This is a genomic window from Paenibacillus sp. 7523-1, assembly GCF_002276415.1.
Classification (GTDB): Bacteria; Bacillota; Bacilli; order Paenibacillales; family Paenibacillaceae; genus Paenibacillus; species Paenibacillus illinoisensis_A.
Map to the genome: position 1 here is coordinate 461,371 of NZ_NPBR01000013.1, position 57,671 is coordinate 519,041.

The window sequence follows — 57,671 nt, forward strand, 5'->3', positions numbered from 1 at the left end:
CGCGACCGAATCATCGGAGAAGATCTACGAGCTTTTTTTGGAATATAAGAAAAAGGATGATTTCGTTGGCATGGATATGGCGCGCAAGTATCTGCAGATGGGATATACACGGGCCCGGAGATATACAAACCATAAAGGTGGACGCAAATATTCGAAAGAGGACGGTTCAATTCTTCCCTATCAAAATGACAAAGTGAAAGCGGAAGCTGCAGCCATCTTCAAGGCACAGTGGGAGATTGCCAAGACTGATCCCGATTATATTGAAATGAAGAAGCAGCATCGCGATAAGTACGAATCGGAGAACGAATAGGCACTTGGGTAAAAAATACATGGCTCATCCCGATACTCCTTTTGATATAATGCTTTACGTCGATCTATAGGACGAAAACATAATGAGATCACTCAAGCTAAAGGAGCCTCCATGAAATTACCTAGTCGCCCTATCTCCATCACACTGACATGCATCGCGATGTATCTGTTCATCCTGCTGCCATTACCTGCGTCTGCAGCCCAATCCGAGCTTGCGAGACAGCGTGAAATGACCGCCTTCGGTCCACTGCAAACAGTTGTGGATCAGATGCAGCCCGGATGGAACCTCGGCAACTCATTGGATACGGTAGGCCCCGATGAAACCTACTGGGGGAATCCACGCGTTACTCCGGAATTAATCGAAAACATTGCCGCTCAAGGATTCAAAAGTATACGAATCCCCGTTACTTGGGTCCAGCATATTGGTGCCGCCCCGGATTACCGGATAGGTCCTGCTTACATGGCACGGGTCCAGGAAGTGATCAAATGGGCACTGGATGCCAATCTGTACGTCGTGTTGGATCTCCATCATGATTCTTATCTCTGGATCAGTCAGCTGGAAACGGATCATGACCAGGTACTCGCTCGTTACACAGCAGTGTGGACCCAAATTGCGAATCAATTCAAGGATGCTCCACTGAGGCTGATGTTCGAAAGTGTGAATGAACCGCGCTTCAATCGTGGAATCACTCAGGCGGGTGATATGGGAGCAGGAAGCAATATCGATGAGCCAAGGCAGCTTGCCCTTTTGCATGAATTAAACACGGCGTTTGTGAAGCTGATTCGCAGCACAGGTGGCAATAACGAAGAGCGCCCACTTCTGCTGCCTACACTTGAGGGTTCACCGACACAGGCAAGGCTGAACAGTTTGAGGCATACCATCACTGAACTGAAAGACAAAAACCTGATTGCCACCGTGCATTACTATGGTTACTGGCCATTTAGCGTTAATATCGCAGGACACACCACGTTTGATACCGATACCAAGAATGATGCGGCCAACACGTTTAACAATATGTACAGGACACTCGTCACGCAGGGAATTCCGGTCATTCTTGGCGAGTACGGACTTCTGGGATTCGATAAACATACGGATGTTATTGAACAGGGCGAGAAGCTAAAATATTTCGAATTCATCGGGCATGAGCTGAAGGACAAAAAGATCGCGTCCATATTGTGGGACAATGGCCAGCATCTGAACCGGGAGACGTATGTGTGGTCCGATCCGGCTCTATTCGAGATGATTCAGGCAAGCTGGACAGGCCGTTCTGCTATTGGAGATCGTGATCTGCTGTACCTGAGACAAGGCTACCCCATTCAGGATACGGAGCTGACAGTCAAGTTAAATGGAACCAAACTCGTATCGCTCTATGCGGGTGAGCAGCTGTTGAAACAAAACGCAGACTATTCATTCAGCGGGAGTACGTTGGTTATCCAAGCAGATGCATTATCCCGTATGGTTAGCAAGGGCGACCAGCTCGGCAAACAGGCCATCATCACGGCGAAGTTCAATCAAGGCGCAGACTGGACATGGAAGCTCGTCGTATCGGCCAAGCCCGAGCTGGAGAATGCATTCGGTACTACAGAGGCTTTCTCCATCCCAACGCTCTTTCATGGCGATCAACTCGCTACCATGGAGGCCGTCTATTCCTCTGGAGAGTTTACTGCTCCGCAGAACTGGACTCCTTACAAAGAATTCCTGACTACATTTGCACCTTCTTATGAAACAAATCAACTGATTCTGCAGCCGGAATGGCTCAATGAACTGCATATTGGGCAGATTGATCTGGCCTTCCATTTCTGGAGCGGTGAGGTCATTCACTATACGCTGTTCAAAAGCGGGAACCAGATAACAGGGAAGGCACTTCATTGATGAACCGTACAGCCAGGCGTAGAATGGACAGCATGGTATGTCTGAGAGCGGGAAGTTCGCAAGGCTGTGAAGAAGGTGATGACATGTTATGGGTAATTGGGGTCCTCGGTATCGTTCTACATACGCTGTGCACGACAGGAGCCGGTGTAGGAATGGTGATAGGCTTCGTTTTTTTCCTGGTTGGTTTCGGGGAGATGAAGAACAAGTCACGTAACCTCAGAAGTCTACTGCTGAGCAAGGATACGCTGATGATCGTGGGAACGATGGGTGTTGTGCTTGTTTATTTTCTTCTCTCCTACTGGAACCTGAAGATGATTGGTGATGCAACCTTTCCGGGTCTGCTGGGTTCCACGATCAGGGAAATCTCCGTGAGACAGCTGCTAACTGCAGCAGTCTTGTACGCGTTCTGGACAATAATCAGCTTATACTGGATGCTTCCGAAAGTATTCAGCTTTGATGGATTAGGGCTGAAAGTTCAGCTGATTGCACTCGGTGCAGCAGGAGCCAGCATTCTATATGGCATTATTAAAATGGTTATGACATAAACGCTGACAGCAAGGATGTTTGCTGCCAGCGTTTTTTCTATCGATTCAGGCCTGTGCCCTTTGTGCTTATCCATTCTGAGGACGCGGAGTCAGCATTCCTCCAACCACTCGCAGGATCTGTCTGCGTGGTAAAACACGGGCCAATTGAGCCGTCCAGTAATTCGATGCACCCGGCACAGCGTAGGGCTTACCCGATTTCAATGCCTTCATCGCCACTTCTACCACATGCTCAGGCGTATCCCGTTTTCCAACAGAGGCTTCTTCGGCGTTTACAACATCAAAGAAGGACGTCTCTGTCGCACCGGGACATATGGCCAAAAAGCGAACTCCACGCCGTCTATTCTCTTCGTATAATGCTTCTGTGAAGGAAAGAACGAATGATTTGGTTGCCCCGTATACAGCCATAAACGGATCAGGCTGAAAGGCTGCCGTGGAAGAGACATTGATCACCGTTCCATTGCGCGTTTGCAGCATTGCCGGCAGGAATAGATGGGTCATGTTTGTTACAGCCAGTACATTAAGCAAGATCTCCTCCTGCTGGCGCAAGCCATCCACCTGTTCAAACCACCCATGTGTTGCAAAGCCTGCATTATTGATTAAGGTATCCACACGTATGCCCCGATTTTTGCATTCATCATAGATCTGCTGTGGTGCATTCACTTCAGAGAGATCTGCTACGATGACCTCTGCTCTCACTTTATATGTTCGTTCTATGCGTTCTGCCAGCTGCTTCAGTTTTGCTTCCGATCTGGCCACAAGCACGACATGATGTCCCTTTGAAGCCATTTCCAATGCAAAAGCCTGTCCGATACCCGAGGAAGCTCCAGTGACTAGTGCCCATTGATTTTGAATTTTTCTCATTTTTCATCCGCCTTTTATACAGTCGTTTTTTATTGGAAACATTGTTTCCTAATAAAAACATAGTATCTTCCTTTTTTGATCCTGTCAATTCACATTTGGAAAATTGACGATATCAGGCACGAAACAGTAGAATACTCATAAGAAACGCAGTTTCCGTTAGAAAACAAATATAACGCTACGAGGATGAACATAAATGAAAGATCACTCATCAAAATCTAAGGAGTCGATTCATACGGTAACGACTTTTCAGGAAGCAAGACTCCAGCATTCCGAAAATCTGCGACAAAATATTGTGCATGCTGCTGCTGCACTATTACAGGAACACGGGCCTGAAGCGGTTACGGTACGACGTGTGGCAGAACGGATGGAGTGCTCCACCAAGATCATCTATAACCTTTTTGGCAAGAAAGAAGGGTTGGCCAAATATCTCTATTTGGAGGGTTGCATACTCCTGTCTCAGTCTTTTGAGGCCGTGCCGCAGCAAACTTCATACCAACAGCATTTTCGCGCGCTTGCCTACGCCTACTGGGATTTTGGCATGACGCAATCCAGCTTCTATCAGCTGATGTTTGGTGGATCATTTGCCGAGTTCAAACCGGATGCAGAGAGTCTGGAGGGAACCGCAACCGCGATGAAGCAGCTCATTAATTTGGTAGAAGCAGCAAGTAAGCAGGAGATGCTTCAGGAAAAGGATTCACTGCTTGCCGTTCAAATGATCTGGGCCCCCCTGCATGGTGTAATTCATCTGTACCTGGGAGGCCACTTGGAGAGTGAAGCTGCCGCCAAAAATCTCTATGATCATACGCTGTCCATGATTGTTCAATCTCTCTTTGGAACAAACACCAAAAAATAATTATTGTCCATAATACAAAAAAGGAGTGAGGCCCAGCTTGATATGCTGAGTCTCAACTCCTTTTTTTATGTTAAAACAATCAATATTCTAATTTCTCTAATCGGGCGAACGGGCAGAATTAACGCGCTTCACCATTCTCCGCTTCCCAACGTGCAATTTCATTGCGAACGATTGGAGCAACCTCTTTACCAAGCAATTCAATGGCTCTCATCACCTCATTATGCGGCATTGTGCCGAGAGGGGTGTGCAGCATGAAACGAGTGATGCCGACTTCCTTGCGCAGGTAAATAATCTTTTGAGCAACAGTCTCTACGTCACCAACGTACAGTGCGCCTTCAAGACTGCGTGCAGCATCAAATGTTGCACGGCTGTAGTGTCCCCAGCCACGTTCACGGCCCAGTATGTTCATGACAGCCTGTGCTGGCGGGAAGAATTTCTCAACCGCCTCATCCATCGTATCCGCGATAAAACCGTGAGAGTGTGATGCCACTGTCAGTTTGGAAGCATCATGCCCTGCATGGGCTGCAGCCTTTTTGTACAACTCTACCAGTGGAGCAAATTGAACCGGACGACCACCGATAATCGCGAGTACCAGCGGCAGACCGAGCAGACCTGCGCGGACAACCGATTCCTGATTACCGCCACTTCCGATCCATACCGGCAGCTTCTCCTGTACCGGGCGCGGATAGATGCCCAGGTTGTTGAAGGAAGGACGATGCTTGCCTTCCCAGGTTACCTTTTCCGAATCACGAAGCTTAAGCAGCAGATCCAGTTTCTCATCGAATAACTCGTCGTAGTCGTTCAGATCATAGCCGAAAAGAGGGAAGGACTCGATAAACGAACCCCGGCCCGCCATAATCTCCGCACGTCCATTCGAGATGCCGTCCAGCGTTGCAAAATCCTGAAATACCCGTACCGGATCATCCGAAGACAGTACAGTCACGGCACTGGTCAGCCTGATGCGCTTGGTCTGTGAAGCTGCTGCTGCCAAAATCACTGCCGGGGATGATGCTGCATAGTCAGCACGATGATGCTCCCCTACGCCGTATACATCCAGACCGACCTCGTCAGCCAGGACAATCTCTTCTACTACATCACGAATACGCTGTGCGTGACTTATGAGTTCTCCGGTTTTCACATCTGGATTGGTCTCGACAAAGGTACTAATTCCGATTTCCATGTTCTGTTCCTCCCTGTTTATGAAGCGATCCGTCGTTCATCTAACCTATTGTAAGTAGATCACCTTTTGTTATGTATCTTAATATTGAACTATTTTGAAGAAAAACACAAGAGCCCTCTTTCTCCAGAGGGCATGATTTTGACATATTATTCTCTATTTCTGTGACATTCATGATTATTTCTTGGTCCCGATATACAGCAGGTGAGAGGAAATCCCCAGAATTGTAGGATCTTCTGCCTTCTCAATCATGAATTGGATTAACTCCTCATGCTCCCCGCGCTCTTTCCAATACTGCTGCTGTTCTGCTGTGAGCATGGCCCCCAGGCTGGATGATCCAATCAAATTCACCGTTTCGAATCCGTGCTGCTCCATGAATGGTTGAATATCCTGAATGTTAAAATAATAAGCCCCTGTGAATCGGCCCTGATCCTGATGGTCGAATGTCCCCTTTTCCACAAAAGCACGAATGGCACCCATATGATCATTCGGTTTCCAGTGCTGGGGAGACTGCAGCGAGTTAATGGCCATTCGCATTCGGCTCTGCATCGCGATGTACACCATGCCGCCTCGCTTCGTTACCCGGTGTAGTTCCCTTACAGCCGCCACCCGGTCCTGTTCAGTCTGGAGATGATACAGCGGCCCCAGCATCAGCGATGCATCGTATGTATCGTCAGCCAGCCCCTCAAGACGGGTTGCATCCAGTACATGGAATCCCTCGAACTGCTTCGTCAGATCATACTCCTTAGCCTTCTGCCTAGCGATATCCACGGAAACAGGTGTCAAGTCTGACAAGGTTACTCGGTAGCCATCCCTCGCAAGCTCCATCGCGTATTTCCCTGGCCCTGCGCCATTATCCAGAACAAGTCCAGCTGCAGGAAGATGTGCCCTGATGTAATGCATGTTAATGATGAACTCCAGCGGTTCCCGCTCCAATCTTCCCCACTCGTCAAACCCGGAATAATAGTCAATAATGCGTTCTCTTGTCATTCACCCGACACCTGCCTTTTTTCCTTTAGGGTCAAAAAATGCAAAAAACCTGCCACCTCAACTAAGAGGCGACAGGTATAACCTTCGCGGTACCACTCTTCTTCATCCATGAACCATTAATGACAGATCTCTCTGTATCTACTGGACCACAGAAACTCAGGAACCTGATGACGGGAGTTAGCCGTCAGGATCTAATCTCAGTCCGTCTGAATGACTGCTGCTCAATCCTGCCGCTCACAGGCGAGTTGGGGATAGGTTGGACTGCCTTGCACCATACGGCAGTTCTCTGAGCCAGCCTTAGTCCTTAGTACTCCTGATCATTGCGTTTGCCTGTTAAATTTCAGACAGTATATACCATCCATATATTCCCTGTCAATTCTTCTCAGATGCTTCGTTCATGAAATACACTATGTAACCTTCTAGATCTTTTTCACAAATTCGGACTTCAGCTTCATCGCACCCAAACTATCGATTTTGCAGTCGATATCATGGTCACCGTCAATCAAACGGATATTTTTTACTTTGGTTCCTTGTTTGACAACCAGTGAGCTTCCTTTCACCTTCAGATCCTTAATGACTGTCACGGTGTCTCCATCATTCAGAACATTGCCGTTCGAGTCACGTACGACTTTAGTTTCTTCTGCACGCTCGGTTTCGGATTCCAACGTCCACTCATGTGCACATTCCGGGCATACCAGCAGATTACCGTCCTCGTATGTGTATTCGGAATTGCATTTGGGGCAGTTAGGTAAATTGGACATATTGTTTAAACTCTCCATTCCTTTTTTGGGCTTCTCGCAAGTATACGGGATTCCTCATGTTCCTTCCAGCGAATGGATCACGTTAAATCCATGTTGTCCCCCATTCTGCGTTCGGTTAATGGAATTTAAACGAAATTTAAGGTTCACCTCTCCTTACTTTAAAACGCATCCTATACGATATACCTATCCGGGAGAGTTTCCCGTGACATATCCATATTCAGATTCTGGTTCGTGTTAATTGCATATTCGCTTCCGGGTTCAGCCCGTCCATGAAATATATTTTTTCAAAAGGAGTTTCTTGTCATGTCCATGCCCATGTCTTCTTATGTTTTCCCTGTACAAACAGCTTTCTTTATTTTCGTGATCATCGCCATGTTTTTACTTGTTCCGTGGCTCATTTATGGTTATCGCAAAGACGGATTTTTCAGCTGGTCACGCTTTGCCATCAGTTTTTCGTTCATCTTTTATATTCTCGCTGCATATTGTCTCGTCATCCTGCCCTTTCCGACGACCCGCAATACGTGTGCCCAGCAGGCAGCCGATACCGTATATTACAATCTCGTTCCCTTCACTTTTGTCAAAGATATTATGAAAGAAACACCGATTGTATGGTCCCAGCCGTCCACCTATATGGGGATGATTCAAGGCAGGGCTTTTCTGCAAATTCTGTTTAACGTTCTGCTGCTCATGCCTCTGGGTATGTATATCCGGTACTTTTTCCAAAAGAGATCCTACTGGAAATATGCCCTGCTTGGTGGATTTGGTCTTTCCCTGTTTTTTGAGATTACGCAAATTACCGGATTCTACGGCTATTACGACTGCCCTTATCGACTGTTTGATGTCGATGACCTGCTGTCGAATACGTCAGGAGCGGTACTTGGATTCTTCGCAGCACCGATCCTGCTTGCCCTATTCCCGTCACGTGCCAGCATTCAGGCGAAAAGTGAGCAGATTGTGGAGCAAAACCAAGTGTTCCCGATCCCTCAGCTGCTTGCACTCATCATCGACGGTGTTGTGGTGGTATTCCTATCGAATCTGCTCTCAATCTTTAGTCTATCCAGCGCCAATGTCATTAACAGTGCAGCCAATACAACCATCGCGATGCTCATTGTATTGTTTATCATTCCGAGTGTTCGGGATGGCAAAACGCCAGGCTCCGCCCTTATGCGCTTCCGGTATGTTCATAGGCAGACAGGGGAACCATCCATGCCGTCGCTGTTTAAACGCTGGCTTGCGCTTTATATGCCATGGCTCATTTTTACCATGATCCGACTTATCAACGATTATGCCTTTGTCAATAATGACTCGGTGCTTGAACCGTATAAAGTGTGGATTTCGATTGGGATGATCGGTCTCTATATGCTCATGTTCGGAGCACTCTTCATTCACGTCATATTGGTACTCTTCTCTAGAGGTAGCCGTTCATTCTATTGTGATCATGTATCCAATATCAGAGCTTCCCGTAAGTGAATTGGGCAGTACATCGGACACTTTGGTCAGCAGCAGTGTATTGAATGGACAAAAGAAGGCGTCTTCCATTAAGCATGACGGAAGACGCCTTTGATCTGTATATGATGACACTGTAATTCGCTCGTTTAAACGCCCAGCAGTTCCCGCTTGGATGACTCTGGGTCATGCGCAAGTTCAATTTCATGATTGAAGATCAACGTCGCGCGATTCTCCTCATAAGGAGGCCAGTTTACACCAGCCGTTTCCGGACGGCCATTCTTGGCAAAGGAAATCCAGGCATCCTGCACCTTGCCCGCCAGTTCTGTAGCGGCTGCATCCGGTTCGGCGTTCATGGATTTCAACGCATGCAGTGTGTTAAAAGCAAAGAAGATATCAATGCTGTGGATCGACTTTCTCAGCAGTGGGTGTTCTGGCATGACCCAATCGAACCGGTACATCCACACCGGGGCATATTTCTGTTGAGCAGTTGCGTATTGAAGCGCCGAGCGCCAGAAGAACAGATCGGTCATCACCTGAGCCTGTCCGTCTGCCGTTTTGGGATAGCTGTCTGCAATCGCAGCACGATTCTCCAGATCCGGTGTCATGAAATCGACGGCCTGTACCATATCGATCTCTTCCGAATAAGGGACATGCGGCTGAATGAACAGCGCACCTTCATGCAGGGTGGTTCCAATCAATACTGGGATGCCTTGGGCAGCTCCCGCACGTATAGCCTCAAGTGGAGATTGTGGAAGCGTTACACCGTCCAGCACGGGCTGGAACAACAAAGCCATGGCAGCACCGCTATGTTTTTTGACCGTTTCGCCAGCAGCAAGGATCTGCTCCGCCGGGATATCTTTCAGCTTATGCAGATCATCCTGGGTTACGCCCAGAACCTTCAATACACCGTTCCGGATCTCGGCAGCCTGCTCTGCAGGCATGAACTGTGATGCTCCGCTTTGCATAATAGCACGGTGGAACAAGCCCTTGGCCGCCGGCATGGCCATCAATGCAGCAATGCTCATACTACCGGCCGATTCGCCGAATACAGTAACATTGCTCGCATCACCGCCAAAGGCTGCGATATTGTCCTGCACCCACTGCAGGGCAGCAACCTGATCCAGCAGGCCAACGTTGGTTGCAAACCCTTCCCCAAGTGGAGCCATATGCATGAATCCAAGAGGACCGAGACGATAGTTAATCGTCACAACGATAACATCGCCACGCAGCACCAGCTGGGTTCCATCATACAGGGGCTGGCTTCCCGCACCCGAAGTGAATGAACCTCCATGAATCCATACCATAACGGGGAGAGGATGTTGGCTTTCTTTTTCCGGTGCCCAGATGTTCAGATACAGACTGTCCTCCGACTCCGCAGGAGGCTCTCCGAATATCCCTTCTGCTTGATGATGTCTTGGCTGTATATTTTCAGGTCCGAACTGCTTCGCTTCCCTGACTCCACCCCACGATTCAGGCGGAATCGGGGCTTGAAAGCGCAATTCGCCCACTGGCGGTTTGGCATAAGGGATGCCTTTCCATACACTCGCTCCATGCAGATGTTCTCCCTCAACTGTACCGTACCGTGTGTTAACTTGAAGTTCTCTCATGCGGCGTATACATCCTCTCTACTATCAAATGTTATACATACTATTGAGTATAGAGCCCCGCCAGACCAATTTACAAGTTTACCCAAAAAAGGCCGGGGTCGAGACGTTTCACGTGGAACTTTTATGTACACAACGAAAACTCCGCCAAGTCTTTGGGCGAAGTCTTCTATGCTCTGCTAACCTACAAGTCGACCTGTACTTTCACCGGATATAGGATCGTGTACTCTGCACCCTCAATCCATGTTCCCGTTAAATAGTCACGTCCTCTGACAACAACCTGATCGGTATACACATCCACCTGCAAACCCTGACTGCCCTCGAGATGCTCATCCTCATCCGTCCACAAGTACGCTACGGAAGCGGCATTAAACATCGTTGGCGAATGACCACCACCTTCGTACATGGTGCGCGGTGCCTCCAGCTGCCAATGAGTATGCCCCGAGAACAAAATTGCCTGAGGATAGCGACTTAAGATGGCCTTCACTTCAGCATCCTGGTTCACGCCAAACCATCCCTGATCTTTCATCGAACCCGCTACTGTATCCATCAGCGGCTGGTGCAAAAAGACAAAGATCGGCCGATCAGGCGATGCCTGTTCGGATAATACTGCCTCCAGCCAATTCAGCTGTTCTGCAGACATATCGCAGTCCTTCGGATGGGGCTGCTCCGAACCCAAAAAGATATAATGATAACCTTCAATCCAATGGTCATGATAGGAACCCTTCATACCTGTGATGGCCCTGAACTCATTTAATCGTTTCTCCCAGATCCCTTCCGTCGTTATTAGGGCATCTGAAGTTTCATTCTCCTCTTCCCTCATCTGATCTACATGGCCCAACACTTCACTGACCTCATGAGATGTCATTGTAGTTAGATTAATCGGGGGATCCTGCCAGAGGATGGCTCCTATATCATGATTGCCTACGGTATAACGTATCTCAGGTAGCACATTCCGGTACATGTCCAGAATACGCTCCAGTTCCTTGTATTCTTCCGGCAAACCGCGATCCGTTACATCGCCTACATGCATGATTCCGCTGCTGCCCTTGGCATACGATGTAATGTCGGCTAATGCCTTCTCCAGATGACGGTTGTAGATATGATCAGCTTGATCTCTCACATGGGTGTCCGTGATGACCTGGAAGCTGAATAGCGGTTGATCACGTTGTTGTTCATTTTCCATCAGGAATCACTCCATTTCAGTCCAATAATGCCAATCAGGATAAAGCCCATCCACACGACAGACATTGCCTTCAGGCGTTCACCCAGAAAATAATGGCCTACAACTCCGATCAGCGTAATGCCTACCCCCGACCAGATTGCATAGGCAACCCCTAGAGGCATATACTTCACTGCAAAATTCAGCAAGGTAAAGCTTGCTCCATAACAGACAAACATCAGAATGGAAGGCCACAGGCGGGTAAACCCATCCGAAACTCGCATCAGAATCGTACCGCTCAGTTCCAGTCCAATGGCCAGCGCGAGCAATATCCATCCTGTATAGGCATGGCTCGTCATCCAGTCACACCAACTTCGAGCAGTTCATGAAATGACCGTACCGTCAGGTCGGAGAGTCGGATCTGTTCAGGATCACCTACGGCAATCTTCCATGCTACCCTTGCAGAGCGTGCCATTTCCATATCCCCGTCCGTATCCCCAATCACAACAGATTTGCTAACCGAGACACCCATGCGCTCACAGGCCAGCAATAACATGTCAGGAAACGGCTTACCCCGTCCAACCTGATCTGTTCCCACAACTACGGAGAAAAAGGACTCGATACCCATCCACTGCAGATGACGCAGAGCACTCTCCGTCTCATCTGCAGTAACTACACCCATCTTCAAACCTTTGTCTCGGCATTGCTCCAAAAATGCACGCACTCCCGGAAGGGGCTGGACGGGACGTGCCTTATTCATGGCATATTCCGCCTGCAACAGACACTCCCTTACGATGATTTTGGCTTCTGCCCAGCTCAACCCTGCACGGTACCCATGCCACGTCAGTACGGCATAAACTTCCTCCATCGTTCCCATGGCAAGGGGCCCCCGTACATCATATCCATTCATCCGGCCTTGCTCGTCATGGCGTGTCCCCCAAATATGGGGGATCTCATCCTCAGCGAACGGAAGGCCACGTACGGCGAGCTCTTCCCTGAAATTCTCCATTACACAATCTGTCCAGAACCCCCACATCACCGTAAAATCCAGCAGGGTTCCATCCTTGTCAAACAGAATGGCCTCAATCGGGGTAGACAGGTTTCCCAAGTTTAATTCAGACATCCTGTTTAAGCTCCTTATTTCACCCGATCCAGTTCCTTTTGAGCCTTCTCTTTGGCTTCCTTAAGGGCCTGTTCCGCAGGCATATTGTTAATCTGCACCTGGTCTGCCGCATCCTTCAATGCTTCGTTGATCTTGCCACCCGTCGGATCCTGGAATGGAGCGGAAGCATGCGCTGCTTGCTGCAGAGGAACCTTGATCTGTGGATTCTCTTCACTGAACGCTTTGAAATCCGGATCTTCCTGCGCAGACTGACGAACGGCGATGTAACCTGTGTTCATGGACCAAGCCGCTGTATTGGCCGTCTCCGAGAAATACGTCAGCCATTGGTATGCCGCTTGCTGCTGTTCAGGACTTGCTGCAGCCGGTATTCCAGCCATGATGGCACTTGCTACCGGTTTGCCTTGTCCTACACCTTCCCAGCCCGGTTGCTCCATGGCTGCCACGATACTGAAGTCCAGGTCACCCTGATCACCGCTGGAGCCGGTGTAGCCTGCTGCTTTATTTTTCATGACATCATCAATTGTCTTGTACCAGTACTCCCAGCCTTGTCCGCCAAAGTGAATGCCCATGATCTTGTCATCGTGAATCCATTTGCGGAACAGCTCCCATGTCTCTACCCACTCCGGCGAATCGATCATCACGGTCTTGCCGTCATCACTCAGAATTTGTCCGCCTTTGCCCAATACGGCATCCACCATGTTCTCATTGCCCCACATCGGTTCCCAGCCGTAGAAGGTTGTTTTGCCGTTCTCCTGCTTGGTCATTTTCGCGGCAGCTTCCGCCAGCGCTTCCCATGTCGTCAGACTTGCGGGATCGATTCCATTCTCCTTCAGGGTATCCATCCGGTAATACATGACTTGGGTGGTTCCGTACATCGGTAAAAAGTACTGCTTGCCGTCTACTTTTCCTTGATCCAGGAAGGTTTGGACGTAGTCCTCTTTATCGAATTCCTGATCGGCAGCAATCATCTCGTCCATGGATGCATAATATCCTTTGCGAGCCCAGTCCATATTGGCACTGAGTACGGCTGCGGGTACCTTTTTGGAAGCAATCGCTGCCTGCAGCTTTTGTTCCGTCTCCGTATAGTCCGCTTGTACAATACCTTTCACGACAACCTCGTTCTGCGAGGCATTGAAGGCGTCAATCGTTTTCTTCATGTTATCTCCCAGGTTACCTCCCAGGCCGTACCAGAACTCAATCTCAACCGGACCGCTGGATAACGAATCTGCACCGCTCGCCGCTGCATCTGATCCTGTACCTGATCCGCTGTCCGCTGTAGAACCACAAGCCGTAATGAGGGCAAAGCTCGCCGCCAGTACCAGTGACATGCCGCCTTTCCACCTGAGTTTCCATTTTTTCCTGCACGCTGTACTCGCCAGACTCCAATTCATTTTGATTCCTCCTATATAAATATGTTGTCAAAATCAGTTTTTGTTTACGCCAGCCGTCATGTTTACACTTTGCATAATCGTTTTCTGAGTAAACAGGAAGAGAATGAGCAGTGGTGCAATAGTGAACGCACTGGCCGCCATAATTTGCGGCCACGCGAGTCCATAAGCCCCGCCTTCCACAAAGAAGCTGCGCAGACCTGCAGATACCAACTGCAGATTCGGGTCTTTCGTAATCAGCATCGGCCAGAAGTAGTTGTTGTACTGGTCGATGAACGTAATCAATACCATTACGGCAAATGTCGAGCGAACCAGTGGAGCTATAATGGTCCACAAAATGCGGAAGTGCGATGCACCGTCGAGCTGCCCAGCTTCCACAAGCTCATGAGACACCTGCATGAATGCCTGACGAATCAGGAAAATGGAAAACACGCTGACACAGTTGGATACGATCAAGCCTGTATAGGAATCCAGCAGTCTGAGTTCGCTGAGAACCAGATAACTGGGCAGATAAACTGCTGTGCTCGGAATCATATACCCGACCAGAATAAGTCCGGTGAGTATGCCCTTCATTCGAAAACGCATGTGAGTCAGGGCGTAAGCCATCATGCTGGAGTTGATGATCTGGAATAGACAGATTGCGGCCGCCACACCTGTACTGTTCAGCATGTAACGGGCAAATGGAGCCGACTGCCATGCATCCACATAATTGTTCCAGCGGAACGTCTCGGGCCAGAAGGTCGGCGGGAATTGCCAGATCTCATCATTGGTCTTGAAGCCGCTGATCACCATCCAATAAAAAGGGAAGGCCATGGCAAGGCTGATTAACGCCAGCAGCAGATATCGGATGGCGGTACCCAGTAATTTCCCCACACGGGGGACCTTTTCTTTTTGGGTATTTTCACGACTCGAACCTTTACTTGTTTGTTTACTTATCGCGGTCATATCCATTAGTAGTGCACCAGGCGTCTGCTGAGCAGGAACGATACACCCGACAGCAGTACACAGATCAGAATAATGACAACGGCAATCGCCGATGCCTCGCCTACATTGAAGGATTCAAACGCAGACTGATAATACATATAGAGCAGTGTTCTCGTTGATCCGGCAGGTCCCCCCTGCGTCATTACATTGATCTGATCATAGGCCTGCAAGGACTGGATCGTCAGAATGATCGACAGGAAGAACGTGGTTGGCGAGATCAATGGCAGTGTAATGCTTCGAAACTTGTCCCAGCTGCCTGCACCATCAATGGATGCGGCCTCGAGCAGATCGGATGGCAGATTGCGCAGTGCAACCAGGTAGAACACCATGGACCAGCCAATGGATTTCCACAGCGTTACAATAAGCACGGCCACTAGTGCCCAGTCCGCATCCCTAAGCCAGCCGATAGGAGATACGCCGACCCAGCCCAGCATTAAGTTGGCAAGCCCCACCTCGGGTTCAAATATCCATGACCATGCAATGGATACGGCTACCGTTGGTGTAACCCAAGGGGAAAACAGCAGTGTTCGGAACAGGCCGGATGATTTGATTCGGCTGTTCATGAGCATGGCCAGTGCCAGTCCGCCAACGATAGTAGGAATGACACTCCCTAATCCGAACAGCAGGGTCACCTTGAGCGACTTGTAAAACTCGGAGTTGGTCAGCAGATAACTGTAGTTTTCCAAACCAACGAACAGCTTGTCCGGACTCATAAAATCCCAATCCGTAAAACTTAGGTAAACGATGTATCCCAGTGGCCCCATCCAGAAAACAAGCAGCGGGACCAGAGCGGGAAGGGTGAACAGAATTGCCTCTGTTTCCCTCCATAATTTCACACGCAATTCACACACTCCTCGTCGTTCAATTTTTATTTAACATTAGGGATAAACTCGGTTAAAAACGCTCCATATTCTCTTCTGTACAAAAATGATTGTATAATACATTTGAAAAATCAATTTCCGTGTTATGTTAAAATCACAGGAAGTCATGTAAAATATGAAGACGAAAAAGGAAATCCCATCCATATACTAGAGGTGAGATTGTGGGAAAAGAAATGGCCGGGGAACAGGAGCCCAAAGTGGTGTCCTATCGGCAGGAACTCAGGGAGAAAGTCATAGACGCCATTGCCCATACCATGGATTTATACGGAGTTAATCATTCCTTTGGCCAGCTGTATGGCATTATGTATTTCGAGGATCGGCCCATGACATTGGAAGAAATGAAGACGTCGATGAACATGAGCAAAAGCAATATGAGCTATGCGGTACGTTCTCTTACCGAGTCACAGATGGTTTACAAACTGGAGGAGAAGCGCGAGCGGCAGGATCTTTATTTGGCAGAAACAGACTTTTTCCGTACATTTCAAAACTTCTTTGGTGCCAAACTCCAACGGGAGATTGACGTTATGCAGGAGAGTCTTCAGGAGGTCATCCCGGAGTTATCCGAGATTATCCTCGCCAGAACAACCCTGCCAGAGGAACGGGAAGAAGCTTTGCGGGATTTGCATAAACTTCAGCATGCGGAGCAGTATTATCAGTGGCTGCAGGGATTTGTAAACCAGCTGCGGGATGGTGGGTTTTATGGCAATGCTCCAGTTGAACATGATTAAAGCCGTGTAAATGGAGTGGCTAAAGAGCAGACAGTAGGAGAAATATGGTTCGTTGCAGTAAGGTTATGTGGAATTTTTGCATCTAATAAGATATGATTCGTTCTTTAGAATACAAATAAGGTCACCCGATGGGTGGCCTTATTTATTATTGATTTTACGACTGTTTATTGCTGTGCTGCGGCTTCGATATCTGCGTATGCCCAGTGAGACGCGGGTACGTCAGAGAACGATTGTGAACCTGTACTCGCTGCTGGTGTACGCTTGAACAATACATTTAATACTTTTACTGCTTCAGCCCGGGTCAATTGGTTATCCGGTTTGAACGTACCATCTGTGTATCCAGTCATCAGACCAGCAGATTGTACATACGCGATCGCTTCTGCAGCCCAGGAATCTGTGGACACATCCGTAAAGGATGCGCTGGCTTCCGTTGCTGCGGATACACTTCCTGATTGCCGCTGCATCCAGCGGTAAGCAATCGTCGCCATCTGCGCACGTGTGATTGAACCTTCTGGTACAAATTGAGTTGCGCTCATGCCATTCATGATGCCTGCGGATTGAGCTTGTGCAATTTCGCTGTTTGCCCAGTGCGTTGCTGTTACGTCGGCAAAGTTACCGGAAATCACAGTTTTAGGTTCATCCGTCAGGTTACGCGCCAGCATGGTTGCCATTTGTGCACGAGTCACGAATGCATCTGGACGGAACTCATCTCCAAAACCTTTGATATACGGTTTGTTTGTCGTTTCCGCCGCTTTCAGTCCATCGACCACAACCAGTGTGAACGTACTGAATTTGCTCACTGTAAATTCAATGCCTTCACTGCCATCGTTCAGCTGAACCAGCTTGCCTTGCAGCAATTCTTTGGTACCGTCACTGTGTTCAATGTAGATGGCCAGGTTGTCCAAAGCCTTCTGACGTGCTGCTGCATCTGTCGGCAGACTATCACGCAGTGGCAATGTCAGTGTTACTTCACGGCTCTGCATATTCGTTTCGATTTCGACTGGACGAGCCAGTACGGTTACATTTGCATGAGGCGTAATTTGCTGAATCAATTGCTCTTGCTTCGCGCGTTCCTCCACTTGCTTGCGCTCGGATTCCTGCTTCATTGGCACAATGCGGAAGTACAAGTCTTGGTCGAAACCAGCGGTCGAAGCCGTAGGAATCGAAATGATCGCATTCTCTGTCGAGATCTCCAGCTTAAGTCCACCGTCATTCAGCTGTTTTACTGCTGCTTTTGGCAGTTCAACGCGAGTCTCGGATACGGAATCTTTGGCATCCGGAATGACGATGCGTGCTGTATCCATGCCAAGTTGTTTCGCTTTTTCTACCGATTCTTTGGCAGTCGCTTCAGACATCGTTACGAGGTCCTTCACCTTACCATTTGTTTCTGTTGTACGTGTAATCGTTGTTTTCACCAAATTGGTCCCGTTGGTACCATTCACATCCACCGTAAGTGTTTCTTTGTTGGTTGCAGGCGTTGATGTTACAGGTGTAGATGAAGATCCCCCACCGCTTCCGCCACTGCTTGGCGGAGTGACAACCGGGGTCTTAGGTTCAAAAAACTCATCAAATGCCGATTGAACCTCGGCATAGCTTCCATAACCGTTAGCCGGTTTTTTCTCCAGCATCCATTGTGCGAGTTTTTCGATCTTAGACTCATCACTCGATGCTTCTGCTAATTTCGAGAAATTCAATGGGAAATCATCCAGTTTCTCATGATCCGATTGTTTGTTGTACTCCTCCACCTCTTGTTGAATCATCAGAAGTGTAAACAGGGTTTGGCTCATCTCTTCTGCTGTGTTTACATTAAGAGACGGAGAAATGGTCAAGATCATAACCATGCCGAGCACAGCCTTATCCACTGACAGACCCTCTTCTTTGAAGATGAGGCGAGCCATATAAGCGATCAATTTTTGATCTACAACAGATCCCTCTACGTACTTTTTGCTAAGCTCACGGAATTCCTCATAATCTTCGAAGTCTTCAATCGAGATATATTCATTGACTTGAGAAAGCTTCATATAGAAATGATCCAGATGATTTTGCATCTCGGCCTGACTCGTTGCCTTATAAGCAAGCACAGCTTCATATGCCAGCTCAACGATATATCTTACTTGTCCTTCATTTTCATAATCATATTTATCCGGAAGCAAATCAATCAAAGCTTGAGCTACAGCTAACTGCTCTTCAGGAGTAAGATCATTGAATCCCGCAGGAAGAATTACAAGCTCAGGGCTGTTGCGGATAATAGATAGAACCTCATCTAGATTTTCTGCATCTACTGCATCGTTTAATTGCTCCATGGGTGATAATGGACCAAAGAAGGCATTGAACGTTTGTTGAATTGCCTGGTAGTTTGCGTAACCCTCTACTGGACGTTTATCAATCATCCACTGGGCGAGTTCTTGATAGGTGTTGTGCTCCAATTGGTCAACCTTATTTAGATTAAGTGGAAACTCTTCCAAATGTCCAAGGTAAGGATCATTGTTAAATTGCGCCGACTCCTTCTGTAGTAATCGAAGGTTAACCAATGCACTGTGCATTTCAAGCTGGTTACTCAAGTTATTGATCGGGATATAAGTTGATAATTCAGCAGATAACTGATCTTTATATTGATATAAAGGTGTTGAACTACGAATAAGTTCAAAGGTAATATTGTACACCAAAATCTGCTTATCTACTGCCGACAGATTGTTATACTTTTTCCCAACACTATAAATGGTAGAGATGCTGGAATCCATATTTCCACTGAATACGTCAGACAGACCTCTCAGCATGTCAAAATACGTTGTAACCCTCTGTTCCACGCTCAGCAAATCACGCGTTTCAAGGAGGTTCCGAGGGTAAACAACCAGGTCAATCACATATTGCACTTGATCTTTATTTATATATCCTTTGCTGCCGTTCATAAACGTCAGAAACTCAGCCATGGATTCTTTCTCATCCTCGGTCCAGTTGCCAAAATCCTGAGGAAGAATTACTCCAACTTGAGGATCTTGAACTGCAGTAAGCACACCGGCTACATCTTCATTACTTTTTGCCAAGTTTATTGCCTCAAGTGGATCTGCTCCTCTATTCTCGGTGAAGGTCAATGTCACGTAAGGACCTACTGGAGTACTTTCAGTTGCTTTCACACGTACCCATACCGTTTGCGCACCGTCAAATTGAGGTTGATTAGCAGAACTGTGAACAAACCAATCCACGCCAGCATTCGTGCTATATTCCATTGTATCGTCCGCACCTAAGATCACATTGGCCTCATCATCCGCTGTCACTGCTGGCGCAGCCACTGCGAAGAATGCGTCAAAGGCGGCTTGTACTTCTGCTGTGGTATTGTACCCTTCAACACCGGGTCTTTTATAAATCATCCAATCTGCCAGTTCCGCCCGTCTCTGCTCATTACTCTGGATGGTAGACATCTTCTCCATGTTGATTGGAAAAGGGTGAACTGTAGCATTTGGATCCATACCAATCATCCAAGTCATTTGATAGTGTGCATAGAGACTATTCAGTGCAGCATCCATGTCTGATCCAGTGATGGGTCTGTTAATTGGAAGATAATCCGACATCAGCACGTTCAGTAATTGAATCTGACCCTTATAATTAATGGGTGTTTGGTGTTGACCTAAAGCAGGTCCAAACATCACAATATTTGTGAATATTTCCTTATCAGCACCTCTTAGCATGCTGTAGGCAGCACTCGCCTCAACCATTGGTTGTGCTTGTTCAGAAGGTAGGAAGTCTCTGGCCCGACTAAAATAAAAATTATATATATTATCCAAATAAAATTGTGCGGTACTTAAATCCATCGCTTTAGGCAATTCTACTAGAAAGTATAAGAGGAAGAAAATGTCGTTAACCTGACTTTGATTCACATAATCTGTCCCAATTGGCAGCAAAAGAATCAATCCTCGTGCCAGTTCCCTCTTTTGTTCTTCATCCAGCCCATCATAGAGCGTTGTTTTATCGGTATTATCGATTAGACTGCTGTTCTCTATGAGACTTTGAACTTGTGAAATGGTTTGCTCAATATCCTGATCTGATTTTCTGATTCCATTTAATTGCTCCAGTGGTGTAGATGCTGCATTCGCTACCCCACCCACACTAACAACCTGCAAAAACAGAACTGCAACTAATATACAACTTACTAACTTTCTATAAAGCATAAACCTGCATCCTCCCCTTCTATTCCATTCAAATGGTCCGCAATTAGGTCTATTGTAGTACACAACTCTGAACGGATTCTGAACAATCGATCTAAAAAATGGAAAAAGATCCTTCCTGAAGATAAAAAACAGGCTGAATCTCTACATTTTTCGTCATAATTCATCATTTTTAAATTCACATATAATCTCGAAGACCTAATACCCTCTATGTCGAGCCTATCAAATCAACGTCTAGTGAACATCTACAAAATTGTAGTCCAAGAACCTTAACGAATCAGAGCGGGAACTGTGACAGGATCGTACCATCATTCGCGCAAATGAGGTGAATATGTATTTGTGTAAGCCTTATCCATCATTTATAATTTCGTTCATATGAACAATGTAGATAGATATGCCAACATTCAAAATAGCGATTGTCCTATATTACACAAAATGAATAGAAAGGAGAGATAGCGTTGCTGCAGCTCACCGAGGGACAGGCACAGGAAATCGTTGACAAAATGATGCAGGACATTCCGTATAACATCAACATCATGAATGAACAGGGCATTATTATTGGAAGCGGCCAGAAAGAGCGGGTCGGAACCGTTCATCAGGGTGCTGTTCGGGCACTGACAACAGGAAGCCGAATTGAGGTCTGGCAGGACGGGAAATTAGAGAAAATGGGCACCAATGAACCGATTACGACCAACAACCAGCATGTGGGTGTCATCGGAATCTCCGGCCATCCGGATGAGGTTCGCCCGTTCTGTAACATTGTACGGACAACGGTAGCGCTCCTCATTGAACAACGTAACCAATTGGAAAGTCTGGCTCATGAAACATCGCGCAAGAAGGCCTTTCTGGAACGCCTATTGAATCATTACGGCTCCTATTCCTTGAAGATCAGGAAAGAAGCATTGCAATACAAACTGGATCTGCAGCTGCCAACCGTCCTCCTCTACATCAAGGCCAGTGGAAGTACTCCTGAATTCAATGAAAGTATAGGCAAAGTATTGCTGCAATTCCCCTCGTTCTCCATGGAGGACGAAGGTGACGCACAGATTATCATGATTCAAAGCGAAACAGATCTTGTTTTACTCCTTGAGCGATTACGTCAAGAACAGCCTCACTGCTTTATTTCAGTCAGCCGAAAAGAACCCAACGTCGCCGTTTGTTATGAGCAGGCAAAATCCGTCATGAATATTTTGATGGCACTTCAGCCGGCTACTCCTCACCTCTATTATGATGATGTACACTTTCTGGTAAGCTTCAGCAAGGCTCGTCTGACATCTCAAGCCAACATCATTAGCAGGCTGGAAGATCACGCAGATCTGCTGGAAACTTTGCGCTGCTTCATCCACCATAACGGCAGCATGACCATGACGGCTACCGATCTGAACATTCATCGCAATACGCTGCAGTATCGCCTCAAACGCATAGAGAGCATTACGGGCAGAGACCCTCACAACTGGCTGGAACTGATTGAACTTACCCATGGCCTGCTCTCACTCCATCAGTGACACCAGCAATCCATAACAAAGAGAGACGGGCATGCAGTATCTGCACGCTGGCAGATCCGCAACCCGTCTCCGTTATACTCTCATTTATCATTTCATCCAGACTGATCAACAAGATCACAAACCCAACTTCAGCACTCTTGCAATATTCTCCATGGTCCGCTCCACATTCTCCGGCCCTTCACGGAGCAGCTTACCCAGATCGGCTGCTCCCGGTACAATACCGAATACAGCATCAATACCTTCCGTGTACAGCGTATCAATGCCTTCACCAACGTACCCTGCGATGGCGATGACTGGTTTGCCCGCTTTTTTGGCAGCCTGTGCAACACCGTACGGGGTCTTGCCGAATTTTGTTTGAAAATCGATTCCGCCCTCACCTGTAAACACCACATCTGCATCAATCAGCTTGCCCTGCAAACCTGTGTATTCGATGACAATCTCAATACCTTTACGCAGAACGGCCTGGGTAAAAATCAGCAATCCTGCACCCAGTCCACCCGCTGCTCCTGCGCCTGGAACATCCCGAATATCCTTGCCCAGCTGCTGTTTCACCACCTCCGCATAATGAGAGAGATTGGCATCCAGCAGCTGTACCATTTCCGGTGCAGCCCCCTTCTGCGGCCCGAACACCCTTGAAGCACCATGCTCTCCGCATAATGGATTGGTCACATCACAGGCTACAATGAGCTCTACTTCCTGCAAACGCGGGTCCAAACCCGACACATCGATATGGGTCAACTCGTTCAGAGCCCCACCGCCACGAGCAAGTGGCTGCCCTTGGGCATCCAGAAACTTCGCGCCGAGCGCCTCAGCCATGCCTGTGCCGCCATCGTTGGTGGCACTGCCACCAATTCCGATAATGATTTTGCGAATGCCAAGATCCAGACATGCCCGAATCAATTCGCCTGTTCCATAAGTGGTCGTGCGGAGCGGGTCCCTGCTGTCCGGGGTTACCAGATGAATGCCGCTGGCTGATGCCATCTCAATGGCTGCCGTGGTGCCGTCGCCCAGAATGCCATACTGCGCCATGACCGGTTGACCAAGCGGCCCGCTCACCTCTTTCCGGTGAATGACACCGTTCGAAGCATCCACCAATGATTGCACGGTCCCCTCCCCGCCGTCTGCCATCGGCACATGGATGTAACTGGCGGTCGGATAGATTTTACGTAATCCTTTTTCCATCGCAATACAGACTTCCTTCGCCGTCAAGCTCTCCTTGAACGAATCCGGTGCCAGTACAAATGTCTTCTTTCCCATTCTTCTCACCCCATCCTTGTTATTAGAGGATAAATCCGTATAGTAATGTGGCTACAGTCGCCATCGTCCCACCTACAATAGCTTCATAAGGAATGACACCCATCCGCTGCCGGATCGTCATTTTCATGCTGTCAGCCGAAACGTGGAAGTAATTGCCCTGAGGCAGAGAATCAATGACGGTTGCCCCGGTGTGCACCATAACCGCTGCTGCGAGCGGAGCCGTTCCCATGTTCAGAATCGCGTCGCCGAACGAGCCTGTTGCCAGAATGACACCGGTTGATGTAGAGGCAGTAGCTGCTGCCATCAGAATACCCGCAATCGGCGCCAGGAAGGTACCAGAGATGCCGGATGCTTCAATTAAACTAACCACCTGACCTGACAGGTCGGATGCAGAGATCAGACCCGCAATCCCGCCTGCGCCGATCAGAATAAGCACGGTCGCTGTCATTTTATTCAATCCGGAAGTTGTGTACTTCACAATGTTTCTACCTTGTCCCATCGCCAGCATGCCGATGATGCCGGCAAGCGGCAGAATATACATCGCATCCACTTTGAACGTAGATAGTACTTCTACCCCTGTTATGGAACCAATCGGGTTAATCATTAACAAAATGATGGCTACCAGAGGTGCAACAATTGCTTTTTTCAGCGGCGGGTACTGTGAGGTATCCACTTCACCCTGCTCCGCTTCCTGATCAGTAACCATTACGCCTTTATTTTTGAGCATCGAAGCGACGATAACGGTTACAATTAATCCGCAGATAGCCGGAATCACACCTGCCAGCATGACATTGCTGAGATCCAGATCGAATCCACGTGCCGCTGCAATCGTATTGGGATTCGGAGATATAATGTTGCCCGCCTTACCACCGCCAGATAGCGCAAGAATCAGGGCCAATTTGGAAATGCCCATTTTGTTACCCACAGACAGTGCGATTGGTGCCACTATAAGTACGGCAACGGGGATGAATACCCCAACAGCTGTAATAATCATCGTGGCCAGTGCCAATGCCAGAATTGCCTTGCTTCCACCAAATTTTCGCACAATCGCCTGAGCTATTGTCTCTGCAGCTCCAGACTCCATCATGACACCTGCCAGAACCCCTGCCGCAAGAACGCGGAGCACGGTGCCCATGACGCTTTGCGTGCCATTCACCAATATGTTTACGGTCTCTTCCAGGTTTGCTCCACCAATTAAAGCGCCTACAATTGCCCCCAGAAATAAAGAATAGACCGGGTTCAGCTTCCTTAAGATCAATATGATGGCAATAGCAAGCCCTGCCAGTGCGCCAATCCAACTAATAGTTAAAGCCTCCATTGTGATTGCCCCCTTGCTCTCGTTGAACACGCTTTCATTATAGAGGCTGGCGCATCAAATAAATATTGATAAAAGGACGAAATTCATTGTGCATATGCACAACAAGATAAAAGTAAAAAATGCGCCGGTTCATCCCCCAAACGGCGAAGTCATTGAGTTTAATGAAGAAGTGGACTTTGATCATTCGGCGAGATCCTCCCTGTAACAAGAACAGCCTGCTGCTCAATGATCCGAGACAGCAGGCTGTTCTGCATTTAGGTGACTGGCTTATAGTCGCTTAACTTTCCTTCGTACACCAGCTTCAGGCGATCGCTTTGCCGAAAATCATCAGGGGTCACCAGTGCAGGCAGCTTATTCCACAGCTTAATTCCCGAACGTTGAAGGATTTCCGCCACAAACTGGGAGCAAAAGTAAGAGTTGCTGAATTCCACTGGCTCCTTCAGGGTAATGCCGATGACCCCCAGCAGATTATACATGTACTTCTGACGGCTGCGGATGAAGATCTGCAGCACGCGTTTCATTTTTTCCACCTCGCGATCCGTAACCTGAAGCTCATAAATAACACATGTCGTATTTGGATATTTGCTATATGTACCCGTCTGAATATCCTCCTTCACAAAACCGCCATTCAGCGGATTGTTCGGGTGCTTGCGGCCGAAGCTGTACAGCTCGGATAATTCCCGGTTGAAAGAGATCGAGGCATGATTGTATGGTGCTCTGGTGTAACTCTGAATAACCTTGGTAAACAGTGTCCCTGTATTCGTAAGCAGGATGTAGATTGAACGGTCGGCTGTCATAACGAAATTTCCCCTTATCAAGTTGGCACTATTCCTTCATAATAACATAGGTACCCAATTATGGGATCTTACTTCTGGAATAAGCAGGTGATTGGTTCGTGAGCAGCTCGCTCTTCACATTAACGCTCATTTTTGCAGCATTACTCGTCATACATATCGTGTACAAAATCATTGCCAAGCTTCAGCCGGATAAGGACTATTCGGGCATCGGCAACAAAATCAAGACCTGGTGGGGCATGCTCGTCATTTTCTGTCTCGCTACGCTCTTCAATCCGATTGTTTCCCTCATCTCGTTGATGGTACTCGCGTTCTTCGCGCTCAAAGAGTATTTCTCCATGATCCGCAGCACCCGAAAGGCTGACCGCCGGCTTTTCCTATGGGCTTATCTCGCTATACCAGTGCAGTTCTATTGGATCTATATTGGATGGTATGGGATGTTTATCGTCTTTATTCCGCTGTATGTCTTCCTCGTGCTGCCTCTGCCCCGCTTGATTAATAAGGGAACAGTCGGCTTCCTGCGAAGTGTAAGTTCTACGCAGTGGGGATTGATGCTAATGGTATTTGGACTCAGCCATCTGGCCTACTTTCCGTTCGCAACACCGGAGTATGGGTCGAAGCTGGTCCTCTTCCTTGTAGTGTTAACACAGCTTAACGATGTGGTCCACTATCTGGTCTCCCTCTATCTGGGGAAACGAAAAGTGGTACCCACAGCCAATCCATTTTTGACATGGGAAGGATTCGCCTGTGCATTCGTCATCACAACGGCAGCCTCCTATTTCATTCACCCTTATCTGACTCCGTTCGATTGGCAATTCGGGATCTTTATCGGTGTATTGATCAGCCTTGCCGGTTTCTTCGGCAGTCTGACGGTCTCTGTACTCAAGCGCGACTTGTTAATCGGGGACGACAACAAATTGGATGCACTCAAAAAAAGCTATCTTAGCCGGGTCGACAGCCTGACCTATACTTCTCCGGTCATGTTTCATGTCGTTCGTTATTTCTTCGATTTCATGTAGAGCAGACCACGCTTAACGCAAGATGCATTTTTGGATATCGTGCCAAACGAAAAAACTGCACCTCCAATAGTTAGATGGTGTCCAACAATTGAGGTGCAGTTCAATACCGGCTGCTTATTCTTTATTTCTTCAACTGAACTTCCTGCTCGGCCAGTATTTCCTTACCCGCTTCATTCTTGTAGACAAGTGTGATTTTACCCCGTTCACCCTTCATCTCATCCGAATACATAAAGCCGGAGAACTGTCCGTTCCCGCTAATATAGAAGCCTTCTTTACCGTCACCACCATGCTGAATGGCCTCTGCAGGTGAGTTAATAATGGTAATCTGGTTGGATGTCCAACGCAGCTCAGAGAGGGTGTAGCCCTCTGGCACCTGGCTCACAGAGAAGTCAAAGCTTTTGTTATTTTCTGTCGGCTTGTCCGATTGGTCAATTTGAATGGTGATCTGTTCGTCATTTGCTGATGAATCGGATTGGGCAGACAGCTTCCCTTCATCGCCATCCGCCATATTCGCCGGGTCCTCATTGCCCTGTTTGGCATCCGAGTTCGGAATGGAACCTTTTCCCGCTTCCTCGATAGGCTGCTTGGATTGCGGATAAGCGTGTTCCTGAACCGATTCATTGTTATTTTTCGCGCCACAGGCGCTGATCAGCAGCAGAATGCAAAGCACTGATGCCCAAAGAGCAAATGTATTCGTGTTATTTTTCATCATTGGAACTCCTTCCATCTTGGTCTAATCCATGTAAACGACACATGCCTTATTAATCACTACACCATATCGTCCCTCATGAAGCTCCATAATATGTAAACCCACCGAATTTGATCATTACAGCCACACTTCGATGAGTTCTGAACTATTGACGTGTTACCTTGGTTAGACAAAGGCATTACCGAATTTAGGGGGAAACATATTGAATCGCTTGGTTTACATCATACTTGTCATCATTGCCACTTCGCTTATGGGTTCTTCTTTTGCTGTTGGCAAAATCGGGCTCGCTAATATCTCTCCACTTCTTCTCGTAGGTATCCGTTTTACACTGGCTGGGGGACTTATGGCACTATGGGTGTGGAACAAAAATCTTCCCTCCACCTTACTGGACTGGACCCGATTATTCGTTATTGGTATGTTCCAGACGACCGGGGTTATGGCCTGCATCTTTCTTAGTATGCGTACCATTCCTTCTGGAGAGACCTCTATTCTTACGTTTACCAATCCGTTATTGGTTGTTATTCTGGGAGGTCTGTTTCTCCATCTGAAGTACCGGTTTTATCAGTGGATAGGTGTCGTTATTGGTATTATAGGAGTGTTTGTTACGTTGGGATTTCACTTGCAGTTATCAGAAGGAACGTGGCTGGGCATAGGCTCCGCCTTGTCTTGGGCCATTGCTACTTTACTCGTAAAAAAGTGGGGGACCCGCTTCAGCACCTGGGTAGTGACCGCTTATCAGATGTTATTTGGCGGCCTGCTCCTATTACTACTCAGTTTAACGCTGGAGACACCACATCTGGAGCTTAACGCCATTTCCATTCGTGCTGTTCTATACCTGGCGTTGCTTGGCTCCATTGTTCAGTTTGCTACATGGTACTACCTGCTGAGCAAAGGCGATCCTGGCAAAACAAGTGCCTTTCTTTTTCTAGCCCCGTTCTTCGGCATACTATCCGGCTGGCTGCTTCTTGGGGAGGTTATCCAGAGCTACGTTTATATTGGCGGGTTATTTATATTCCTGGGGATCTTTTTGGTAAACTGGACTGGAGGAAAGAAACACATTGCATTGAAATAAAAATATTCATGCCTGATTTTCGGCGATGCCCTGCGCATCGTTTTTTTATAATAACAAAGACAGATGTGACTTCCGAAAGGACTGCATCTTGCTAGCTGAAACAAAAACCGTAAGGACGTGCGTTTAATGATCTCTGCTGAACTGAAAGAACAATATTATCAGGCTCTGGTTGCCAAAGATTCGGAATACGAAGGTTTATTCTATGTTGGTGTCAAAACGACAGGTGTATTCTGCCGCCCTACCTGCCCTGCACGGAAGCCCAAATATGAAAACTGTGAATTTTACGAGACCGCACAGCAGGCACTGCTCGCTTCATTTCGCCCCTGTCAGCGCTGCCGTCCATTATCCCACCCCAACCAGGTATCGGATGTAGTCCGAATACTAGTCGAGGCCGTGGAGAACAATCCGGAAAAGCGCTGGAAAGGTCAGGATTTCAAGGATTTGTCCATCGATGAGTCCACGGCACGGCGCCAGTTCAAAAAGCGGTTCGGCATGACCTTTGTTGAGTATGCTCGCGCACGTCGTATGGGACTGGCTCTGAAGAATATCCGCTCAGGCCGCACCATTATCGATGCCCAGCTCTCGACCGGTTATGAATCCAGCAGCGGCTTCCGGGATGCTTTCTCCCGAATTATGGGCGCTGCTCCTACTCAAGTGGATGATGGACAGGTATTGAAGGCTTCCTGGATCGATACACGTCTCGGACCCATGATGGCCGTGGCAGATGATACAGCCCTGTATTTGCTTGAATTTGTGGATCGTAGAGGTCTGGAGCGGGAAGTGGAGCGCCTTCGGAAACGAACCAGGTCCGCCATTGTGCCTGGTGTAACTGAACCTATTCGCTCCATAGAGAGGGAACTGGCGGCGTATTTTGACGGGACTTTAACAGCATTTCATACACCGTTGTTCTGTTTAGGAACACCATTTCAAAAGAGTGTCTGGGAGCAGCTTATCGCGATTCCGCCAGGCGAAACAAGGTCATATCAGGATATCGCTGTTGCACTGGGTAAACCATCCGCATGCCGTGCAGTCGCACAGGCCAATGGAGCGAATCAACTGGCCATTGTAATCCCGTGCCACAGGGTCATTAATACAAGTGGTGATCTGGGTGGGTACGGCGGTGGCCTCACTCGCAAGAACTGGCTATTAACCCATGAGAAGACTGCTTATGAACAAATTCGTTGAGACATAGTCAGTGAAGTAATCCATTAATAACGATATAACGGAGGAGAATCATCCTATGCAGACCCTGAAGGAACAAGCAGAGCTATTTCACCAGCTGCACATCAAAGGTAATCCACTCGTGCTAATCAATGTGTGGGATGCCGGAAGTACAAAAGCCATTGAATCGATTGGAGCCACAGCCATAGCCACCGGAAGCTGGTCTGTTGCCGCGGCTCATGGTGAGCAGGACGGAGAGATCATGCCGTTTGAATGGGTGCTTTCCAATCTGGCTCGCATCACAACCAGCACTAAACTGCCTGTTACCATCGATATTGAGGGAGGGCATGGCAGGTATGCGTCAGAAGTGAAGGAGAATATCATCCGAATAATTGAACATGGTGCTGTCGGCATTAACATCGAAGATCAACTTCCTGGTGGAACAGGTCTCTATGCCATTGAGGAATTCGTCCTGCGCTTGAGAGCCGCTCGGGAAGCCGCTGAACGGATGGACATTCCCCTATTCATCAACGCTCGTACGGATATATTTCTGCAAACGGCCCCAGCGCAGCATACCTCATCCCACCTGGAAGAAGCCCTAGTACGATCCCACGCTTATGCAGAGGCAGGAGCCAGCGGGCTATTCGTTCCGGGTCTACAGGACCCACAACTCATTCAGGAATTATGTGAACGCTCCCCGATTCCAGTAAACGTAATGGTGACATCTAATGAACCAACACCAGCACAGCTCGCAAGGCTCGGGGTAGCCCGAGTAAGCTATGGACCTTATCCCTATCAGAGTGCCATGGAACACTTGAAGGATCTCGGACGAAGCATTCTACTCGAAACAAGCTAAGAAGATTACAGGTGCAGGCAGTTATATACAGAAAAACACGAGGCAATGATGCACTCGTGTTTGTTTACGTTTGATTCCACAGATCCACACAGCCTTCTAACGTACACCGGTAACTCTGCTACTCTCTTCTGCCCTTCATCGTAAGCGGCGCATTCTTCATCATGGGATAGGTGCATAGAATCAACCCCCAGCTCAAAGCCCCCAAGACCGTGGCAAACACCATGATGTTGATACTCGTGAACCATTTTACTAGAGCACTCAGGTCGGACAAAACGAAAGCCAGTGTAAGAATCAGGCCCAAGCCGAAGAACAGGATCAGGAAATTGCGCATCCCCAGCCGTATCCAGCAAACCGTCAAAAAGATAGATAACCCGAGGACAAGAAATCCAATCATCAAGTCAATCCAGAGATAGGACAGGAATTGATAATGACTTGAGTGCAGCCTACCCAACTGATAAAAGGTTACACCAAGCCATCCCGCTTCATGAAGCAGATGCATAATTAGATAGATCACATTCAGAATGGTAATGGTACCAACCACCATCCATGCAGAGATGAGATAGAAGGATTTCAGAAACTGAATCCGGGTGCTCCCCAGTCCAATTGCAACGGGGTACAGCGTAATGAGGCCTGCCACGGCAAATGCACAGATTCCCCCGTACATGGGCCCGAACAGCTGAGTGGTAAAAGCAACATCAAATATGAAACCCACTGCCAGATATACTGCCGTAAGCATAAGTGTAATGAGTGAGAAGAGCATCAGATACCAACGCATATCATCCAGAATCAGTCGATTTGTGCCTTTTACTGCATTCATCCCTTAAGCACCTCCTGTTTCCGCGTCAGGTTTACTAAATAGTCCTGCAGGGTAGCTTTTTCAATGGAAAGACCATGTGCCTGCGCTATATCTCTCCACTCCTTGGAGTAAGCAGCATCGATCATCACTTTTTTTGTTGACCCGAGCTGTGCAGACTCCATGATGTTTTCGCTTTGGGTAACCTGATCAACATCACGAATTAACCCTGTTAGGAGAATTCCCTTTTCGCGCATCTGCTCCATCTGTTCATGACACAGTACGCCGCCTTGATGGAGCACGATGAGTGACTCACATAACGGCTGAATCTCTTCAATATGATGGGTAGAAACCAGAATCAAACGGGGATGCTCTTCATAACTTTCAAGCAAGACATTATAGAAAAATTTGCGCTTCTCTGCATCCAGCCCGTTGGTCGGCTCATCCAGAATGGTAACACTCGCATGGCTTGCGAGGCCAAGAACCATCTGTGCAGCTGTTTTCATTCCTTTGGAAAATTTGACGATCTTCCTTTTGGACGGTAACTCAAACAGATCAATTAACCGCTCCGCCAAATCCTGATTCCACTCTGGATGGAAATACTGACCGAATCGTACCAGGTCACTTATCGTCCAATTCCTGCCCAGTGGGTGATTCTCCTGAACGTAGCAGAGATGCTTCTGAGCAGCCAGATTATTATAGGGGTCCTCCCCCATGACTTGAATGCTGCCCTGATCAGGACGGTTATGTCCAGCAAGCAAACTCATAAGTGTTGTCTTCCCGGCTCCGTTTCTCCCCCAGATCGCACTAATGACCGGCTCACTTTCATGCAATGTGACATGGTCCAAAACAGGTGTCTGATGATAACCGTAGCTTACCTGATCTACACGAATCATGACTCACTCTCCTTATCTCTCTTGCCTTTAATCAGATCAATAATCATGTCTTCATTCATATGAATCCGTCTGGCTTCCTCGAGCAGTGGCATAATGTATTCTTCGTAAAAATGCTGCTTTCGCTCGACCAGCAGTGCATCTCTTGCTCCTTTGGCGACAAACATCCCAACACCTCGCTGTTTATAAATGATTCCTCTGTCCACAAGCTCCTGCAGCCCTTTGCGCGCTGTTGCCGGATTGATATTGTAGAACCGCGAGAGCTCATTCGTCGATGGAACCTGCTCTTCCGCTTGTAATCTGCCTTCCACAATATCATCCATAATCATCATGGAAATTTGATGAAATATGGGCTGTGATTCATCCAAAGTCGATTTCATGCCAATCCAACTTTCGTTATTTAGGTTAATTGGTTAGTTACTCATGTAACTAACTATAGTACACAGATATCCAAAAGTAAATAGCCGACTATCCCGTATTTCATTTTTTTGAATTTACAGGATCAAGTTAGTTCATCCGTTAATATGGAGCCCCCCTATTCATGGCAAAGGCAAACAAAAAAAACGCCTCTGAATGAAAATTCAGAAGCGTTCCAATTTCCTAATGGGATTAAGAGCCGAAACCATGATCAGCGGTTCTCATAATTGCGGGGTTTGGAGCATCCGTACTTAAGTCAAGCTCACTTGCAGGAGTTAGTATGCTTACCATAATGCTACATGTAGCTATCAGCAAAGCCAACTTTCTCTTCATTGAGTTTCTGCACCTCACTAATGATCATTTTGTACTGCTGCTTGGCTGTATCGGTCGCATAATCCCTATACTGTTCAAACAAGCCGATACCCCTTAGCATCCCCCTGCCGCTGCTAATTTCAATAGAAAATCTTAAACTATCAAGCACAAATCCAAAGCCTTTATGATAATCATCTTTCTTTAGATAATACGCTCCGAGATCAGCTAAAAGACGTAAATAACGATCATCTGTAACCTGCTTGCTAACCTTTCCAATTCGATTACTCTGTTCCTGATACGTAAAATAGGATTGATACTGTTCAAGAACATAATCGATATTTTCACCATAACGATTAGCGGCGGTGACTATATCGCAAAGCGCAGGAAAAATTTCATTTTCCTTGGTAGATATATATTCTAAATAGGAAGGCAGTATCTCGAACTGCCCCGCCATCAATTGATAGATATAACGATTTGCTACAGCCCATTCCTGGAACTGATGAATAACCACAATCTCATCCTGATCGGGGTCCTTAACCCAGCTGTTATCTGCATATAATGAGACATATTTTAAAGCACTATCGTAATCTTTGAGATGATAACATGCACTTCCAGCAGCCAAATCGGAATAAAGGACATAGAAAACAATAGGCTTTTTGGTTTCTTCCTGTTTTCTTCTGCCATTCAATTCATAATGAATGGTTGCCTTCACTTTTAGCTTCTCGGACAGCTCCTGCACTTTGCTCCATCGGTGTAGTGCTCCAAAAGCATTGATCAGTTCATTAAGAGCGTCCAACTGATATCGTTCATCCAGGCGATCGACATAATACTCGAACTTGGCTGCGATGATCAGGTTTCTCTGCTGGTCATTGGTCAGACCCAATTTGAACAGCCGATACTGACATAGAGCTAGACGCTCGGAATGCTGCATTTTCTCACTCTCAGCGATCGTTTCATATAAGAGGATGGCTGGTTTAAATCTGCCTTCTTGGTAGAATTCCTCAGCCAGATCAAATAAAAGGGGAATATACGATAGATTATCCATCATCAATTGGATAACCTCTTCAATACAATTTAGCTTGTCTAACTCCGCACAACGGTGAAGGAAGGGGCCCAGTCTTCGCCAATCGGGGGTAGCATGAACGAAACACTCATCTATATACAATTCATAGAAATGGCCTTCTTCAAGCTTCATGGCTGAAGTGATTCGGTCCAACTGCTGCATCGCAATCGGGCGGTTTTTGTTCAAAATATTGCTCAGCGTACCCGAATTAATACCCGATGCTTCCGAAAAAGAACTGATGGACATCTGCTCGCGCTTCAGATAATTCTCTAAATGATCGCGAATCGTGGTTGTCGGCTCCAAACAAACACCACCCTCCCAAATTAAAGCCATATACAGGATTAACGCTATGCAAAAGTAATTATATGTAATCCAAAAGAAAGGGTCAACATAATAATTTCAACTAATTTGTATTAATTACAATTTAATCCTTTTGATAAAATAAACCCCGTTCCCCTATTTTATACCGGGAATGAACTCGCATCAAATCAGGAAAAAACAAAAAACACGAGCCGAATAAATGCTCGTGTTTTCGTATAAGAGAGTAGACTCTCCGACTCTGTTTGCGAATCAGATTTAAGGCAGGATGTTGCCGGCAGCACGATAGATTTCGTACCACTCCTGGCGTGTAAGATGAACATCTCCGGCTTTGACACAGTCCTTCAGACGGTCAATATTCGTTGTGCCAGTTACAGGCTGCATTTGAGCTGGGTGACGCAGCAACCAGGCAATCGCGATGGTGGTGTTGCTCACATCATATTTGGCTGCAATCTCATCGATCTTGGCATTCAGTTCCGGGAACTTGTCGCTGCCCAGGAATACGCCTTCGAAGAACCCGTATTGGAACGGGGACCATGGCTGAATCGTGATATCGTGCAAACGGCAATAATCCAGAATACTGCCATCACGGTTCACGGCTGCATCGTTCTCCATGTTCACGTTGATCCCGCTGGAGATCATTGTTGTATTGGTAATGCTCAGCTGAAGCTGGTTGGCTACCAGCGGCTGTTTTACGTATTTTTTCAACAGTTCAATCTGGTTCGGATTCTGGTTGGACACGCCGAAATGACGCACTTTGCCTTCACGTTCGAGCAGATCGAATGCCTCTGCCACTTCTTCCGGCTCCACGAGAGCATCCGGACGGTGCAGCAGCAGAACATCAAGATACTCGGTTTTCAGACGCTGCAGAATGCCATCCACTGAATTCAGGATATGCTCTTTGGAGAAATCAAACATGCCCTTGCGGATACCGCATTTGGATTGCAAAATCATATTTTCACGAACCTGGGGATTCATCTGTACCGCCTCTGCAAAAATCTCTTCACATGCCCCGTTTCCATAAATATCAGCATGGTCGAAGAAGTTCGCACCGACTTCCATGGCGGAATGAACAAATTGTTCTGCTTCTTTGTTGCTGAGTGAATTGATTCGCATGCAGCCTACGGCCACAACCGGTACTTCAAGTGAGCTGCTGCCAAGTTTTATTGTTCTCAAGGTGATTTCCCTCCATATTCGGATATTGGTATATACTTGTCTTCCAGCTTTGATTGTGACACAGATCTGCAATCGGTTTCAATGGATTTTTAGACATCTTATATGGAAAAATGGCCGTTTTTGTCTCCATCTCTCGGCAGGCTTACATTTCTTGAGGCACGATCACTTCAATATGTTGAGGCAGGACGCTGATCTGGATAGGCAGTGCAGGCCCTTCCTCCCCGTCCACATTGGTGCGAACCGATTCCGTGCAGCTTACCCGGATCTCTTTTGCCGTAAAATAATCCACATCCTTATGGTCCTTCAGATGCCCAAACAATAAGGAGGTTCCCAGTGTCAGGCTGTTGAACACACTGATATTGCGGATTACAAAACAATGAATCAGTCCATCGTCCACGACTGCATCCGGAGACAGCTTCTCAAATCCGCCAACCGAATTGGTTAGCGCAGCAAGAAACAATGGGGATTCACCCTCCCACGTCAGCCCATCGTATTCAATCTTCAAAGGATAGGCGTGCGAGGACACGAGGTCCTTCAATCCCTCCTTCAAATAAGCCAGGGAGCCCAGCTTCGACTTGTCTTCTGATGAGACAGAAGATAACGCCTCAGCCAAAGAACCGGCTGCCACCACATTAGCGAATAGACGATCATTAATTCTCCCCAGATCCACCTTGCGTATCTGTTCTGAACCAAGCTGCTTAATGGCTTCATCCGGATCGAGAGACAGATGGAGCGCACGGGCAAAATCATTCACTGTACCTAGTGGCACAATACCCAACCTGGGACGATGCTTCTGATCCATCATGCCATTAATGGTCTCATGCAGTGTGCCGTCTCCCCCAATGGATATGACCAGATCACAACCACCTTGGCAGGCGTCCAGACAGTAACTGGTTGCATCACCTACCCCAGCTGTCTCATTAATCATTACTTGATATTGCTGCGATTCCAAAATTGCCTGAACTTGGGCCACGTACTGCTGCGCCTCTTCTTTTCCCGATGACGGATTGCTAATGATCATGGCTTGACGCATAAACGCCTCTCCCCTCCACCTGCACATATTTACTTCTTCTATACCCCTTCTCAGGGGAGAATGAATAACGCTCGCAGTCCAAAAGATTTTTTTGGTAAAGTTCACCTGAAGGAGTACAGATCAAGGCTTGTTTCATATAGAATAGAAGTAGAGTTGTTACCTGTCCCCTGAAATTGATGTTCCTTTTCTCGGCTGACGGGTTAATAACTAGAGAAATGTTGAGGATTCATTCCTGTTGACCTGACCTTTACAATGCGTGGATTACATAAAAGCTAGAAGAACTTTTGAATATCGGAGGGAATGCGTGCAATGAAAAGAATGGCACTACTATGTCTAATATTCATTCTAAGTATCAGTGCGTCGGGGCAAGCCATGGCCTACGCAACGATCGACTCAGGCAAAGGCATCATTGAAGATCCTGCACTGGAAAACGGACTTAAACTGATCTTGAACAAACCAGTAGATTCACCCTTAACTTCCTCCGACCTGGAACAGCTTACCGTTGTTGATCTGAGTAATGCAGGTATACAGAGCCTGTCGGGGCTCGAATATGCAACCAACCTGACACATCTCCGCCTATACGGCAATGAGATTGAGGATCTGACCCCGCTGAAGCATCTGGAACAGCTCCGGGAAATCGACGTAAGCAACAATTATATTACCTCCATTGAGGCACTCGCTGACCTGAAGGAACTGGGACGGCTGTACATCAGCAACAACTCGATCTCTTCCATAGAAGTGGTTCGTGGCTTCACCCGATTACATACGTTTTATGCCAGTGGCAATCAGATTTACAGCCTCTCCGCTTTGTCTGAACTAGAGCATCTGAAATGGCTGGAGATTTCCAACAACAAGATTACAGATCTGACTCCACTGGCTAATCAATCCGGGCTGCAGCAGCTGAACGCAGCAAATAATCAGCTTCAATCGCTGGCTCCTCTGGACGAGTTGGATAATACATTATTGAGGTTAAACGTGGCAGGCAATGAGATCTCCGACCTGACACCTCTGCAGCATATGACGCGTCTTCAGGCGCTAGACATCTCGAATAACCAAATTCAGCACCTAAACGCACTTGAAGGATTGCTGCGATTAACCGAGCTTAATGCCGAATCCAATCAGGTCTACGATCTGGAGCCATTACGACAGCTCACCAAGCTGGAGGTGCTGAAGCTTGCGAACAATCGTATATGGGATCTGACGCCGATTGCCGATTTTAATTTTACACAGGCTGTTCCCGTGAATACGGTACAGGACATCGGAGCCTCCACCTCTGTATCTCCTAACGTACTGACCCCGACGACGGAAGGGGAATCCGCCGGATTGACTGTGCAAAATAACTACCTGGATGTATCGAGTGGCAGCAGTACCATGAGTCTTCTTAACCAGATGAATGTCCGGGAACAGAAACGCACACCGCAAGGCCGTTTCCAGCGTCTGATCGAAGGATCGACCACAGCCTATGTGGGTGATCGCACATATGCCCTGGAAGCTGCACCTTTTATCCATGAAGGGCGTACGTATGTGCCACTGCGCTTTGTGTCCGAACAACTGAATGCCCATGTGGGTTGGGATCGCAACAAACAGGAGGCCGTAATCAGGCAAGGTGATAAAACCATTCGCTGGACTGCCGGCAACAAACAGGTGGTTGTAGATGATTCGCTCCTGATGAATGATGCTCCCTTGTTGATCGAGAACGGCACGGCTTTTGTGCCAGTCCGCTTTGTTTCGGAGCAGCTTAATACGACCGTCGGATATATCGGAAGAAGCAAAACGATTCTGATTTTTGAGAATAAACAGATGGACAACAATATTGAATCTTAAAGGTGTTACGATAAATAAGCCTACCGCAGGTTCTTGTATGAACGACATGCGATAGGCTTATTATTTATACAGTCTGGTTTAATCCTGCGGCACATCCCAGTTAGCCAGCATGCCCCTTGCCATCTCCATGGTCGACTCTTCCCCTGTGATTAGAGCAAACTTAGCAACCAGTACCGGGTAAGCAGCCCACTGCTCCCGAATATGCTCAAACATCCGGGGCCATGTTTTCCCCCCTGCCTTTTCGTACCTCTTTAACAGATCGCGCAATCCAGCATCCTGGAAAAGCCCATACAAGATCACAAAATCCTTCCCTGGATCGGCGATCTCCGCTTCCGTCCAGTCGATAAGCCCGGTTACCTGCTGTGTAGGATCGACGATAATATGCGGTGGATGCAGATCACCATGATTGAATGTGACGTGCTCAGGCCAGAAATGGTCTGTAGACACCCAATTCTCCCACCGCTCGGCGAGTTGCTCCGGCACCGTGAAGCTCTGCTTAATCTGCTCCATATTGGCGGCAAACTCCTGGCGCACTTCCCTAGGCGTCTTGCTCCGCACTCCGCCTTGTACCGCTGCATTCGCATCAATGCCATGCAGTTGTACGAGTGCAGCGGCCAGCGAATCGAAAAATACATCCGACAGGTCTTCCTGCGGAAAGCGCCATGCATATCCTCCCCCAGCAGGATCGACCACAGCAATCGGTTCACCGTCCAGCAAGGGGTAAGCAATCAGCTCCGGTGTACAAATTTTCCAATCCGGCACCTTAACAGACAGGTGCTCCTTCACAACCCCCAGCACTTGACGCTCATTTTCAGCACGCTCCCATACGTCTCCACGTCTCGGCTGTCGCAGAACCCACTTTTGCCCACTCTCATCCGTAGCAAAGGCCACCCTGAAGTCCATCCCGGACTCATTGATTTCCATCGAATCTTTGCGGATTCGAAGCCCATTCTGTTCAGCAAGCAGCCATATATCCTGCTGAAGTTTTACCTGTTCATTCGAAATTGGTCCTGTCATACCCATTCCTCCTCTTTTCGTCAGAAAAATAAAAAACACAGACATTCACGCCTGTGCCTTGATCTCGGATTAAGGGATATACCTAAATATGTGCAGTCCAATAGTGGTACATCAAAGAACCACTCCTACGCAAGAGTGTCCACTATCGATTACGGCATACGTGTAAATAGGCAAACCTCTCCCGATTATCTGCACACAGGCAGCAAGCAGCAACGCGCAAACAAACGTTTCGCTACTATCTCAATCGGAAAAAATGTGCCACACGTATCCCTCCGTTCAGTAAGTTACCCCTATGCTAACATATTCCAATTCCTGGTTCCAGCATGAGTTTCCTGATTTGCCCATTCACCCAGATCAATTCCTTCGCTGGCCTTCCTGCATATAGAGTATAATGAACAGGTATACGATATAGGTATGGTGTAATGCTTATAGTAAGCATCCTGCACGTCTCTGGTATGAGTACTTAAAACTAATGCAAAAGAGGTTAACAATGAGCAAGCAACAATTCAAAGATTATAAACTTGGCGAAGAGATCGTCCGGGCACTGGATAGCCTGGGTTATGAAACGCCAACAGAGGTTCAGACTGAAGTAATTCCGGTCGCTTTGGAAAATAAAGACCTCGTGGTCAAATCACAGACTGGCAGTGGTAAAACAGCTGCGTATGGTATTCCGATCTGTGACCTGGTGGAATGGAATGAAAATAAACCGCAGGCTTTGATTCTCACACCAACCCGTGAACTGGCCTTGCAGGTCAATGAAGACATCACCAACATTGGACGCTATAAGCGGATTAAAGCCACGGCACTCTATGGACAATCTCCTTTTTATATTCAAAAAGCAGAGCTAAAACAAAGAACACATGTCGCCGTAGGTACGCCGGGACGTGTGCTGGACCATATCGAACGCGGCACGCTGCCGCTCGAACGGATTGCCTATCTCGTCATTGACGAGGCGGATGAAATGCTGAACATGGGCTTTATTGAAACGGTACAAGCTATCATTCAGGCCCTGCCTCGCGAGCGCGTAACGATGTTATTCTCCGCTACATTCCCTGAGGATGTTGCCCGTCTCTCACGCAAGTACATGGATAATCCGGTAGAGATCGAGATCAAAGCAAGTGGTCTCACAACAGCTACAATAGAACACGAGGTTGTGCGGGTTTCCGAAGTCAACAAGACGGCTGTGCTGGAGGATCTGTTCATCGTGGAAAATCCGGACAGCTGCATTGTCTTCTGTCGTACGCAGGAGAACGTGGATAAATTGTTCCGGGTGATGGCTGACCTGGACTACCCAGCAGACCGAATCCACGGAGGCATGGAGCAGGACGAGCGGATTGAAGTCATGAATGCATTCAGAAGAGGCCAATTCCGTTATTTGGTTGCAACCGATGTTGCAGCACGCGGGATTGATATCACGAATATCACTCATGTCATCAACTATGATATTCCGCTGGAAAAAGAGAGCTATGTGCACCGCACAGGCCGTACCGGACGTGCTGGTAAGACAGGTAAGGCCATCACGCTGGTTACGCCGAAGGATGGCAGACGCCTGGCCGAGATTGAATCCTATATCGGATTCGAGATCCCGGTCGTTCCGGCCCCATCTGAAGAAGCTGTCGATCGCCACAGGGAAGAATTCGAGAAACGTCTGAAGATTGTACCTGAACGCAAAAAAGACAAGCGTGAGCAGCTGAACCAGCAGATCATGAAGCTGAACTTCAACGGCGGCAAGAAGAAAAAGCTGCGTGCCGTGGACTTTGTAGGTACCATCGCCAAACTGGAGGGCGTCACCGCAGATGATATCGGGATTATTACCATTCTCGATAATGTGACCGATGTGGAGATTCTGAACGGCAAAGGCCCCCTTGTACTGGAAATGATGCAAAACACAACGGTCAAGGGGAAGCAGCTGAAGGTCCGCAAAGGGAAGCATGTGTAAGCAGAAGATACGAATTTAATATATCTGAGAAGAGGGAGTGTCTTGAGGCACTCCCTCTTTGATTTATGCAGGTTTTCAGCAAGTGGATGAACACGTCTTATAAAAAACGCCCTGCTCTCGCTGCTTTATATCGAAAAGCACTCCTTTGTTCATCAATGGATGAATTGTTCACTTGAAACGAATGGAAGTCCAGTTAGAATATATGTGAAAGCGTTATACTTATGCTCATAACCTTGGGGAGGTGCATGTAATGAGAAGCAGGAAGTATGCATGGATTCTGGTTCTGACCCTGACACTGACGATGTTTGGCTTCCATCCAGAACGAACGGACGCGGCAAATGTAACCATTAGCAATGGCTCCGATTGGCTGGATACCTCAGGTAACCACATTCATGCAAACAGCGGCAATATTCTGAAAGTGGGGAGCACGTATTATTGGTATGGTGAGCATGCGGTAGGTGGCAAGTTTGACAGTGTTAACGTCTATACTTCAACCGATCTGAAAAACTGGACATTCAGCAATGCTATCCTCACCAAGGATTCCGCAACGGAGCTTGCCTCCAGCAAGATTGAGCGCCCCAAAGTGATCTACAATCCCGCTACGCAGCAGTATGTGCTCTGGGCACATTATGAGAACGGAACAGATTATAATCTGGGACGTGTCGCCGTAGCGACCAGCAATACACCGAATGGCAAATTTACGTATGAGGGCAGCTTCCGGCCACTGGACTATGAGTCCCGTGATATGACGGTGTTTGTAGACACCGATGGTACGGGCTATCTCATCAGTGCCTCACGCAAGAATGGCGGCGCGAACGATACGATGGCTATCTTCAAAATGAACGCAAGTTATACAGGTGTAGAATCCTTTGTTGGCTGGTTATTTGAGAACAGCTACCGAGAGGCTCCTGCCGTTGTGAAAAAGGGAAACCGCTATTACCTCTTCACCTCCCAGGCCGCTGGCTGGTATCCGAATCAGGGGGCTTATGCGACAGCCACATCCATGACTGGACCATGGTCTGCACTGACCCCTTATGGCAATCCTTCTGCCTTTAGATCACAGATTCATGATATTGCCACGATTACGGGCAGCAGCACCACGTCCTATATTTATATGGGAGACCGCTGGAATCCAATGAATCTGGGCGAGCATAAACATATCTGGCTCCCTCTGACCCTGAACGATACCAACGGAACGGCATCACTGGAGTGGTATAAGGATTGGAGTATCGATGCTGCTACAGGTACAGTAGCGCCGTCCTCTCTCGTCAACCACGCTCAAGGCAAAACAGCTACGGCCATATCGACAGCCTCCGGTTCGTCCGCTGCCCATGTGAATGACGGCAACTACCAGACTTCGTGGGCGGCCTCTTCCAATACATGGCCTGCATGGTGGCAGGTTGACTTCGGAGCGCCGAAGACCATTACCGAGATCGATATCTCCTGGTTTATGTATAAAGGATCGGAGGGGTACTACAAATACAAGATTGAGATCAGTAACGATGGCGTCAACTATTCCACACTGGATCGGACCAATAACCTGACCTACGGATTTACCACAGATGCAGTGCACTTTACGGCCCGCTATGTACGTATCAACATGGTGAATGCCGTGCTGTGGAACAACCCTGGTAATTGGTACACTCCAACGCTGCATGAGGTCAAAATGCTGGGTCCTGCTGCCCCGGAAGCGACAGGCTACAGCCAGTTCAGCTCACATAACTATCCGGACCGATATATCCGACATTCCAATTTCACAGCTCGTATTGATGCGAATGTCTCGCCTGTACTGGACTCCCAATTCCGCGTTGTTCCTGGTCTCGCCAGCTCTACAGGCATTTCGCTGGAGTCAGTCAACTACCCGGGGTATTTCCTGAAGCGAAACAGCAGCAACAAAATTGTGCTTGAAGCCTATGCAGACACAGCCGCTTATAAGGGAGATGCAACATTCCTGAGCAGCCCCGGCTGGGCAGACAGCTCCAAAATATCACTTCAATCGTACAGCCAAGCCGGGTATTACATCCGGCACTATGACTACGTACTTCAGCTGGATACCATTAATGCATCCAGCAGCTCTACCGTGAGAAGTGATGCCACGTTTGGGCGAACCAACTTCTAGTTTGACGTTGTAAAGTCTGATCTCATCTGTAAGATCCCACTATCCAAAAGGCTGCATCTTAGAATTTGATCTAAGAGTGCAGCCTTTTGTTATCTTGATCGTTTCGTATCATGCTACTCTTTTACTTCATAAGCGATATCTTGCAATTCTTTGATATTATAGGTGTCGTCCTGAATACGCCATTCGCCTTGGTCCTGTAAAAAGGTGATATCACCCGATAACGGAATGTTTTTCAACTGTTGGCCTTCTCGATCTGCAAAGACCAGATTCAGTCTGTATTCTACGAGGATCCAATCGTTCTTGCTCTCTTTGATCTCGACGAGTATATTTTCCGGATGGAGTAGAGCCTTCTCCTTGTCTGCCACCATAAGAGGTAACGTTGCATACCGATTAGCCATGTAGGACTCATAGTTCTTCTCCGTCAGAAATGGTTTCATCGTCTCCCCTTTGGCCAATAGACCCTCTACAGTTAGAGTATCTTCATAATCTGCGTAATCAACAGTTAATTCTGTCTTCTTATATTCCATGGACATATCCAGAGCCTTCTGTTCATCCTGAGCCGTAGCCTTCTCGCTCGTTGGTATATTCTGCTGGTTGGTTGGAGGTGTTGTCTCTTGAACAGGATCGGTCGTTTTCGATTCAGTACATCCCATAATCATTGCTGATGAGAGTAGTACCGTACTCATAACACTGACTAACTTACGCATAGTAGATCAAACCCTTTCGTTTCTTCATCACTTTCAATTATCACCTTTATTTGGTTAAATTGTCTAGTATTATGAACTCATTCGAATACAATACGTATTCGATTACTTAAAGTTGGATATCCATAATCAGGGTGTGTTATAGTCGACGTGAAGCGATTTGGAGGAGATAACTATGCTAAAAAGTATCATTACAACTGGACCCATTTCGAAGGATAGCGCCTGCTTGGTCCAATAACTGCGTGGTTCCTTCACCTATGAAGGTGTGAATGCAATGTCAACATATCAAGTCGTTCCGATGATATATGATTCTAAGGAACAGATTGATTCCATTATTATACTTGAACAGCAATGTAAACAACTCGATTCCATTCATCTGAAAGCAGATCTGGATCATATCAGTAAACAAGATGGAGACCACGCACTCCTGTGTTACTGCGAAGGCAAGCTCGTCGGACTCCTTAGTTGGTACCCCTCAGACGGGGTAACCGGAAACATCAATGCCATTGTACATCCACACCATCGCCGCAAAGGTGTGTTTCACAGCTTACTGGGGCGAGCAGTTGAAGACATGAAACCGCAAGGAATTACCCGGATCAACTATCGTGTACCTCAGAGCTTGCCTTCCGGGCTTCTTACCGCTCAGTCACTTGGTGCTGTTCATGATCGTTCGGAGTACTCCATGCAGCTTATGAACATGTCCTTCCCAGCTATCGAACAGGTTGAACTAACCTTGTCAGTGGCTAAACCGCAAGATTTTGAATTTATGGTCAGCTGCTCAGCGCAGGCCTTTGGCGATTCAGAAAAATGGACCCGCAATTATTTCACGCAAACGAATGAACCCAGCCGGGTAACCTACATTGCCTGGAGGGATGAACTGCCTGTTGGACTGGTTCGGATCAATTCCATTAATGAGACAACAGCATTTATTCATAACTTCTGTATCCTGCCTGCATATCAAGGCCAGAAGCTGGGCCGTCAAGTTCTTACTCTGCTCGTTGAGCTGCTTCTGAAGCAGAAAAATACGGATATTCGCTTGTCCGTTATTACTGAAAACGAGCATGCTCTAAATTTATACCGCAGTGTTGGCTTTGAGGTGAATTCCGAGTATCAATATTTCATCGGCAGCTTATAAGGGTATGTACTGAGGACTGTTTTCCAAATAAGGAAAGCGGTCTTTTTTTGTCTCTTTTCATCAACGGTTTGAAAATCTGAAGATCAACTTATAACCATCCGTCGTTTGCACGTATAATTCTTCGTACTTTCCCTTGGTGTAGTTGGTCAACGATTCTTTGCACCAAAAAACCACATTAGATTTCTCTAATGCGGCTCTTCAACCTTATTTTTTGGAATACACAATTTTCTTGATACTGTCGATGGACAGGAAAAATCGTTCCGTCAGCTCATGCACGGTTAAACCTGCAGCGAATAGGCGCCGGATCTGCTCATTACGCTCTCTCACAACCGCCCGGCCGCCCGATTTTTCGCCCCACTTCTTGTGAGCTTCCTTCGGTTTTGGAATGTAAACCAGCCCACCCGGGATGTGCCTCTGGATCTCTTTTAATAATTCTTCCGGCAAGATCGCATCTGCATTGATATAATTCATGCTGCTCCGCTCCTTAAAATTAGTCTTTAAGGCAGCAGAGTCATACGACGTACACTTCTGAGTTCTATGTGGCGGAAAGGAAAGTCATGGCTCTATGCAAACAACCGCCGTTGTTCATCGCATGGACTCTGCATAGAGCGGACCTTAAAACCTCTTATGAATTGAATCATGGTAGCCCCCCATTCGGCACCCATATGTAGGTGCTGTTTGATTCTCTCACATGAATCCATTCGATCCACGCACGGTGATATCCTCCTGAACAGCCACATTCCATCGCCTCCACATTAAGAATACTGGCTCAGACTCTTCTCCAGCATCTCCCGAACAGCCTGCTGCAATGGTTCTGGCGAGACCACTTTAACTTCAGGACCGTAGGCAAGCAGCTTCCGTGCAGTGAATGGGAATTCCTCCAGGGGAACCAGCCCTCGCCATTCATGGCCTTGAATCGACTGGAACAGCACATCCGAATGTGCGATCCTTGTACCAAACTCGGTGAACTGCAGCACCACTTCCACGCCTTCCCTGTTGTCGTCGGATTTAAACCACGCTTGCAAACTGGGAATGGACTCATCTATGGAATCAAGCACGCTCAATTGCTGCATGCGGTCCACGCGATATAACAACACGTGCTCCTTATGACGTGCAGGCATATACCAAAATCCATTTTCATAGTAGATGCCAATGGGATAGGCCTGTGTTTCTTTTCTTCCTTTTCGGGAATGATACGTAAATTCAATCTCTCTTTTATCTACAGCAGCATGAAGGATTTCCGTCGTCAACATCTCTACGTGCTCACCCGGATGCTGTACAAATGTCACATGCTCTCTCATGCGTACAATCAGGTCCTGCACATCCTGCGGCAAACTGGAGAAATACTGTTCGGCCAAATGCTCGCGCATGGATCCGTACGGAAAATCCGGGACCTGCTGCAAATATTCGATCATCAGAAACAGACCGAGCGCCTCGTTCTGTGTCAGCTGCAGGGGCGGCAGAATTCGATTAGGCAAAACCCTGTAACCCCCATTCACGCCGACCTCCGTGTACAATGGAAACCCCATCTCCTGCAGCGCATCCAAGTCACGCTGAATGGTACGGACGGATACACCGAATCGTTCCGCCAGTTCACGGGCTGTAAACTTTTTTCTTGAATCCATCAGTCTCATTATGGCTAGTTTTCGACCATTCATGATTCCACCACCTAACTACGTCAACATTTGTCATAGTTAGAGTGTATCATATGAAACAGAAGGGAGCGATCTATAATGTCCAATAAAGTAGTGCTGTATATTGCGATGAGTCTGGATGGTTATATTGCAAGAAAGGACGGTTCGGTAGATTGGCTGTTTGACGTGGAAGGGGACGGTGGAGATAACGGGTATGCTGCATTTTATCAAACGATTGGAACGGTGGTCATGGGCCGGACCACGTACGAAGATGTGCTTAAGCTATCCGAAGATTTCCCTTATGCAGACCGACCCACATATGTACTCTCCCATTCGGAGCAGCCACCCGCCCCACATGTGCAGTTTACAACCGAGCCAGTGGAGAGCCTGATTCCCCATTTGCAGCAGGCATCCGATGCCGATGTTTGGATCGTTGGCGGCGGCCAGTTGGTTCAGGCTGTTATGGAAAAACGGCTGCTTCATGAAATTGAAGTGGCCATCATTCCAAAAATTCTCGGAGAAGGTATCCCCTTATTTCCCGAGGGAATTGTACCGAGTAATCTGAAGATGATGGGAACACAGACACTCGGTCAGATTATATCCATCCGTTATCAGGTTCAGGTATAACCTAACCAATACGAGAAAAAGACCACGCTTCCCCAAATGGGAAGTGTGGTCTTTGTTTTATTCAGGCCAGCCCTTAGTACGGCATTCCTCTTTAAGCCAGAATTCCTTGCAGGTATTCCGTTAACGTCTCTGCTGCCCGCCGGTGGGATAACTCACCCGGATGAGTCCGAGCCCCAATCGTCTCTTTCGTTGTATCCGGAAGCTGCAGGACAGATACCCTTCGGTCGCCTGTCCGCTTCGTATAACGATCAACTGCACGATAGATGGCTGGCATCATGGGAAAACCAAGCATGCCATAGGCCCAGACAAGCTGCGCCTTCGGATTATTCTTACGGAGTTTGACCAGAAACCGGTCTACCGCATTCTCAAAAGCAGTCAAATCCTCTTCATGATAGCTCCCGTCTTCGTTTAAACGCTGCTTATGTACCTTTCCAGTTACGGGATCTCTCCATTCTGGTGTCTGGAAGGCACCTCCATCGTTGCTTCCCAGGTTGATCACAACCACATCCGGCTGCCAGGACTCAAAATCATATGGTTCCCCGGCTCCGATTGCCTGGTTATTCTCACCCGTGAGCAGACCGCAGACTTGTTCATAATAATCAGGAATGTTATTGTTTGGGTTGTTGTCCCAGCTGGTGAGTACACCCCAACCACTCTGGGAAACCACCCTGTAGTCTGCGTTCATTGCCTCTGCTGTCATGTACGTATAGTTATGTATCGCGCTGAACCACATTGGAATCCAGTCTTCTTCCGCTCTGGCCCCTATTGCGCCTTCTCCTGATGTGATGCTATCCCCAATAAACTCAATTTTGAACGGCTTCTCTTCCACAGGCAGGAATGCACCATCCGACTTCAGGGCATGGAACTGCAATAAGCAGCCCGGGTCTGCGCTCATGGCTTGCACATCCTTGACGATGCGTACGTTCTTCACTGTACCTTCGCTCATGCCCCGGAAGATACAGATCCAATACCGTCCTGCTGTAACCATCTGCCTGCTAACAGGAACTCCATTGATCAGGATACTGATCCACGGTTCATGGATATCGTAGTCCGACTCCACTTCCACCCAGAGCTCAGATCCTGTGACCCGAAGTTCAATTGCACTGCCTGTCCAAAATAACGTCAGCGGTGCCCGCTGCTCTGTTGTCCTGCCATGTACCTTCAGATTCTGTACCTCAGACAGAACATGCACCTGTAACTTGTCACTCTCTTTCACCCTGTTTTCCTCCCCTACGAATAATAACTAATCCAAGCCATGCAGGATGTGAAGCGCTTCCTCTTTTGTTTTTACGAAGAACACATGCTTGCCATTATTGCACTCATAAATGAAATCCTTCAGACTTTTGCTGCTGTAGCCGTCAAAATCACCAATGATGGCAAGCTTCACCTGGTAGTTAACATACTTTTGCAAAATCTCACCGGCCAGCTTCGTCTTCAGATCGAAGAATTCTTCCGTAATGTTGGATTTGTCGATGATCAGCTTGTATGCCTCGTTCAGATAATTTATCGATGCCATCAGATCCAGTGCATCTTGGACTTCGCTGATGACGATGTCGTTACTCTCAATAATAGCAACCTTGGAGTTGCCCTGTTGATCAATCGTAATATCCATTTCACGTGCTCCTCCCATATCTCATTTCCCTATACTATCTCGCATTTCCTTCGCAAAAAGCAATGTGTTTTCACACCAAAATGGAAATTTTCGCTCCTCCGACATTCTGGGTTTGCTTCTTATTTGTAATCAATCGCTGGAATTCCTCTGCTATAATGGATTTATTTCCTATAGAACTATATTTCGAGAATTGCCTAAGAAAGAGGGATGCTAACATGGACATGAAGTGGCTCGATTGGGCTAAACAGATTCAGGCTATTGCTCAGACCGGTTTAACTTATGGCAAAGATGTATACGATATCGAACGCTACGAGGAATTAAGAAAGATTAGTGTGGATATCTTGGCTAACTATACTTCTGTAAACAAGGAGAAAATATCACTCACTTTCGCGAGTGATTCTGGATATGCAACGCCCAAAGTCGATATTCGAGGTGTTGTTTTCAAGGATGATAAAATCCTTTTGGTGCAGGAGAAAATCGATGGAGCCTGGGCATTACCAGGGGGCTGGAGCGACATCGGTCTCTCTCCATCGGAAGTAGCCGTGAAGGAAATCAAGGAAGAATCCGGCTTCGATGTAGTGCCCCTGCGCCTATTGGCCGTATTGGATAAGAAATTCCATGGCCACCCACCCGAACCTTATCATGTATACAAAATGTTTATTCAATGCGAGATTACAGGTGGTACAGCTGAATCCGGTGTGGAAACCAGTGCAGTCCAGTTCTTCGACAGGCATGATCTGCCTGAGCTTTCGCTTGAAAGAAATACAGCAGCACAGGTGAAGACCATGTTTGAGTTTCTCGATCATCCCACCAAAGAAGTCATTTTGGATTAAAGTCGAACACGCCAAATAGCGACTCTCCCTTGTGATGGGTACAGTCGCTATCTTTTTGTTGTTTATCACAGATTCTGATCTGCGCGGATCGTGTTCTCGAGTTCCGCTCCCTTAATCAGGTTCCTCTTGGGAATCGACACATCAAAGGCGGTTCCTTGCCCGCTTTTCTCAGCAAATTTGACCGTGATATGTCCCTCCAGGGACTGGACAATATCTCGGACATGGGACAGACCAATTCCTGTCGCGGCAATGCCAGCCTGATTGAATTTTGTCGTATAGCCAGGTTCAAAAATAATATTTCGTTTGGCTTCAGGTATACCCTTGCCAGAATCGATTACTGTAAAATGTACATCCTCATCTTGCCCATATACCTGTATCCGAATAGTCCCTTCGAGCTCGATCACTTCCACAGCATTGGCGATCAGATTGTTCATCACCGTTAAGAGTGGAATGTAAAAAGGCGAATCACAGTCATACTGCTGCTCCATTTGAATTTGTATTCTTTTATCCAGCATCTCAGCGTATTTAAGATTGCCCTTCACGGCGAAACTTAGAACCTCCGACAGGCTCATGTTGACTGCCTTCTCACTGTCATATAGTTTCAGCAGTCCGGCCAGGATGCGCTGCGAGTCTTTCTTCACCTCATGGATCTGCTGAGCAATCCCCAGTGTCCGCTGACTGTATTGATTCATGTCCTGTTTCCTAAGATCCCGATAGAGGTCGTAGCTATCCGCCGTTATGTCTTCGATTGTCTTCATGGCCTTTTTCAGATAAAAGACCTCGCCGTAGAGACCGGAGTTTACACTAAGCATTTGCTCCATCCGCTTCTCCTGCTCCGCATGCATGAGCCTCATCTGTCTGACCGCGATACTGTTATACAAACCGCTGATGAAGTAACTTCTTAGCCCACCAACCACGAGCAGATACAGCCATTCTCTCATATCGAAGATGCTGGTCCCATTCAATACACCGCGAATGAAAAGCTCAATGAGATTGGAGGAAAAATCAACACATGTAATTAAGCCACCCAGGAGCAGTGGTTGGATCTCGTGAAACCTGTTCTTAAACTTGCTAAGACCATAAGAGAAGACAATATAATAGATGCCCGCTCCAATGTTGTCATGCAAACTTTCCAGCACTGACATCGAATTCACATCGTACAGTAAATCTACGGATTGCACGATAAAGCTCACGATGCCCGTCAGAATTCCCGTCTTCACATAAGACAGATGCGGCATGATCATAAGCAGGAACAATAGGATACTTACGCCCAAGCCGATTCGAAAATAGTCTTCCTGAAAAGGATTGATCTTAAATTGCGCACCAATAGCTGTAGCCATGGCAACCGCCGTCATTTGTACATTTTCATTTTTAAGCCAATTACGCATATCTTTCTCCTACATGCCCGATTAGCGCTTGCAAATACCGTTCGGGCTTCTAATGCTGTATATAGTAACATACGTATTCATCTTTAGAAAATTAACAATGCAGCATAGCAACATCCGAGTCTTTTTTACTACATTTCAAAAGCCCGTAAACCTGCCTAACAGCCGAAATATTACTTTCAAGTGCGTATATGACTTCAAGGTGCGTACTTCACACCTTTCTTTTGCTGGCTCACAATAATGTACAGGAAAAGAAAGGAGCATGCCCATTGAAACCCGATCAACCTATTACACGCCACACTGCTCTCGTTATTGGTGCGGGAGGAGTCATTGGAAGTAACCTTATTGATTATCTGACGACACTTCCGGAATGGAATGTCATTGGGGTATCACGCCGCGGAGGGCAAAACTCTCCGAGACTTCGTTATATATCGGTGGATTTATTGAATGAAGCCGATACTCAGGCCAAGCTGAGTCCATTGACGACGGTCACTCACATTTTTTATGCTGCTTATCAGGATCGTCCTACATGGTCCGAATTGGTACAACCCAACCTGGCAATGCTCCTCAATGTGGTCAATGCCGTTGAGCCCATCGCCCCCAACCTCCAACATATTAGTCTAATGCAAGGTTATAAGGTATACGGTGCTCATCTGGGCCCGTTTAAAACACCTGCACGGGAAACGGATGCACACCATATGCCACCTGAATTCAATGTGGATCAGCAGCAGTTTCTTGAGAAAAGGCAGCCCGAAAGCGGCTGGACCTGGTCGGCCCTGCGTCCGTCTGTTGTATGTGGTTTTGCACTCGGCAATCCAATGAATCTCGCCATGGTTATTGGAGTATATGCGTCCATCTCCAAGGAACTTGGGCTGCCACTTCGTTTCCCCGGTAAGCCTGGTGCTTACCACTCCCTGCTCGAAATGACCGATGCTGCCCTGCTGGCTCGCGCTACCGTTTGGGCGGCAACCGACCCCCGCTGCGCCAATCAGGCGTTTAATATTACCAATGGCGATTTGTTTCGCTGGAATGAACTTTGGCCCAAAATTGCTGCCTTTTTTGAACTGGAAACGGCACCTCCACTGCCGCTCTCGCTCGCCACGGTGATGGCAGACAAAGAAAGTCTGTGGAAATCCATGATTGAGAAATATGGCTTGATGGAAACCTCCTATGATGATGTCTCTTCCTGGGCCTTCGGCGACTTTGTATTCTCATGGGATTATGATTTCTTCGCAGATGGTTCCAAAGCCCGCCGCTTTGGCTTTCATGATTTTGTTGAAACAGAATCGATGTTTATGGATATATTCGCGAATTTGCGTGAGCGCAGGATCATTCCGTAACGGAATATTAAATGCAAAACAAGCGGATTCCCAAACCTCGGGAATCCGCTTGTTTTGTACTCCCCGGTTAACTATCCGAGGTGGGAGGCTTAAACAGAATTTTCGCTCGATTACCGTATACTTTCTCAACATGGATATCTCCCCATCTGCACATCGAATGGAGAATCTCCTTGAGACTCCACCCATATTCCGTTAGCTCATATTCAACCTTCGGTGGAATTTGATGATGGGAAATACGGGATATGATTCCCGCCTCCATAAGTTCACCAAGCTGCTGGGTCAATACTTTCTGGGCAATGGCAGGCATGAGCTTCATCAATTCGCCATTACGTTTTTTGCCAAACGTAAGATGGAACAGAATAACGGGCTTCCATTTGCCGCCGATCACTTCAAGTAAAGCTTCGACCGCAGTATTATATACTTTGATCGGTTCCTGCATATATCTCCTGCCTCCCTCTACAGCCATTTTCCCTTCTAGTCTACAATACAATTCACGTTGCAATTTAAATTATAGACCATGGCACACCGTTATCAGCCAATAAAAAAAGCAGCCCTCGGGGCCGCTGGACATTCTTCATTTCAAGCTCTGCAGAATGTTTTTCATTTTGTTGTAATGCCCGCTTACCCGGTCAACCATGTAGTTATACATGAGCTGGTTCTCCGACAGGTTCGCCATCTCGGCATCAATGTCCACATTATTGCCGTTGTTGTTCATCGTTGTTTCGTTGTTCTCCACAATCCGGTATGGAACGACGGAAGAATTGAGATCTTTGGCAGGCAGATGCTTCGGATGTGTCCGGTGCATATCCAGCTCCCTGGTTGTACCATTTTCAACGATACGTCTCAGTGCTTCTTCAAACTCCACCGATTTCTTTTTGTAATTGGGTGTGTCTGCATTGGCAATATTGTCAGTGGTGACCTTGTGCTGCACGTTCAGCACTTGCAAAAGAGATTCATTACGTCTTGACGTGTTGGTTTCAATCACGGCTCATTCTCCTTCAGAGCATAATGGTGCAGTCCCACTTATCATAAGAAAAAAAGTTGCCCTCTGTCAACATTCACTCAATTCTTACATATAAAACTCAACACAACATTAGCGATTCAGCTTCTCAAAAATCTCCGCTAACTTCTCCCGGTCCTGTGCAGTTAACTTTTCAAATAAAGCTCTGCGCAGCTTTTGTCCCTCCATGGATGCTCTGCCAAGAACTTCGGAGCCATCCTCGGTGATATCCAGGTAACTATTGCGGCGATCGGATTCATCAACGACCCTGACAGCCAGTTTCTTTCCGACGAGCTTGTCCGATAAATAACTGAGAGTCGGCGGGGTAAGCCCCAGTACTTTCGCAATATCCGAAGGTCGACTTTTTCCGTTTTGCTTCAAATGGGAAAGCACAAGCACATGAGATACGCCCAGGTCCTCATTAAATGATTTGTTCCACTGTATAATCAACTTGTTGGTGAAGGTATCCATATTGTGTATGATTTCAAAAATTGTTTTCTCTTCCATAACTGCCTCCTCATAAAAAAGACAGCCCCTAATGAAAATTAAGAGCTGTCATTATTCTACACACTATTGTGCGGAGTATCCACCATCAATAACCAGCTCGGAGCCGGTAATATAGGAGGAATCATCGGAAGCCAGGAACAGTGCCGCTTTGGCAATATCCATAGCTTGACCCAGACGCTGCAGAGGCGTTGCCTGAATCAGCCGACCGAGCAGTTCTTTGGACGTGCTCAAGGATTGAGTCATAGGTGTTTCGATAATCCCTGGGAAAAGAGCATTGACACGAATGCCCTGACGTCCGAATGTCGTAGCCGCTGCTTTGGACAACGCACGTACCGCGCCCTTCGACGCCGAGTAGTGATTGAAGCCCTGCCCAATCATTGCAGTATACGAAGAAATATTAACGATGGAACCTTTCTGCTGAGCGGCCATATATGGAGTCACATGCTTCATGCCCGCAAACGGGCCAAATCCGTTAATGGAAAGCATCTTCTCCCAGTCCTGTGCATTGATCTCCTCAAATGGTTTTTCGGATGAGATACCTGCATTGTTGACCAAGATGTCTATTTTGCCAAATCGCTCGTTGACGACCTTCGCCAGTGCCTCCCAGTTCTCATCTGATGCCACGTTTAATTTCATTCCATATACATTCTGCTTCTGGCTAGCTGTCTCCAGCGCCGCCTCATTAATATCCGCTGCAATCACGATGGCACCTTCCTGCGCAAAAAGATCCACCATACACTCGCCAATGCCTGAAGCCCCGCCTGTAATAATAGCTACTTTACCTTCCAATTTTCCCATGTCAGTTGCTCCTCACTTTGTTTGAATGTTTTTTTATAGAAATAAAGCCAGCAATGAAGGCTTATACGCTTTGCATATATTGCTCGAAATCAGGAACCGTTGGATTAGCGATATAATGCCCGCCTTCCACCTGAATCGTCTGGCCGGTAATAAATTTGGACTCATCGGAAGCCAGGAATAGGACGGTATGTCCAATATCATCCGGTTCTCCGTGATAGGGCAGTGCATTATATTTTGCAAACATATTCAACACGTCCGGTGGCATGTTATCCTCCGCTGCCGGTGTCAAAATCAGACCGGGTGCAACAGCATTACAACGAATGTTGTGCTTCCCGTATTGGGCTGCAATGTACTTGGTAAGATTGACAACACCTGCTTTGGAAGCTCCATAAGCCACACGAACGGCATCACCTGTAAAACCTGCCATCGATGCTGTATTGATGATGGAACCCCCGCCAGCACGGATCATATGAGGAATGGCAAATCTGCTGCCCAGCAATACACTCTTGAGGTTAACATTCATCAGTCGATCCCATTCATCCAGGTCTACATGAACCACGTCCAAGTCCTTCTTGAGGTTGGTCAAGCCCACATTATTAAACAAGCATGTGAGTTTACCATACCGCTGTACCGTAAATTCAACCGCTTCCTTAATCGTAGTTTCTTTTGCAGCATCGACAAATATGCCTACGGCATCGCCTCCTCGGAGTTGAATGTTTTTGGCAGCTTTTATAGCCCCATCGACATTAAAATCGGCAACGACGACTTTAGCACCTTCCGCAGCCATCAAGTTGGCAGCAGATAAGCCTATGCCAGAAGCTCCTCCGGTAACAAGCACGACCTTGTCTTTCATTCTGTCCATATTCACGACGCTCCTTATATTTAAGAAACCTGTAATGGTTCTAAGATGATTATTATTTAGATATACAACTATTAGATGTCTAAATAATAGCACCAGACTATCCGATATGCAATGGCATGGATACATTTAACTTATTTTGGTCATCGCGAGAATTAAAACACCCTGTCCAACGCTCTCATTTGGAATGAGAGAGTCAAACAGGGTAATTGGGTAGGTAGACTAACTTAAATTGAATCAGACAGGTCAGGACGGCGATTGTCCTCATTGACCAGACTACGGACAAAGGTATCAAAGTCGGGAGCAATCCATGTGATCTTATAGTTGTTTCCCTTATCCACATGAACAACCTCAGGCTCACCGGCATTATCCGATGCACGGTAATCCAGCATAATGATCTCAGCGTCCGATGGGCACTTACATAGAACCACACCAATCTCCGGATAGCCACCTTGCTCAATGATCCATCTGCTGCCTTCTTCACCGCACAGGGAATGCTTCTTCTCCTGGCCGATGCCCAGCATTCCGGAAATCTCAATGAGTCTCTTCTCTGCGGCCCCTGCCTCGCTGACAGGAATATACCTGTAACGAGGGATCCCACCATTATGTATTTTCATCATGTCCACATAGGCTCTAGGCAATTTGAAAACGAGCCGCTCCTCTACCGACTCAACCTGGTCGTCCGTAGGTGAAGGCAGAACCCAGTTCTGCAAAGCTTCGGCATTGTCATCCCAGAAATCCGTGGAATTTGGATCACTAACACTGAGCTGCTCCCTGGAGATTGCCGGGACGGAGTGAGCCGTCTCCTGAGCTGTCTCCTGAGTTATCTCCTCAGCAGGCTCCTCGGCTGTTTTACTGCGTATCCATTCGAGAAACTCCTGTGTATCTTCATCTCCCGGATCCAGTCGGTCTGCTGTTTCAAAAGCCTCACGTGCATTCTCATATTGCTCCAGGTAATAGTATGCCAGACCAATGCGATAATGCCACAAGGGGTCGTCCTGACCCTCTTCGGCAACCGTCAGAAATTGTTCAACTGCCTCTTCGTAACGCTCCAGGTTGTTCAGCGCTCTACCCAAATGACCGATCAGCTCATAGTCGCGCTCTTCCACATCAATGGCTGTAATCGCATCCACAATCTCTTCGAATTCATCCTGTTCATGCCACTCTTCCAGCTGCCCCAAGAACTCTTCTCTCATCCTTCGTACCCCCTGTTCATTCGCTCGATATCCCTTGCTGAAAATTATACCATTTATCAGATTACCTTCTCCAGCGATGCCATTCCTGACTAGTATTCAAGTTGGCCTCATGCCATATTCAGCACGAGCGAATAGGTTGTGAGGATCCATGAGTTTGCCAGATCAGCTGCTGCATCTCTACTAACCCGCACAGAGGGTTTCAGCTCCTGCACATCATCCGTTGAAGATCCTACTGAAAAGCACAGCAGCTTCGTGTTCTTCTTGATATACTTTCCCACTTCCTCGTAGAATGCATGCGTTAACGGGAGATGTTCACGAATATCTTCATAGACGTAATACTTCCCTTTTTCATCTTCAAGATGCAATTGAAATCCTTTGGGCAGTGAGAGCATAATGCTCGATAATTCGTCCTCTGCCCACGCTCCGCGATAAGGAAAGCTGATTCCTTCGTTTTTTATAAAAAAACCAGAGGTCTTATCATCAAGCTTCATCGTTATGGAGTATACAAAATGGGGGAGGTAATGGAGCTTTTCCTGTCCTGTAAAGTACTGATAATAAGCAGTATAAGCCTCATGCACCTGATTTAGATCATGGG

54 protein-coding genes (2 of these 54 only partly in view) are annotated in these 57,671 nt (G+C 47.4%); 18 read left to right on the forward strand and 36 right to left on the reverse strand.

Annotated elements, in window-relative coordinates:
* The 3 genes from CHH60_RS17115 to CHH60_RS17125 all read left to right on the forward strand — a co-directional run.
* Positions 1-310, forward strand: the 3' portion of a protein-coding gene (locus CHH60_RS17115) for a DUF4385 domain-containing protein (protein ID WP_095360253.1). Its footprint begins 155 nt before the window's first position; the window shows 310 of its 465 coding nt (coding positions 156-465); its start codon lies beyond the left edge, outside the window; the stop codon is at positions 308-310.
* Between the two features lie 111 nt (positions 311-421).
* Positions 422-2,182, forward strand: a complete 1,761-nt coding sequence (locus CHH60_RS17120) for a cellulase family glycosylhydrolase (protein WP_095360254.1) — start codon at positions 422-424, stop codon at positions 2,180-2,182.
* Positions 2,179-2,727 carry a hypothetical protein gene (locus CHH60_RS17125; RefSeq protein WP_141236961.1) on the forward strand — a complete coding sequence of 183 codons (549 nt, stop codon included), beginning with the start codon at positions 2,179-2,181 and terminating at the stop codon, positions 2,725-2,727. The genes CHH60_RS17120 and CHH60_RS17125 overlap by 4 nt, the downstream gene beginning before the upstream one ends.
* A gap of 66 nt (positions 2,728-2,793) precedes the next feature.
* On the opposite strand, the gene CHH60_RS17130 is transcribed toward CHH60_RS17125, so the two are convergent.
* Positions 2,794-3,588 carry an SDR family NAD(P)-dependent oxidoreductase gene (locus CHH60_RS17130; protein WP_095360256.1) on the reverse strand — a complete coding sequence of 265 codons (795 nt, stop codon included), beginning with the start codon at positions 3,586-3,588 and terminating at the stop codon, positions 2,794-2,796.
* Between the two features lie 193 nt (positions 3,589-3,781).
* On the opposite strand from CHH60_RS17130, the gene CHH60_RS17135 reads away from it, so the two are divergent.
* The gene (locus CHH60_RS17135) at positions 3,782-4,441 is read left to right on the forward strand and encodes a TetR/AcrR family transcriptional regulator (RefSeq protein WP_095360257.1); all 660 of its coding nucleotides are present in this window, start codon (positions 3,782-3,784) and stop codon (positions 4,439-4,441) included.
* A 118-nt stretch (positions 4,442-4,559) separates the two neighbouring features.
* Here CHH60_RS17135 and CHH60_RS17140 read toward each other — a convergent pair whose 3' ends face one another.
* The 3 genes from CHH60_RS17140 to CHH60_RS17150 form a co-directional block, all read right to left on the reverse strand.
* Complete coding sequence (locus CHH60_RS17140) at positions 4,560-5,621, reverse strand: LLM class flavin-dependent oxidoreductase (RefSeq protein WP_095360258.1); 1,062 nt, start codon at positions 5,619-5,621, stop codon at positions 4,560-4,562.
* A gap of 174 nt (positions 5,622-5,795) precedes the next feature.
* Positions 5,796-6,608, reverse strand: a complete 813-nt coding sequence (locus CHH60_RS17145) for a class I SAM-dependent methyltransferase (RefSeq protein WP_095360259.1) — start codon at positions 6,606-6,608, stop codon at positions 5,796-5,798.
* A 419-nt stretch (positions 6,609-7,027) separates the two neighbouring features.
* Positions 7,028-7,369 carry a zinc ribbon domain-containing protein YjdM gene (locus CHH60_RS17150; RefSeq protein WP_095290698.1) on the reverse strand — a complete coding sequence of 114 codons (342 nt, stop codon included), beginning with the start codon at positions 7,367-7,369 and terminating at the stop codon, positions 7,028-7,030.
* Between the two features lie 303 nt (positions 7,370-7,672).
* On the opposite strand from CHH60_RS17150, the gene CHH60_RS17155 reads away from it, so the two are divergent.
* Complete coding sequence (locus tag CHH60_RS17155; protein ID WP_255247968.1) at positions 7,673-8,839, forward strand: VanZ family protein; 1,167 nt, start codon at positions 7,673-7,675, stop codon at positions 8,837-8,839.
* Positions 8,840-8,964: 125 nt separating this feature from the next.
* Here the strand turns inward: CHH60_RS17155 and CHH60_RS17160 are convergent, their stop codons facing one another.
* The 7 genes from CHH60_RS17160 to CHH60_RS17190 all read right to left on the reverse strand — a co-directional run bounded on the left by CHH60_RS17160 (position 8,965) and on the right by CHH60_RS17190 (position 15,921).
* The gene (locus tag CHH60_RS17160; protein WP_095360260.1) at positions 8,965-10,425 is read right to left on the reverse strand and encodes a carboxylesterase/lipase family protein; all 1,461 of its coding nucleotides are present in this window, start codon (positions 10,423-10,425) and stop codon (positions 8,965-8,967) included.
* Between the two features lie 181 nt (positions 10,426-10,606).
* Entirely contained in the window at positions 10,607-11,608 is a 1,002-nt protein-coding gene (locus CHH60_RS17165) for a metallophosphoesterase family protein (RefSeq protein WP_095360261.1), read from the reverse strand.
* The gene (locus CHH60_RS17170; protein ID WP_095290695.1) at positions 11,608-11,943 is read right to left on the reverse strand and encodes a DMT family transporter; all 336 of its coding nucleotides are present in this window, start codon (positions 11,941-11,943) and stop codon (positions 11,608-11,610) included. The genes CHH60_RS17165 and CHH60_RS17170 overlap by 1 nt, the downstream gene beginning before the upstream one ends.
* Positions 11,940-12,707 (reverse strand): HAD family hydrolase, encoded by a 768-nt coding sequence (locus CHH60_RS17175; RefSeq protein WP_095360262.1) that lies wholly within the window; start codon positions 12,705-12,707, stop codon positions 11,940-11,942. Before CHH60_RS17175 ends, CHH60_RS17170 begins: the two co-directional genes overlap by 4 nt.
* A 14-nt stretch (positions 12,708-12,721) precedes the next feature.
* Complete coding sequence (locus tag CHH60_RS17180; protein ID WP_095360263.1) at positions 12,722-14,098, reverse strand: ABC transporter substrate-binding protein; 1,377 nt, start codon at positions 14,096-14,098, stop codon at positions 12,722-12,724.
* 33 nt (positions 14,099-14,131) lie between these two features.
* Positions 14,132-15,040: a carbohydrate ABC transporter permease gene (locus CHH60_RS17185; RefSeq protein ID WP_255247969.1), complete on the reverse strand. Its 909-nt coding sequence runs from the start codon at positions 15,038-15,040 to the stop codon at positions 14,132-14,134.
* Between the two features lie 5 nt (positions 15,041-15,045).
* Positions 15,046-15,921, reverse strand: coding sequence for a carbohydrate ABC transporter permease (locus CHH60_RS17190; protein WP_095360264.1), 876 nt, complete (start codon positions 15,919-15,921; stop codon positions 15,046-15,048).
* Between the two features lie 212 nt (positions 15,922-16,133).
* Here CHH60_RS17190 and CHH60_RS17195 point away from each other — a divergent pair, with 212 nt between their 5' ends.
* Positions 16,134-16,688 (forward strand): GbsR/MarR family transcriptional regulator, encoded by a 555-nt coding sequence (locus tag CHH60_RS17195; RefSeq protein ID WP_095360352.1) that lies wholly within the window; start codon positions 16,134-16,136, stop codon positions 16,686-16,688.
* Positions 16,689-16,852: 164 nt separating this feature from the next.
* Here the strand turns inward: CHH60_RS17195 and CHH60_RS17200 are convergent, their stop codons facing one another.
* A complete protein-coding gene (locus tag CHH60_RS17200) occupies positions 16,853-20,854 on the reverse strand; it encodes a DUF4073 domain-containing protein (RefSeq protein WP_095360265.1) in 4,002 nt (1,333 codons plus the stop codon).
* A 455-nt stretch (positions 20,855-21,309) separates the two neighbouring features.
* Between CHH60_RS17200 and CHH60_RS17205 the strand changes: the two genes are divergently transcribed.
* Positions 21,310-22,356 (forward strand): CdaR family transcriptional regulator, encoded by a 1,047-nt coding sequence (locus CHH60_RS17205; RefSeq protein ID WP_095360266.1) that lies wholly within the window; start codon positions 21,310-21,312, stop codon positions 22,354-22,356.
* A gap of 114 nt (positions 22,357-22,470) precedes the next feature.
* On the opposite strand, the gene CHH60_RS17210 is transcribed toward CHH60_RS17205, so the two are convergent.
* The 3 genes from CHH60_RS17210 to CHH60_RS17220 form a co-directional block, all read right to left on the reverse strand.
* Complete coding sequence (locus CHH60_RS17210; RefSeq protein ID WP_095360267.1) at positions 22,471-23,613, reverse strand: glycerate kinase; 1,143 nt, start codon at positions 23,611-23,613, stop codon at positions 22,471-22,473.
* Between the two features lie 22 nt (positions 23,614-23,635).
* Positions 23,636-24,931, reverse strand: coding sequence for a GntP family permease (locus tag CHH60_RS17215; RefSeq protein ID WP_095360268.1), 1,296 nt, complete (start codon positions 24,929-24,931; stop codon positions 23,636-23,638).
* A 254-nt stretch (positions 24,932-25,185) separates the two neighbouring features.
* Positions 25,186-25,728, reverse strand: a complete 543-nt coding sequence (locus tag CHH60_RS17220) for a hypothetical protein (protein ID WP_095360269.1) — start codon at positions 25,726-25,728, stop codon at positions 25,186-25,188.
* 98 nt (positions 25,729-25,826) lie between these two features.
* On the opposite strand from CHH60_RS17220, the gene CHH60_RS17225 reads away from it, so the two are divergent.
* Complete coding sequence (locus tag CHH60_RS17225) at positions 25,827-26,744, forward strand: phosphatidate cytidylyltransferase (RefSeq protein WP_095360270.1); 918 nt, start codon at positions 25,827-25,829, stop codon at positions 26,742-26,744.
* A gap of 121 nt (positions 26,745-26,865) precedes the next feature.
* Here CHH60_RS17225 and CHH60_RS17230 read toward each other — a convergent pair whose 3' ends face one another.
* Positions 26,866-27,453: a hypothetical protein gene (locus CHH60_RS17230; RefSeq protein ID WP_095360271.1), complete on the reverse strand. Its 588-nt coding sequence runs from the start codon at positions 27,451-27,453 to the stop codon at positions 26,866-26,868.
* Positions 27,454-27,655: 202 nt separating this feature from the next.
* Here CHH60_RS17230 and CHH60_RS17235 point away from each other — a divergent pair, with 202 nt between their 5' ends.
* The 3 genes from CHH60_RS17235 (at position 27,656) to CHH60_RS17245 (ending at position 30,542) form a co-directional block, all read left to right on the forward strand.
* Positions 27,656-28,525, forward strand: a complete 870-nt coding sequence (locus CHH60_RS17235) for a DMT family transporter (RefSeq protein ID WP_095360272.1) — start codon at positions 27,656-27,658, stop codon at positions 28,523-28,525.
* 126 nt (positions 28,526-28,651) lie between these two features.
* Positions 28,652-29,710 (forward strand): bifunctional transcriptional activator/DNA repair enzyme AdaA, encoded by a 1,059-nt coding sequence (locus CHH60_RS17240; RefSeq protein ID WP_095360273.1) that lies wholly within the window; start codon positions 28,652-28,654, stop codon positions 29,708-29,710.
* Positions 29,711-29,765: 55 nt separating this feature from the next.
* Entirely contained in the window at positions 29,766-30,542 is a 777-nt protein-coding gene (locus CHH60_RS17245; RefSeq protein WP_095360274.1) for an isocitrate lyase/PEP mutase family protein, read from the forward strand.
* A 118-nt stretch (positions 30,543-30,660) separates the two neighbouring features.
* On the opposite strand, the gene CHH60_RS17250 is transcribed toward CHH60_RS17245, so the two are convergent.
* The 6 genes from CHH60_RS17250 to CHH60_RS17275 form a co-directional block, all read right to left on the reverse strand.
* Positions 30,661-31,359 carry a hypothetical protein gene (locus tag CHH60_RS17250; protein ID WP_095360275.1) on the reverse strand — a complete coding sequence of 233 codons (699 nt, stop codon included), beginning with the start codon at positions 31,357-31,359 and terminating at the stop codon, positions 30,661-30,663.
* A complete protein-coding gene (locus CHH60_RS17255) occupies positions 31,356-32,231 on the reverse strand; it encodes an ATP-binding cassette domain-containing protein (RefSeq protein WP_095360276.1) in 876 nt (291 codons plus the stop codon). Before CHH60_RS17255 ends, CHH60_RS17250 begins: the two co-directional genes overlap by 4 nt.
* The gene (locus tag CHH60_RS17260) at positions 32,228-32,608 is read right to left on the reverse strand and encodes a GntR family transcriptional regulator (protein WP_095360277.1); all 381 of its coding nucleotides are present in this window, start codon (positions 32,606-32,608) and stop codon (positions 32,228-32,230) included. The genes CHH60_RS17255 and CHH60_RS17260 overlap by 4 nt, the downstream gene beginning before the upstream one ends.
* Positions 32,609-32,940: 332 nt before the next feature.
* A complete protein-coding gene (locus CHH60_RS17265; RefSeq protein ID WP_095360278.1) occupies positions 32,941-34,323 on the reverse strand; it encodes a helix-turn-helix domain-containing protein in 1,383 nt (460 codons plus the stop codon).
* A gap of 273 nt (positions 34,324-34,596) precedes the next feature.
* Entirely contained in the window at positions 34,597-35,514 is a 918-nt protein-coding gene (locus tag CHH60_RS17270; RefSeq protein WP_095360279.1) for an aldo/keto reductase, read from the reverse strand.
* 142 nt (positions 35,515-35,656) lie between these two features.
* Positions 35,657-36,547: a diacylglycerol/lipid kinase family protein gene (locus tag CHH60_RS17275; RefSeq protein WP_095360280.1), complete on the reverse strand. Its 891-nt coding sequence runs from the start codon at positions 36,545-36,547 to the stop codon at positions 35,657-35,659.
* A gap of 309 nt (positions 36,548-36,856) precedes the next feature.
* Here CHH60_RS17275 and CHH60_RS17280 point away from each other — a divergent pair, with 309 nt between their 5' ends.
* Positions 36,857-38,371 carry a leucine-rich repeat domain-containing protein gene (locus tag CHH60_RS17280; protein WP_176476098.1) on the forward strand — a complete coding sequence of 505 codons (1,515 nt, stop codon included), beginning with the start codon at positions 36,857-36,859 and terminating at the stop codon, positions 38,369-38,371.
* Positions 38,372-38,449: 78 nt separating this feature from the next.
* On the opposite strand, the gene CHH60_RS17285 is transcribed toward CHH60_RS17280, so the two are convergent.
* The gene (locus CHH60_RS17285) at positions 38,450-39,388 is read right to left on the reverse strand and encodes a macrolide 2'-phosphotransferase (RefSeq protein ID WP_095360282.1); all 939 of its coding nucleotides are present in this window, start codon (positions 39,386-39,388) and stop codon (positions 38,450-38,452) included.
* Positions 39,389-39,878: 490 nt separating this feature from the next.
* Here CHH60_RS17285 and CHH60_RS17290 point away from each other — a divergent pair, with 490 nt between their 5' ends.
* Positions 39,879-41,327, forward strand: a complete 1,449-nt coding sequence (locus tag CHH60_RS17290; RefSeq protein ID WP_095360283.1) for a DEAD/DEAH box helicase — start codon at positions 39,879-39,881, stop codon at positions 41,325-41,327.
* Positions 41,328-41,628: 301 nt separating this feature from the next.
* On the forward strand, positions 41,629-43,446 hold the full coding sequence (locus tag CHH60_RS17295; protein ID WP_255247975.1) for an AbfB domain-containing protein: 1,818 nt from the start codon (positions 41,629-41,631) through the stop codon (positions 43,444-43,446).
* A 113-nt stretch (positions 43,447-43,559) separates the two neighbouring features.
* Here CHH60_RS17295 and CHH60_RS17300 read toward each other — a convergent pair whose 3' ends face one another.
* Complete coding sequence (locus CHH60_RS17300; protein ID WP_095360285.1) at positions 43,560-44,153, reverse strand: hypothetical protein; 594 nt, start codon at positions 44,151-44,153, stop codon at positions 43,560-43,562.
* A 271-nt stretch (positions 44,154-44,424) separates the two neighbouring features.
* Here CHH60_RS17300 and CHH60_RS17305 point away from each other — a divergent pair, with 271 nt between their 5' ends.
* Positions 44,425-45,285 carry a GNAT family N-acetyltransferase gene (locus tag CHH60_RS17305; protein WP_095360286.1) on the forward strand — a complete coding sequence of 287 codons (861 nt, stop codon included), beginning with the start codon at positions 44,425-44,427 and terminating at the stop codon, positions 45,283-45,285.
* Between the two features lie 204 nt (positions 45,286-45,489).
* On the opposite strand, the gene CHH60_RS17310 is transcribed toward CHH60_RS17305, so the two are convergent.
* Both CHH60_RS17310 and CHH60_RS17315 read right to left on the reverse strand, forming a co-directional pair.
* Positions 45,490-45,756 carry a CD3324 family protein gene (locus CHH60_RS17310; RefSeq protein WP_095360287.1) on the reverse strand — a complete coding sequence of 89 codons (267 nt, stop codon included), beginning with the start codon at positions 45,754-45,756 and terminating at the stop codon, positions 45,490-45,492.
* 284 nt (positions 45,757-46,040) lie between these two features.
* Positions 46,041-46,943, reverse strand: coding sequence for a helix-turn-helix transcriptional regulator (locus CHH60_RS17315; protein ID WP_095360288.1), 903 nt, complete (start codon positions 46,941-46,943; stop codon positions 46,041-46,043).
* Between the two features lie 75 nt (positions 46,944-47,018).
* Between CHH60_RS17315 and CHH60_RS17320 the strand changes: the two genes are divergently transcribed.
* Positions 47,019-47,546, forward strand: a complete 528-nt coding sequence (locus CHH60_RS17320) for a dihydrofolate reductase family protein (RefSeq protein ID WP_095360289.1) — start codon at positions 47,019-47,021, stop codon at positions 47,544-47,546.
* Between the two features lie 91 nt (positions 47,547-47,637).
* On the opposite strand, the gene CHH60_RS17325 is transcribed toward CHH60_RS17320, so the two are convergent.
* Together CHH60_RS17325 and CHH60_RS17330 are read right to left on the reverse strand one after the other, a co-directional pair.
* Positions 47,638-48,762 carry an SGNH/GDSL hydrolase family protein gene (locus CHH60_RS17325; protein ID WP_095360290.1) on the reverse strand — a complete coding sequence of 375 codons (1,125 nt, stop codon included), beginning with the start codon at positions 48,760-48,762 and terminating at the stop codon, positions 47,638-47,640.
* 27 nt (positions 48,763-48,789) lie between these two features.
* Positions 48,790-49,158, reverse strand: a complete 369-nt coding sequence (locus tag CHH60_RS17330; protein WP_095360291.1) for a DUF4180 domain-containing protein — start codon at positions 49,156-49,158, stop codon at positions 48,790-48,792.
* 215 nt (positions 49,159-49,373) lie between these two features.
* On the opposite strand from CHH60_RS17330, the gene CHH60_RS17335 reads away from it, so the two are divergent.
* Positions 49,374-49,991: an NUDIX hydrolase gene (locus CHH60_RS17335; protein WP_095360292.1), complete on the forward strand. Its 618-nt coding sequence runs from the start codon at positions 49,374-49,376 to the stop codon at positions 49,989-49,991.
* A 65-nt stretch (positions 49,992-50,056) separates the two neighbouring features.
* Here CHH60_RS17335 and CHH60_RS17340 read toward each other — a convergent pair whose 3' ends face one another.
* A complete protein-coding gene (locus CHH60_RS17340) occupies positions 50,057-51,379 on the reverse strand; it encodes an ATP-binding protein (RefSeq protein WP_095360293.1) in 1,323 nt (440 codons plus the stop codon).
* A gap of 266 nt (positions 51,380-51,645) precedes the next feature.
* Between CHH60_RS17340 and CHH60_RS17345 the strand changes: the two genes are divergently transcribed.
* Complete coding sequence (locus CHH60_RS17345) at positions 51,646-52,716, forward strand: SDR family oxidoreductase (RefSeq protein ID WP_095360294.1); 1,071 nt, start codon at positions 51,646-51,648, stop codon at positions 52,714-52,716.
* A 67-nt stretch (positions 52,717-52,783) separates the two neighbouring features.
* On the opposite strand, the gene CHH60_RS17350 is transcribed toward CHH60_RS17345, so the two are convergent.
* The 7 genes from CHH60_RS17350 to CHH60_RS17380 form a co-directional block, all read right to left on the reverse strand.
* A complete protein-coding gene (locus CHH60_RS17350; protein ID WP_095360295.1) occupies positions 52,784-53,155 on the reverse strand; it encodes a winged helix-turn-helix transcriptional regulator in 372 nt (123 codons plus the stop codon).
* Between the two features lie 135 nt (positions 53,156-53,290).
* The gene (flgB, locus tag CHH60_RS17355; RefSeq protein WP_095360296.1) at positions 53,291-53,701 is read right to left on the reverse strand and encodes a flagellar basal body rod protein FlgB; all 411 of its coding nucleotides are present in this window, start codon (positions 53,699-53,701) and stop codon (positions 53,291-53,293) included.
* Positions 53,702-53,809: 108 nt separating this feature from the next.
* Positions 53,810-54,223 carry a MarR family winged helix-turn-helix transcriptional regulator gene (locus CHH60_RS17360; protein WP_095360297.1) on the reverse strand — a complete coding sequence of 138 codons (414 nt, stop codon included), beginning with the start codon at positions 54,221-54,223 and terminating at the stop codon, positions 53,810-53,812.
* 63 nt (positions 54,224-54,286) lie between these two features.
* Positions 54,287-55,021, reverse strand: coding sequence for an SDR family NAD(P)-dependent oxidoreductase (locus tag CHH60_RS17365; protein ID WP_095360298.1), 735 nt, complete (start codon positions 55,019-55,021; stop codon positions 54,287-54,289).
* Between the two features lie 61 nt (positions 55,022-55,082).
* The gene (locus CHH60_RS17370; RefSeq protein WP_095360299.1) at positions 55,083-55,883 is read right to left on the reverse strand and encodes an SDR family NAD(P)-dependent oxidoreductase; all 801 of its coding nucleotides are present in this window, start codon (positions 55,881-55,883) and stop codon (positions 55,083-55,085) included.
* A gap of 224 nt (positions 55,884-56,107) precedes the next feature.
* Positions 56,108-57,076: an SMI1/KNR4 family protein gene (locus CHH60_RS17375; protein WP_095360300.1), complete on the reverse strand. Its 969-nt coding sequence runs from the start codon at positions 57,074-57,076 to the stop codon at positions 56,108-56,110.
* A 107-nt stretch (positions 57,077-57,183) separates the two neighbouring features.
* Positions 57,184-57,671, reverse strand: the 3' portion of a protein-coding gene (locus CHH60_RS17380) for a hypothetical protein (RefSeq protein WP_095360301.1). It continues 130 nt past the right edge of the window; only the last 488 of its 618 coding nucleotides appear in the window; the start codon falls outside the window, past its right edge — the gene reads right to left on this strand; the stop codon is at positions 57,184-57,186.

Excerpts from the sequence above, each read along its gene's own strand:
- CHH60_RS17315 (WP_095360288.1), bottom strand. The coding sequence starts at position 46,943 with ATGAATGGTCGAAAACTAGCCATAATGAGACTGATGGATTCAAGAAAA.
- CHH60_RS17275 (WP_095360280.1), bottom strand. The coding sequence starts at position 36,547 with ATGCGTCAAGCCATGATCATTAGCAATCCGTCATCGGGAAAAGAAGAG.
- CHH60_RS17260 (WP_095360277.1), bottom strand. The coding sequence starts at position 32,608 with ATGAAATCGACTTTGGATGAATCACAGCCCATATTTCATCAAATTTCC.
- CHH60_RS17360 (WP_095360297.1), bottom strand. The coding sequence starts at position 54,223 with ATGGAAGAGAAAACAATTTTTGAAATCATACACAATATGGATACCTTC.
- CHH60_RS17195 (WP_095360352.1), top strand. The coding sequence starts at position 16,134 with ATGGCCGGGGAACAGGAGCCCAAAGTGGTGTCCTATCGGCAGGAACTC.
- CHH60_RS17375 (WP_095360300.1), bottom strand. The coding sequence starts at position 57,076 with ATGAGAGAAGAGTTCTTGGGGCAGCTGGAAGAGTGGCATGAACAGGAT.
- CHH60_RS17295 (WP_255247975.1), top strand. The coding sequence starts at position 41,629 with ATGTTTGGCTTCCATCCAGAACGAACGGACGCGGCAAATGTAACCATT.
- CHH60_RS17150 (WP_095290698.1), bottom strand. The coding sequence starts at position 7,369 with ATGTCCAATTTACCTAACTGCCCCAAATGCAATTCCGAATACACATAC.
- CHH60_RS17305 (WP_095360286.1), top strand. The coding sequence starts at position 44,425 with ATGTCAACATATCAAGTCGTTCCGATGATATATGATTCTAAGGAACAG.
- CHH60_RS17135 (WP_095360257.1), top strand. The coding sequence starts at position 3,782 with ATGAAAGATCACTCATCAAAATCTAAGGAGTCGATTCATACGGTAACG.
- CHH60_RS17320 (WP_095360289.1), top strand. The coding sequence starts at position 47,019 with ATGTCCAATAAAGTAGTGCTGTATATTGCGATGAGTCTGGATGGTTAT.
- CHH60_RS17210 (WP_095360267.1), bottom strand. The coding sequence starts at position 23,613 with ATGGGAAAGAAGACATTTGTACTGGCACCGGATTCGTTCAAGGAGAGC.
- CHH60_RS17245 (WP_095360274.1), top strand. The coding sequence starts at position 29,766 with ATGCAGACCCTGAAGGAACAAGCAGAGCTATTTCACCAGCTGCACATC.
- CHH60_RS17160 (WP_095360260.1), bottom strand. The coding sequence starts at position 10,425 with ATGAGAGAACTTCAAGTTAACACACGGTACGGTACAGTTGAGGGAGAA.
- CHH60_RS17215 (WP_095360268.1), bottom strand. The coding sequence starts at position 24,931 with ATGGAGGCTTTAACTATTAGTTGGATTGGCGCACTGGCAGGGCTTGCT.
- CHH60_RS17145 (WP_095360259.1), bottom strand. The coding sequence starts at position 6,608 with ATGACAAGAGAACGCATTATTGACTATTATTCCGGGTTTGACGAGTGG.
- CHH60_RS17310 (WP_095360287.1), bottom strand. The coding sequence starts at position 45,756 with ATGAATTATATCAATGCAGATGCGATCTTGCCGGAAGAATTATTAAAA.
- CHH60_RS17335 (WP_095360292.1), top strand. The coding sequence starts at position 49,374 with ATGGACATGAAGTGGCTCGATTGGGCTAAACAGATTCAGGCTATTGCT.
- CHH60_RS17200 (WP_095360265.1), bottom strand. The coding sequence starts at position 20,854 with ATGCTTTATAGAAAGTTAGTAAGTTGTATATTAGTTGCAGTTCTGTTT.
- CHH60_RS17330 (WP_095360291.1), bottom strand. The coding sequence starts at position 49,158 with ATGGATATTACGATTGATCAACAGGGCAACTCCAAGGTTGCTATTATT.
- CHH60_RS17240 (WP_095360273.1), top strand. The coding sequence starts at position 28,652 with ATGATCTCTGCTGAACTGAAAGAACAATATTATCAGGCTCTGGTTGCC.
- CHH60_RS17280 (WP_176476098.1), top strand. The coding sequence starts at position 36,857 with ATGAAAAGAATGGCACTACTATGTCTAATATTCATTCTAAGTATCAGT.
- CHH60_RS17170 (WP_095290695.1), bottom strand. The coding sequence starts at position 11,943 with ATGACGAGCCATGCCTATACAGGATGGATATTGCTCGCGCTGGCCATT.
- CHH60_RS17130 (WP_095360256.1), bottom strand. The coding sequence starts at position 3,588 with ATGAGAAAAATTCAAAATCAATGGGCACTAGTCACTGGAGCTTCCTCG.
- CHH60_RS17370 (WP_095360299.1), bottom strand. The coding sequence starts at position 55,883 with ATGGACAGAATGAAAGACAAGGTCGTGCTTGTTACCGGAGGAGCTTCT.
- CHH60_RS17185 (WP_255247969.1), bottom strand. The coding sequence starts at position 15,040 with ATGACCGCGATAAGTAAACAAACAAGTAAAGGTTCGAGTCGTGAAAAT.
- CHH60_RS17365 (WP_095360298.1), bottom strand. The coding sequence starts at position 55,021 with ATGGGAAAATTGGAAGGTAAAGTAGCTATTATTACAGGCGGGGCTTCA.
- CHH60_RS17140 (WP_095360258.1), bottom strand. The coding sequence starts at position 5,621 with ATGGAAATCGGAATTAGTACCTTTGTCGAGACCAATCCAGATGTGAAA.
- CHH60_RS17290 (WP_095360283.1), top strand. The coding sequence starts at position 39,879 with ATGAGCAAGCAACAATTCAAAGATTATAAACTTGGCGAAGAGATCGTC.
- CHH60_RS17175 (WP_095360262.1), bottom strand. The coding sequence starts at position 12,707 with ATGTCTGAATTAAACTTGGGAAACCTGTCTACCCCGATTGAGGCCATT.
- CHH60_RS17180 (WP_095360263.1), bottom strand. The coding sequence starts at position 14,098 with ATGAATTGGAGTCTGGCGAGTACAGCGTGCAGGAAAAAATGGAAACTC.
- CHH60_RS17250 (WP_095360275.1), bottom strand. The coding sequence starts at position 31,359 with ATGAATGCAGTAAAAGGCACAAATCGACTGATTCTGGATGATATGCGT.
- CHH60_RS17350 (WP_095360295.1), bottom strand. The coding sequence starts at position 53,155 with ATGCAGGAACCGATCAAAGTATATAATACTGCGGTCGAAGCTTTACTT.
- CHH60_RS17220 (WP_095360269.1), bottom strand. The coding sequence starts at position 25,728 with ATGACAGCCGACCGTTCAATCTACATCCTGCTTACGAATACAGGGACA.
- CHH60_RS17165 (WP_095360261.1), bottom strand. The coding sequence starts at position 11,608 with ATGGAAAATGAACAACAACGTGATCAACCGCTATTCAGCTTCCAGGTC.
- CHH60_RS17340 (WP_095360293.1), bottom strand. The coding sequence starts at position 51,379 with ATGCGTAATTGGCTTAAAAATGAAAATGTACAAATGACGGCGGTTGCC.
- CHH60_RS17255 (WP_095360276.1), bottom strand. The coding sequence starts at position 32,231 with ATGATTCGTGTAGATCAGGTAAGCTACGGTTATCATCAGACACCTGTT.
- CHH60_RS17300 (WP_095360285.1), bottom strand. The coding sequence starts at position 44,153 with ATGCGTAAGTTAGTCAGTGTTATGAGTACGGTACTACTCTCATCAGCA.
- CHH60_RS17230 (WP_095360271.1), bottom strand. The coding sequence starts at position 27,453 with ATGAAAAATAACACGAATACATTTGCTCTTTGGGCATCAGTGCTTTGC.
- CHH60_RS17155 (WP_255247968.1), top strand. The coding sequence starts at position 7,673 with ATGTCCATGCCCATGTCTTCTTATGTTTTCCCTGTACAAACAGCTTTC.
- CHH60_RS17120 (WP_095360254.1), top strand. The coding sequence starts at position 422 with ATGAAATTACCTAGTCGCCCTATCTCCATCACACTGACATGCATCGCG.
- CHH60_RS17285 (WP_095360282.1), bottom strand. The coding sequence starts at position 39,388 with ATGACAGGACCAATTTCGAATGAACAGGTAAAACTTCAGCAGGATATA.